Source organism: Streptomyces sp. NPDC018029, assembly GCF_044327655.1.
Classification (GTDB): Bacteria; Actinomycetota; Actinomycetes; order Streptomycetales; family Streptomycetaceae; genus Streptomyces.
Map to the genome: position 1 here is coordinate 56571 of NZ_JBIRFV010000018.1, position 56248 is coordinate 112818.

53 protein-coding genes (2 of these 53 only partly in view) are annotated in these 56248 nt (G+C 72.2%); 27 read left to right on the plus strand and 26 right to left on the minus strand.

Going from position 1 to position 56248, the window contains the following annotated elements:
• The 10 genes from ribD to ACH4D5_RS37545 form a co-directional block, all read left to right on the plus strand.
• On the plus strand, nt 1–503 hold the 3' end of the coding sequence (gene ribD / locus ACH4D5_RS37500; protein ID WP_398312458.1) for a bifunctional diaminohydroxyphosphoribosylaminopyrimidine deaminase/5-amino-6-(5-phosphoribosylamino)uracil reductase RibD. 553 nt of this gene lie to the left of the window's left edge; the window shows 503 of its 1056 coding nt (coding positions 554–1056); the start codon falls outside the window, past its left edge; the stop codon is at nt 501–503.
• 1 nt (nt 504) lies between these two features.
• Complete coding sequence (locus ACH4D5_RS37505; RefSeq protein WP_398312267.1) at nt 505–1125, plus strand: riboflavin synthase; 621 nt, start codon at nt 505–507, stop codon at nt 1123–1125.
• Nucleotides 1126–1169: 44 nt separating this feature from the next.
• Nucleotides 1170–1769: a nicotinamide riboside transporter PnuC gene (locus ACH4D5_RS37510; protein WP_398312461.1), complete on the plus strand. Its 600-nt coding sequence runs from the start codon at nt 1170–1172 to the stop codon at nt 1767–1769.
• Entirely contained in the window at nt 1766–3064 is a 1299-nt protein-coding gene (locus ACH4D5_RS37515) for a bifunctional 3,4-dihydroxy-2-butanone-4-phosphate synthase/GTP cyclohydrolase II (protein WP_398312270.1), read from the plus strand. Before ACH4D5_RS37510 ends, ACH4D5_RS37515 begins: the two co-directional genes overlap by 4 nt.
• 34 nt (nt 3065–3098) lie before the next feature.
• Nucleotides 3099–3584 carry a 6,7-dimethyl-8-ribityllumazine synthase gene (gene ribH / locus ACH4D5_RS37520; RefSeq protein ID WP_398312273.1) on the plus strand — a complete coding sequence of 162 codons (486 nt, stop codon included), beginning with the start codon at nt 3099–3101 and terminating at the stop codon, nt 3582–3584.
• Between the two features lie 35 nt (nt 3585–3619).
• On the plus strand, nt 3620–3892 hold the full coding sequence (locus ACH4D5_RS37525) for a phosphoribosyl-ATP diphosphatase (protein WP_030951748.1): 273 nt from the start codon (nt 3620–3622) through the stop codon (nt 3890–3892).
• Between the two features lie 63 nt (nt 3893–3955).
• Nucleotides 3956–4804, plus strand: a complete 849-nt coding sequence (hisG, locus tag ACH4D5_RS37530; protein ID WP_398312276.1) for an ATP phosphoribosyltransferase — start codon at nt 3956–3958, stop codon at nt 4802–4804.
• A 31-nt stretch (nt 4805–4835) separates the two neighbouring features.
• The gene (locus ACH4D5_RS37535; RefSeq protein ID WP_398312279.1) at nt 4836–5285 is read left to right on the plus strand and encodes a PH domain-containing protein; all 450 of its coding nucleotides are present in this window, start codon (nt 4836–4838) and stop codon (nt 5283–5285) included.
• A gap of 203 nt (nt 5286–5488) precedes the next feature.
• Nucleotides 5489–6841 carry a hemolysin family protein gene (locus ACH4D5_RS37540; protein ID WP_398312282.1) on the plus strand — a complete coding sequence of 451 codons (1353 nt, stop codon included), beginning with the start codon at nt 5489–5491 and terminating at the stop codon, nt 6839–6841.
• Complete coding sequence (locus ACH4D5_RS37545; protein WP_398312285.1) at nt 6838–7932, plus strand: hemolysin family protein; 1095 nt, start codon at nt 6838–6840, stop codon at nt 7930–7932. The genes ACH4D5_RS37540 and ACH4D5_RS37545 overlap by 4 nt, the downstream gene beginning before the upstream one ends.
• Before the next feature lie 37 nt (nt 7933–7969).
• Here ACH4D5_RS37545 and ACH4D5_RS37550 read toward each other — a convergent pair whose 3' ends face one another.
• Together ACH4D5_RS37550 and ACH4D5_RS37555 are read right to left on the minus strand one after the other, a co-directional pair.
• Nucleotides 7970–9943: an AAA family ATPase gene (locus ACH4D5_RS37550; protein ID WP_398312288.1), complete on the minus strand. Its 1974-nt coding sequence runs from the start codon at nt 9941–9943 to the stop codon at nt 7970–7972.
• 507 nt (nt 9944–10450) lie between these two features.
• The gene (locus tag ACH4D5_RS37555; protein ID WP_398312290.1) at nt 10451–11059 is read right to left on the minus strand and encodes a uridine kinase; all 609 of its coding nucleotides are present in this window, start codon (nt 11057–11059) and stop codon (nt 10451–10453) included.
• A gap of 358 nt (nt 11060–11417) precedes the next feature.
• On the opposite strand from ACH4D5_RS37555, the gene ACH4D5_RS37560 reads away from it, so the two are divergent.
• Nucleotides 11418–12791 carry a peptidase C39 family protein gene (locus tag ACH4D5_RS37560; protein ID WP_398312293.1) on the plus strand — a complete coding sequence of 458 codons (1374 nt, stop codon included), beginning with the start codon at nt 11418–11420 and terminating at the stop codon, nt 12789–12791.
• 45 nt (nt 12792–12836) lie between these two features.
• Here ACH4D5_RS37560 and ACH4D5_RS37565 read toward each other — a convergent pair whose 3' ends face one another.
• The 4 genes from ACH4D5_RS37565 to ACH4D5_RS37580 all read right to left on the minus strand — a co-directional run bounded on the left by ACH4D5_RS37565 (nt 12837) and on the right by ACH4D5_RS37580 (nt 15796).
• Nucleotides 12837–13436, minus strand: coding sequence for a hypothetical protein (locus tag ACH4D5_RS37565; RefSeq protein WP_398312296.1), 600 nt, complete (start codon nt 13434–13436; stop codon nt 12837–12839).
• Nucleotides 13437–13550: 114 nt separating this feature from the next.
• On the minus strand, nt 13551–13736 hold the full coding sequence (locus ACH4D5_RS37570; protein ID WP_398312299.1) for a CsbD family protein: 186 nt from the start codon (nt 13734–13736) through the stop codon (nt 13551–13553).
• A gap of 82 nt (nt 13737–13818) precedes the next feature.
• Complete coding sequence (locus ACH4D5_RS37575; RefSeq protein ID WP_398312302.1) at nt 13819–14199, minus strand: hypothetical protein; 381 nt, start codon at nt 14197–14199, stop codon at nt 13819–13821.
• 88 nt (nt 14200–14287) lie between these two features.
• Nucleotides 14288–15796: a M1 family metallopeptidase gene (locus tag ACH4D5_RS37580; protein ID WP_398312304.1), complete on the minus strand. Its 1509-nt coding sequence runs from the start codon at nt 15794–15796 to the stop codon at nt 14288–14290.
• 222 nt (nt 15797–16018) lie between these two features.
• Between ACH4D5_RS37580 and ACH4D5_RS37585 the strand changes: the two genes are divergently transcribed.
• Nucleotides 16019–16165 (plus strand): SCO1431 family membrane protein, encoded by a 147-nt coding sequence (locus ACH4D5_RS37585; protein ID WP_362994854.1) that lies wholly within the window; start codon nt 16019–16021, stop codon nt 16163–16165.
• Here ACH4D5_RS37585 and ACH4D5_RS37590 read toward each other — a convergent pair.
• From ACH4D5_RS37590 to ACH4D5_RS37600, 3 genes are read right to left on the minus strand one after another with little or no spacing between them, the layout of a single operon-like run.
• A complete protein-coding gene (locus ACH4D5_RS37590) occupies nt 16143–17093 on the minus strand; it encodes a hypothetical protein (RefSeq protein WP_398312307.1) in 951 nt (316 codons plus the stop codon). The two genes, ACH4D5_RS37585 and ACH4D5_RS37590, sit on opposite strands and share 23 nt — an antisense overlap.
• A gap of 10 nt (nt 17094–17103) precedes the next feature.
• A complete protein-coding gene (locus ACH4D5_RS37595; RefSeq protein WP_398312310.1) occupies nt 17104–18096 on the minus strand; it encodes a DUF6114 domain-containing protein in 993 nt (330 codons plus the stop codon).
• Nucleotides 18087–18608, minus strand: coding sequence for a DUF6230 family protein (locus ACH4D5_RS37600; RefSeq protein WP_398312464.1), 522 nt, complete (start codon nt 18606–18608; stop codon nt 18087–18089). Before ACH4D5_RS37600 ends, ACH4D5_RS37595 begins: the two co-directional genes overlap by 10 nt.
• 232 nt (nt 18609–18840) lie before the next feature.
• Between ACH4D5_RS37600 and ACH4D5_RS37605 the strand changes: the two genes are divergently transcribed.
• Nucleotides 18841–19464, plus strand: coding sequence for a TetR/AcrR family transcriptional regulator (locus ACH4D5_RS37605; RefSeq protein WP_398312313.1), 624 nt, complete (start codon nt 18841–18843; stop codon nt 19462–19464).
• Between the two features lie 64 nt (nt 19465–19528).
• On the opposite strand, the gene ACH4D5_RS37610 is transcribed toward ACH4D5_RS37605, so the two are convergent.
• Nucleotides 19529–20773 carry a glycoside hydrolase family 18 protein gene (locus tag ACH4D5_RS37610; protein ID WP_398312316.1) on the minus strand — a complete coding sequence of 415 codons (1245 nt, stop codon included), beginning with the start codon at nt 20771–20773 and terminating at the stop codon, nt 19529–19531.
• Between the two features lie 348 nt (nt 20774–21121).
• Here ACH4D5_RS37610 and ACH4D5_RS37615 point away from each other — a divergent pair, with 348 nt between their 5' ends.
• Nucleotides 21122–22294 carry an acyl-CoA dehydrogenase family protein gene (locus ACH4D5_RS37615; protein ID WP_398312319.1) on the plus strand — a complete coding sequence of 391 codons (1173 nt, stop codon included), beginning with the start codon at nt 21122–21124 and terminating at the stop codon, nt 22292–22294.
• Here ACH4D5_RS37615 and ACH4D5_RS37620 read toward each other — a convergent pair.
• A complete protein-coding gene (locus tag ACH4D5_RS37620; RefSeq protein WP_398312467.1) occupies nt 22257–22475 on the minus strand; it encodes a hypothetical protein in 219 nt (72 codons plus the stop codon). The two genes, ACH4D5_RS37615 and ACH4D5_RS37620, sit on opposite strands and share 38 nt — an antisense overlap.
• 504 nt (nt 22476–22979) lie before the next feature.
• On the opposite strand from ACH4D5_RS37620, the gene ACH4D5_RS37625 reads away from it, so the two are divergent.
• Nucleotides 22980–24107: a hypothetical protein gene (locus ACH4D5_RS37625; protein ID WP_398312322.1), complete on the plus strand. Its 1128-nt coding sequence runs from the start codon at nt 22980–22982 to the stop codon at nt 24105–24107.
• A gap of 29 nt (nt 24108–24136) precedes the next feature.
• Nucleotides 24137–25237 carry a phosphotransferase family protein gene (locus ACH4D5_RS37630; protein ID WP_398312325.1) on the plus strand — a complete coding sequence of 367 codons (1101 nt, stop codon included), beginning with the start codon at nt 24137–24139 and terminating at the stop codon, nt 25235–25237.
• A 1-nt stretch (nt 25238) separates the two neighbouring features.
• Here the strand turns inward: ACH4D5_RS37630 and ACH4D5_RS37635 are convergent, their stop codons facing one another.
• Nucleotides 25239–25667 carry a hypothetical protein gene (locus tag ACH4D5_RS37635; RefSeq protein ID WP_362994870.1) on the minus strand — a complete coding sequence of 143 codons (429 nt, stop codon included), beginning with the start codon at nt 25665–25667 and terminating at the stop codon, nt 25239–25241.
• Between the two features lie 207 nt (nt 25668–25874).
• Between ACH4D5_RS37635 and ACH4D5_RS37640 the strand changes: the two genes are divergently transcribed.
• From ACH4D5_RS37640 to fxsA, 4 genes are all read left to right on the plus strand, one after another.
• Entirely contained in the window at nt 25875–26315 is a 441-nt protein-coding gene (locus ACH4D5_RS37640; protein ID WP_030789227.1) for an Lrp/AsnC family transcriptional regulator, read from the plus strand.
• Between the two features lie 42 nt (nt 26316–26357).
• Entirely contained in the window at nt 26358–28037 is a 1680-nt protein-coding gene (locus ACH4D5_RS37645) for an amidohydrolase (protein WP_398312328.1), read from the plus strand.
• A 512-nt stretch (nt 28038–28549) separates the two neighbouring features.
• On the plus strand, nt 28550–29341 hold the full coding sequence (locus ACH4D5_RS37650) for a polyprenol monophosphomannose synthase (RefSeq protein WP_398312331.1): 792 nt from the start codon (nt 28550–28552) through the stop codon (nt 29339–29341).
• Between the two features lie 107 nt (nt 29342–29448).
• A complete protein-coding gene (gene fxsA, locus ACH4D5_RS37655; RefSeq protein WP_398312334.1) occupies nt 29449–30024 on the plus strand; it encodes an FxsA family membrane protein in 576 nt (191 codons plus the stop codon).
• A gap of 119 nt (nt 30025–30143) precedes the next feature.
• Here the strand turns inward: fxsA and ACH4D5_RS37660 are convergent, their stop codons facing one another.
• From ACH4D5_RS37660 to ACH4D5_RS37675, 4 genes are all read right to left on the minus strand, one after another.
• Nucleotides 30144–30518 (minus strand): RNA polymerase-binding protein RbpA, encoded by a 375-nt coding sequence (locus ACH4D5_RS37660; protein ID WP_030360404.1) that lies wholly within the window; start codon nt 30516–30518, stop codon nt 30144–30146.
• A gap of 257 nt (nt 30519–30775) precedes the next feature.
• Nucleotides 30776–32134, minus strand: coding sequence for an MFS transporter (locus tag ACH4D5_RS37665; RefSeq protein WP_398312337.1), 1359 nt, complete (start codon nt 32132–32134; stop codon nt 30776–30778).
• Between the two features lie 47 nt (nt 32135–32181).
• Entirely contained in the window at nt 32182–32949 is a 768-nt protein-coding gene (locus ACH4D5_RS37670) for a glycerophosphodiester phosphodiesterase (protein ID WP_398312340.1), read from the minus strand.
• Nucleotides 32946–33632 carry a YitT family protein gene (locus ACH4D5_RS37675; RefSeq protein ID WP_398312343.1) on the minus strand — a complete coding sequence of 229 codons (687 nt, stop codon included), beginning with the start codon at nt 33630–33632 and terminating at the stop codon, nt 32946–32948. Before ACH4D5_RS37675 ends, ACH4D5_RS37670 begins: the two co-directional genes overlap by 4 nt.
• A 101-nt stretch (nt 33633–33733) precedes the next feature.
• Between ACH4D5_RS37675 and ACH4D5_RS37680 the strand changes: the two genes are divergently transcribed.
• On the plus strand, nt 33734–35233 hold the full coding sequence (locus ACH4D5_RS37680) for a PLP-dependent aminotransferase family protein (RefSeq protein WP_398312345.1): 1500 nt from the start codon (nt 33734–33736) through the stop codon (nt 35231–35233).
• 70 nt (nt 35234–35303) lie between these two features.
• Here the strand turns inward: ACH4D5_RS37680 and ACH4D5_RS37685 are convergent, their stop codons facing one another.
• Nucleotides 35304–36926, minus strand: coding sequence for an ATP-binding protein (locus ACH4D5_RS37685; RefSeq protein WP_398312348.1), 1623 nt, complete (start codon nt 36924–36926; stop codon nt 35304–35306).
• 37 nt (nt 36927–36963) lie between these two features.
• On the minus strand, nt 36964–37158 hold the full coding sequence (locus tag ACH4D5_RS37690; RefSeq protein ID WP_362994889.1) for a hypothetical protein: 195 nt from the start codon (nt 37156–37158) through the stop codon (nt 36964–36966).
• Between the two features lie 292 nt (nt 37159–37450).
• Between ACH4D5_RS37690 and ACH4D5_RS37695 the strand changes: the two genes are divergently transcribed.
• Nucleotides 37451–37843 carry an ankyrin repeat domain-containing protein gene (locus ACH4D5_RS37695; RefSeq protein ID WP_398312351.1) on the plus strand — a complete coding sequence of 131 codons (393 nt, stop codon included), beginning with the start codon at nt 37451–37453 and terminating at the stop codon, nt 37841–37843.
• Nucleotides 37844–38143: 300 nt separating this feature from the next.
• The gene (locus ACH4D5_RS37700; RefSeq protein ID WP_398312353.1) at nt 38144–39562 is read left to right on the plus strand and encodes a HEAT repeat domain-containing protein; all 1419 of its coding nucleotides are present in this window, start codon (nt 38144–38146) and stop codon (nt 39560–39562) included.
• Between the two features lie 15 nt (nt 39563–39577).
• Here ACH4D5_RS37700 and ACH4D5_RS37705 read toward each other — a convergent pair whose 3' ends face one another.
• The 5 genes from ACH4D5_RS37705 to ACH4D5_RS37725 form a co-directional block, all read right to left on the minus strand.
• Nucleotides 39578–40453 (minus strand): biotin-dependent carboxyltransferase family protein, encoded by an 876-nt coding sequence (locus ACH4D5_RS37705; protein WP_398312356.1) that lies wholly within the window; start codon nt 40451–40453, stop codon nt 39578–39580.
• Entirely contained in the window at nt 40450–41100 is a 651-nt protein-coding gene (locus tag ACH4D5_RS37710) for an allophanate hydrolase subunit 1 (protein ID WP_398312359.1), read from the minus strand. The genes ACH4D5_RS37705 and ACH4D5_RS37710 overlap by 4 nt, the downstream gene beginning before the upstream one ends.
• Entirely contained in the window at nt 41097–41861 is a 765-nt protein-coding gene (locus tag ACH4D5_RS37715) for a LamB/YcsF family protein (protein ID WP_398312362.1), read from the minus strand. Before ACH4D5_RS37715 ends, ACH4D5_RS37710 begins: the two co-directional genes overlap by 4 nt.
• An 81-nt stretch (nt 41862–41942) precedes the next feature.
• A complete protein-coding gene (locus ACH4D5_RS37720) occupies nt 41943–42731 on the minus strand; it encodes a putative hydro-lyase (RefSeq protein ID WP_398312365.1) in 789 nt (262 codons plus the stop codon).
• On the minus strand, nt 42728–44029 hold the full coding sequence (locus ACH4D5_RS37725; protein WP_398312368.1) for an MFS transporter: 1302 nt from the start codon (nt 44027–44029) through the stop codon (nt 42728–42730). The genes ACH4D5_RS37720 and ACH4D5_RS37725 overlap by 4 nt, the downstream gene beginning before the upstream one ends.
• A 150-nt stretch (nt 44030–44179) precedes the next feature.
• On the opposite strand from ACH4D5_RS37725, the gene ACH4D5_RS37730 reads away from it, so the two are divergent.
• From ACH4D5_RS37730 to ACH4D5_RS37745, 4 genes are all read left to right on the plus strand, one after another.
• Complete coding sequence (locus ACH4D5_RS37730; RefSeq protein ID WP_398312371.1) at nt 44180–44905, plus strand: GntR family transcriptional regulator; 726 nt, start codon at nt 44180–44182, stop codon at nt 44903–44905.
• A gap of 59 nt (nt 44906–44964) precedes the next feature.
• Nucleotides 44965–46491 carry a hypothetical protein gene (locus ACH4D5_RS37735; RefSeq protein WP_398312374.1) on the plus strand — a complete coding sequence of 509 codons (1527 nt, stop codon included), beginning with the start codon at nt 44965–44967 and terminating at the stop codon, nt 46489–46491.
• A gap of 121 nt (nt 46492–46612) precedes the next feature.
• Nucleotides 46613–47506: a hypothetical protein gene (locus ACH4D5_RS37740; RefSeq protein WP_398312377.1), complete on the plus strand. Its 894-nt coding sequence runs from the start codon at nt 46613–46615 to the stop codon at nt 47504–47506.
• A gap of 66 nt (nt 47507–47572) precedes the next feature.
• Nucleotides 47573–52225: a hypothetical protein gene (locus ACH4D5_RS37745; RefSeq protein WP_398312380.1), complete on the plus strand. Its 4653-nt coding sequence runs from the start codon at nt 47573–47575 to the stop codon at nt 52223–52225.
• A gap of 37 nt (nt 52226–52262) precedes the next feature.
• Here ACH4D5_RS37745 and ACH4D5_RS37750 read toward each other — a convergent pair whose 3' ends face one another.
• The 3 genes in view from ACH4D5_RS37750 to ACH4D5_RS37760 are tightly spaced (at most 49 nt apart) and all read right to left on the minus strand, a layout consistent with a single transcriptional unit that may run on beyond the window.
• Entirely contained in the window at nt 52263–53387 is a 1125-nt protein-coding gene (locus ACH4D5_RS37750) for an aromatic ring-hydroxylating dioxygenase subunit alpha (protein ID WP_398312383.1), read from the minus strand.
• Nucleotides 53388–53414: 27 nt separating this feature from the next.
• Complete coding sequence (solA, locus tag ACH4D5_RS37755) at nt 53415–54569, minus strand: N-methyl-L-tryptophan oxidase (RefSeq protein ID WP_398312386.1); 1155 nt, start codon at nt 54567–54569, stop codon at nt 53415–53417.
• Nucleotides 54570–54618: 49 nt separating this feature from the next.
• On the minus strand, nt 54619–56248 hold the 3' portion of the coding sequence (locus tag ACH4D5_RS37760) for an FAD-dependent oxidoreductase (RefSeq protein WP_398312389.1). 815 nt of this gene lie beyond the right edge of the window; 1630 of the gene's 2445 nt are visible here — the last part of the coding sequence; the start codon falls outside the window, past its right edge — the gene reads right to left on this strand; it ends in the stop codon at nt 54619–54621.

The window sequence follows — 56248 nt, forward strand, 5'->3', positions numbered from 1 at the left end:
TCGTCGGCTCCGGCACCCAGCGCGCCGACGACCCGCACCTCGCCGTCCGCGACATCGACGGCGCCGTGCAGCCGCTGCGGGTCGTCGTCGACACGAACGGCACCGCCGTCACGCCGGGCGCCCGCGTCCTGGACGACGCGGCACCCACCCTGATCGCCGTCGCCGACGACGTCCAGACGCGGCTTCCGGCGGACACCGTCCGGCTCCCGCGCTCGGAAGGCGGGTTGGACATCCAAACCCTCCTGGACGTGCTCCACGCGCGTGGCGTGCGGTCCGTCCTCCTCGAAGGCGGCCCGACGCTCGCCGGAGCCTTCGTCGCCGCCGGCGCCGTCGACCGCGTCGTCGGCTACCTGGCCCCCGTCCTGCTCGGCGCCGGCCCCGCCGCCCTGACCGGCGGCGGAATCACCACGATCACCGAAGCGTTGCGGCTCGACGTGAGCGAGACCGTCCGTATCGGCCCCGACCTGCGCATCACCGCGACCCTCGTAGCGAAGGAGCACTGACGTGTTCACCGGAATCGTCGAAGAGCTGGGCGAGATCACCGCCGTCGAGAACCTCCCCGACGCCTCCCGCTTCCGCCTGCGCGGCCCCGTGGTCACCGAGGGCGCCAAGCACGGCGACTCCATCGCCGTCAACGGAGTCTGTCTGACGGTCGTGGAGCACGAGGGCGACGAGTTCACCGCCGACGTCATGGCGGAGACCCTGAACCGCTCCAGCCTCGGCGCGCTCACGGTCGGCTCCCGCGTCAACCTGGAGCGCCCCACCGCGGTCGGCGCGCGCCTCGGCGGCCACATCGTGCAGGGCCACGTCGACGGCACGGGCGAGATCGTCGAGCGCAAGCCGTCCGACAACTGGGAGATCGTCAAGGTCTCGCTCCCCGCCGGCCTCTCCCGCTACGTCGTCGAGAAGGGCTCCATCACGGTCGACGGCGTCAGCCTCACCGTGGTCGACGCGGGCCCCGACCACTTCACCATCAGCCTCATCCCCACCACCCTCGCGCTGACCACGCTCGGCATCAAGCAGCCCGGCGACCCGGTCAACCTCGAGGTCGACGTCATCGCCAAGTACGTCGAGCGCCTGCTCGGCGACCGTGTTCAAGTGCCCGCTCAGGAGGCCACCAAGTGAACTGGCTCAACTCCGAAGCCTTCACGGCCTTCGACCAGCACATCATGTGGTCGGACATGATCGGCAACACCGTCGGCCTCATCGCCCTCGCGCTCGGCTGGCGGCGCTCCATATGGACCTGGCCCGCCCAGTTCCTGTCCGGCGTCATCCTCGTCGCCGCGTACGCCTCCGCGCAGCTCTCCGGCGGCGTCGGCAAGCAGCTCCTCGTCATCGGCGTCGCCCTGTGGGGCTGGCGGCAGTGGACCCGCGGCAGGCAGCAGGCGCAGGACGGCTCCATCGCCATCCGGTTCGCCACCTGGCGCGAGCGGGGCATCCTGCTCGCCGGCACCGCCGTCGGCACCCTCGCGGTCGGCGCCCTGTTCAGCGCCGTCCCCTCGCTGTCCTGGAACCCCTGGCCCGACGCCTACATCTTCGTCGGCACGCTCGCCGCGATGGTCGCCCAGGCCCGCGGACTCGTCGAGTTCTGGTTCGCCTGGCTGCTCGTCGACGTGGTCGGCGTGCCGCTCGCCTTCAGCAGCGGCCTCGCCTTCTCCGGACTCGTCTACGTCGTCTACCTCGCCCTCGTCCTCTGGGGCATGCGCGACTGGTGGCTGCGCTCCCGCGCGGCCGCCTCGCAGCCCGTCATGGAAGGAGCCCCGGCATGACTGTGGCACCGGTCTGGCACCGCACCGCCGGCAACGAAGACCCCTTCGACCTCTCCCTAGACCCCGTCGAGCAGGCCGTCCGCGACATCGCGGCGGGCCGCCCCGTCGTGGTCGTCGACGACGAGGACCGCGAGAACGAGGGCGACCTCGTCGTCGCCGCCGAGAAGGCGACCCCCGAGATCGTCGCCTTCATGATGAGCGAGTGCCGCGGCCTCATCTGCGCGCCCATGGAGGCCGACGAGCTCGACCGGCTCCGGCTCCCGCAGATGGTCGAGCACAACACCGAGTCGATGAGCACCGCCTTCACCGTCTCCGTCGACGCGACCGCCGCGCACGGCGTCACCACCGGCATCTCCGCCGCCGACCGCGCCACCACGCTCCAGCTCCTCGCGAGCGGCGGGGCCGGACCCGACGACTTCGTGCGCCCCGGGCACATCTTCCCGCTGCGCGCCAAGTCCGGCGGCGTCCTCGCCCGCGACGGCCACACCGAGGCCGCCGTCGACCTCGCCCGCCTCGCGGGACTGCGCCCCGCGGGAGCCATCGTGGAGATCGCGGGCGAGGACGGGAAGATGCTCAGGCTGCCCGAGCTCGTCCCCTTCGCCCGCAAGCACGGCCTGACGATCATCTCCATCGAGGACCTCATCGCGTACCGCCGCTCCTCGGAGCCCACCGTCCGCCGCGAGGCCGAGGTCAGCCTGCCCACCGCCTTCGGCGACTTCACGGCGTACGGCTACCGCTCCACCGTCGACGGCGTCGAACACGTCGCCCTCGTCCACGGCGACATCGGCGACGGCGAGGACGTCCTCGCCCGTCTCCACTCCGAGTGCCTCACCGGCGACGTCTTCCACTCCCTGCGCTGCGACTGCGGCCCGCAGCTGGAGGCGTCCATGCGGCGCATCACGGAAGAGGGCCGCGGCGTCGTGGTCTATCTGCGCGGCCACGAGGGGCGCGGCATCGGCCTGCTCTCCAAGCTGCGCGCGTACGCCCTCCAGGAACAGGGCAGCGACACCCTCGACGCCAACCTGGAGCTCGGCCTGCCCGCCGACGCCAGGGACTACGGCGCGGGCGCGCAGATCCTGCGCGATCTCGGGGTACGCGGTGTCCGGCTGATGACCAACAACCCCGACAAGACCGACGCGGTCCTGCGGCACGGCCTCAAGGTCACCGGGCGCGAGCCCATGCCCGTCGAGGCCGGCGAACACAATCTTCGGTACCTGCGCACCAAGCGGGACCGGATGGGGCACGACCTGCCCTGGCTGGACGCCACCGAAGTGTCCGCCTGCGGAAACCAGTAGATCCAGTACGTCCCGTGAGTCAGAGGAGAAGCGCGTGAGCGGCAAGGGTGCACCCGAACTGAGCGTGAAGAACTGCGGCGACCTGCGGGTCGCGGTGATCGCCGCGCAGTGGCACGAGAAGGTCATGGACGGCCTCGTCGACGGCGCCCTGCGCGCCCTGAACGAACTCGGCATCAGCGAGCCGACGGTGCTCCGCGTGCCCGGCAGCTTCGAGCTGCCCGTCGTCGCCAAGGTCCTCGCAGGCCGCGGCTACGACGCGATCGTCGCGCTCGGCGTCGTCATCCGCGGCGGCACCCCGCACTTCGAGTACGTGTGCCAGGGCGTCACCCAGGGCCTCACCCAGGTCTCCGTGGACACCGGCGTCCCCGTCGGCTTCGGCGTGCTGACCTGCGACACCGAGGAGCAGGCCCTGGACCGCGCGGGCATCGAGGGCTCCCGCGAGGACAAGGGCCACGAAGCGGTCACCGCGGCCGTGGCCACCGCGACCACGCTGCGCACCGTCTCCGAACCCTGGCGCTGAGGGGGACCGCCCGGCCGCGTAGAGTGGCGACCATCATGTCCAAGAAGACTTTCGAGGAGCTCTTCACCGAGCTCCAGCACAAGGCCGCCAACGGCGACCCCGCGACCTCCCGCACCGCCGAGCTGGTCGACAAGGGCGTCCATGCCATCGGCAAGAAGGTCGTCGAGGAGGCCGCCGAGGTCTGGATGGCCGCCGAGTACGAGGGCAAGGAAGCCGCCGCCGAGGAGATCTCGCAGCTCCTGTACCACGTGCAGGTGATGATGGTCGCCCGCGGCATCTCCCTCGACGACGTCTACGCCCACCTCTGAGCCGCACCGCGACTCGTCCCCGTACCAACCGACTCGTATCAACCGATCAAGGAAGCTGACCTCATGCTGCGCATTGCCGTCCCCAACAAGGGTTCACTGTCCGGACCTGCGTCGGCGATGCTCCATGAGGCCGGCTACCAGCAGCGCAAGGAGTCGAAGGAGCTCGTCCTCGTCGACCCCGACAACGAGGTCGAGTTCTTCTACCTGCGCCCCAAGGACATCGCGATCTACGTCTCGGCGGGCCGGCTCGACATCGGCATCACCGGCGAGGACCTGCTGATCGACTCCGGCGCCGACGCCGAGGCGATCCTGCCGCTCGGCTTCGCCCGCTCCACCTTCCGCTTCGCCGCGAAGCCGGGCACGGCGAGCGACATCAAGGACCTCGCGGGCAAGACCGTCGCGACCTCCTACGAGGGCATCGTCGCCAAGCACCTCGCCGAGCAGGGCGTCGCCGCCTCCGTCGTCCACCTGGACGGCGCCGTCGAGACCGCCATCGAACTGGGCGTCGCCCAGGTCATCGCGGACGTCGTGGAGACCGGCACCTCCCTGCGCAACGCCGGCCTCGAGGTCTTCGGCGACCCGATCATGAAGTCCGAGGCGGTCGTCATCCGCCGTACCGGCGCCGACACCGACGACCCGAAGGTGCAGCAGTTCCTCCGCCGTCTCCAGGGCGTCCTCGTCGCCAGGTCGTACGTGATGATGGACTACGACTGCCGCGCCGAGCACCTGGAGCAGGCCGTCGCCCTCACCCCGGGCCTGGAGTCGCCGACGATCTCCCCGCTGCACAACGAGGGCTGGGTGGCCGTGCGCTCCATGGTCCCCGCCAAGGAGGCCCAGCGGATCATGGACGACCTGTACGCCATCGGCGCCCGGGCCATCCTGACCACGGCCATCCACGCCTGCCGCCTCTGACCGGCCCCGACCCGGTAGGAGCACCCGCCTCATGTCCGACACCTCCGCCCTCCCCGCGCTGCCCGTCACCTTCCGGCCGACGCGGACCCGGGCCGTCCTGCTCACCGCGGGCGCCACGATCTTCGTGGTGATCACGGCGATCGCCTTCCTGCTGCCCAAGCTCAGCCCGGGGGAGCGGACCAGCTTCGTCTTCACCGGCGCGCTCCTCTTCGGCGTGCTCGTGCTGCTCAGCAGGCCCAAGGTCGTCGCCGACGAGTCCGGCGTGACGGTCGTCAACATCGCGACGAGCCGCCGTCTGGCGTGGGCCGAGATCGTGCAGGTCAACCTCCGCCCCGGCGATCCGTGGGTGTTCCTCAACCTCAGCGACGGCACCAGCCTGCCCGCCCTGGGCATCCAGCCGGGCATCGGCAGGCAGCAGGCCGTCACCGACGCCCGCAGCCTCCGCGCCCTCGCCGAGGCCAGGACGGCTCGCGAGAACTAGGCTCTGGACGTTCCGCGCCCGGTCTTGATTAATCTGTTGGCGGGGCGTGTGAGTGCCGCCCCGCTCCTGACGGGCCCGCCCGGCTCCCAGGGGCTCCTGCTATCCGAGGAGTGACTCCCTCCGGCGATGGACGGATCGTCCTGTAGTACCTGCGCCGCCCCCTCCCGACATACCGGGACCGGCACGACCGGAGAGGCGGCGGCATGACAGTGCCCCTGCTGCTTCTCGGGGCGGCATTCCTGCTGATTCTCGCCAACGGCTTCTTCGTGGCGGCCGAGTTCGGCCTCGTCACCGTCGAGCGGCCGGACGCGGAGAAGGCCGCGGCCGACGGCGACCGAAGGGCCGCCACGGTCGTCAGCGCCCTCAAGGAGCTGTCCTTCCAGCTCTCCGGCACCCAGCTCGGCATCACCATCACCTCGCTCGTCGTCGGCATGCTCGCCGAACCGGCCCTCGCGCACCTGCTCGCGGGCCCGTTCACGGCGGTCGGCGTCCCCGAAGGCGCCGTAGGCGGTGTCTCCGTAGTGGTCGGCATGCTGCTCGCCTCCGCCGTACAGATGGTGATCGGCGAGCTGGTGCCCAAGAACTGGGCGGTCTCCAGGCCGCTGCAGGTCGCGCGGTTCGTCGCGGGCCCGCAGCACGTGTTCGCGCGGCTCTTCCGGCCCGTGATCGCCCTCCTGAACGCCGTGGCCAACCGGCTGGTGCGCGCCCTCGGCGTCGAGCCCGCCGAAGAGCTGGCCTCCGCCCGCACCCCCGGCGAACTGGTCTCCCTGGCCCGGCACTCGGCGCAGGCCGGTGCCCTGGAGCAGGACACCGCCGACCTGTTCGTCCGCACCCTCTCCCTCGGCGAGCTGACCGCGCAGCACGTCATGACGCCCCGCGTGAAGGTCAGCGCGCTGCAGTCGTCGGCGACCGCCGAGGACGTGGTGAACCTGACCCGCGCCACCGGCCTGTCCCGCTTCCCGGTCTACAGCGAGCGGATCGACGAGGTCGTCGGCATGGTGCACCTCAAGGACGCCCTCGCGGTCGCCGCTCACGAGCGCCTCAGGACGCCCGTGCGACGCATCGCGCGATCCCCGCTGCTCGTCCCCGAGACGCTGCCCGTGCAGCCCCTCCTGGAGCGGCTGCGCAGCGAGCAGCCCATCGCCGTCGTCGTCGACGAGTACGGCGGCACGGCGGGCGTCGTCACCCTGGAGGACATCGTCGAGGAACTCGTCGGCGAGGTCCGCGACGAGCACGACCTCCTCGACCTGCCGGAGCTCTGCGTGGCACCCGCCGAGGACGGCAGGCCCGCGTGGGACGCCGACGGCGGCTGCCGCGTCGACACGCTCCAGCGCATCGGACTCGCCGTGCCCGAGGGCCCGTACGAGACCGTCGCCGGCCTCGTCGCGGATCTGCTCGGCCGCATCCCGGCCCCCGGCGACCGGGCCGAACTCCCGGGCTGGCGGCTCTCGGTGCGCCAGGTCGGCCACTACCGCGCCGAGCGGGTCAGGATCGCGAGGACGGCGGAAACCCCTGTGTCCACAGTCCCCGCAGCCCCGGCGGAGGCCCTGCGATGAGCATGCTGCAACTCCTCTTCGCCGTCCTGCTCGTGCTTGCCAACGGCTTCTTCGTGGGCGCCGAGTTCGCGCTCGTGTCCGTGCGCCGCAGCCAGATCGAGCCCCTGGACACCAAGCGGTCCCGCCAGGTCCTGTACGGCCTGGAGCATCTGCCGCAGATGATGGCGGCCGCCCAGTTCGGCATCACCGTCTGCTCGCTGACGCTCGGCGCGGTCGCCGAGCCGACCGTCGCGCACCTCCTGGAGCCGGTCTTCGAGGCGGTCCACCTGCCCGAGGGCATGATCCACCCCCTCGGTTACGTGATCGCGCTCGCCGTCGTCGTCTTCCTCCACCTCGTCATCGGCGAGATGGTCCCGAAGAACCTCGCGATGGCGGCCCCCGAGAAGACCGCCCTCTGGTTCAGTCCCGGCCTGGTCGCCTTCGCGCGGCTGTGCCGGCCGGTGACCGCGGCGCTCGGGGCGTGCTCCCGGGTCGTCCTGCGGCTCTTCGGGGTGGAGCCGAAGGACGAGGTCGAGGCGGTGTTCACCAGCGTGCAGCTGGGCCGCCTCGTGGAGGACTCCGGCCAGGCGGGACTGCTGGACCCCGTCGAGCAGGAGCGCCTCGAGGACGCCCTGGAGCTGGGCTCGCGCCCGGTCACCGACGTCCTGCTCGACCGGGCGTCCCTGGTGACCGTGGGTCCCTCGGTCACCCCGGCCCGCGTCATCGAGCTCACCGGGCGCACCGGCTACTCCCGCTTCCCGGTCCGCGCGGAGAACGGCGCCTTCATGGGCTACCTCCACGTGAAGGACGTACTGGATCTGGAGGAGACCGACCGCGCCGTGCCGCAGCAGGTCTGGCGCCCGATGACCACCCTGCGGTCCGAACTGCCGCTGGACGACGCCCTGACCGTGATGCGCCGCGCCGCGACGCACCTGGCGCAGGTCGCCGACGCGTCCGGCAAGGTGCTGGGCCTGGTCGCCCTGGAGGACGTCCTGGAGATGCTGGTCGGCGAGGTCCGTGACCCGGCGCACCGGGTCACGGTGCAGCGGACGCCGCCGGAGGACGCCGGGGACGCCAGGGACTCCGCGCTGGCCGGCAGCCGCGTCGGCTGAGCTCCATGCGCCGCGTGGCGGGGCGCCCCGGGGGTCGTCAGATCCCCGGGGTGTCCTGCGGTCCCCGCCCCGAGAGCACTTCCCCATAGGCCTGCATCAGGTCGGGAAGCCGCAGGGTCGACAGGTCGTCGCGCCCCGGTTCGCCGGGGTAGCCGGAGAGCCGCAGGTCGCGGTAGGCGCAGCTCTTCTCGTACAGCGTGCGCAGGAAGCGGCCGTTGCCGAGCTCGTCGATCCAGGCCTGCTCGACGACGTGCCCGCTGATGGAGCGCAGCTCTTCGAGCGCCTCCTCGTCCCACACGTCGCCGTTGTCGGCCGCGAGGACCTCGCCGATGGCGGTGAGTTCGAGCGGGCGGTACGAGGGGAAGTCCACGCGGGTCGTGAAGCGCGAGGACAGGCCGGGGTTGGCGGCCAGGAGCCGGTCCATGCCCTCCGGGTAGCCCGCGAGGATCACGACGAGGTGGTCGCGGTTGTCCTCGGCGCGCTTGAGGAGGACCTGAAGGGCCTCGTCGCCGTAGGCATCGCCCTTGCCGTAGCCGGAGTTGGAGAGGGAGTAGGCCTCGTCGACGAAGAGGACGCCGCCGATCGCCGAGTCGATCAGTTCGTTGGCCTTCACGGCGGTCTGGCCCAGGTACTCGCCGACCAGGTCGGCGCGTTGCGCCTCCACCAGGTGGTCGCCGCCGAGCAGGCCGAGCGCGTAGAAGACCCGGCCGAGGATGCGGGCCACGGTGGTCTTGCCGGTGCCGGAGGGGCCGGAGAAGACGAAGTGTCGTTTCGGCGGCTGCACCGGCAGGCCCTGCGCGGCCCGCAGCCGCGCCATGTTCAGCTGCGCGGAGAGCGCCTTGACCTGGCGCTTCACCGGTTCCAGACCCACCATGCCCTCCAGTTCGGAGAGGGCGGCCTCCAGGAGTGCGGGGTCGGTGGGGCCCGGGGGCAGCTGCGTCGGGGCCGCCTTGATGGGGATGATCGCCTTCTCGCGGACGGCGTCGGCCTCGGAGGGCTTCGAGGGGCCGGTGGGGCCGGAGAGGCCGGTGGGACCAGTGGACCCGCCGGGGGTACCGGGGCTGCCGGGGCCGGTGGGGCTGCTGGTGGTCGAGGAGCCGCCGCCCGACGGCGGTTCGGGGTCGGTGACCTTCACATCACGCCCCTCCGTGCCGAAGAGCACATCGATGCCGTCCGGCCCCTCCAGCACGTCCTGCCCCACCCCGGTCAGGCTGATCGCGGCGGCGAGGTCGGCCGCCTCGTCGTACCCGTCGCCCTCGGAGATCGCCGCGAGCCGGGCCGAGGTGTCCATGAAGGAGGCGTCGACCCGGTGCACCGCGCGGTACAGCGGCAGGGCCGCCGCCGAGCGTCCTGTGCCCTCGTGCGCGCGGGCCAGCCAGTAGCGCAGCTCCTTGCGCTGCGGCTGTTCGCTGCGGCAGCGCATGAGGGCGGCGGACAGCAGCGGCTCCGCCTGGCTGTACGTCTCCAGGCGGACCCGGGCCATGCCGCCGAAGAGCCCGGCCTCGATGCCCAGCATCGGGTCGTCGATCAGCGGGTCCGTGTGGCGCACCAACTGCTCCCAGTCCTTGACCAGATAGGAGCGGCAGGCGTGCAGGAAACGCACCTGCGGATCGGCGTCGACGGGCGGCAGGCCCGCCAACGCCCGGTCCAGCTCCGGGACATGGCGGCCGTCGAGCCAGTGCGAGGCGTGGGCGAGCAGCAGGTCACGGGTGCTCTCCAGGACGGGCTGCACCCACCAGCCCAGCCAGTACCAGGAGTTGAGGGCACGCGCGTGCCGGGTGCGCTGCTCCCCGAACCGGTCCCGGTGCTGGAACATCCGCAGCAACGCCGTCGTCGTGTCGATGCGCAGCGCGTGCAGCCCGAGCCAGCCGTCGGCCATCCCGGGATCCATCCGCACCGCCGTCCGGAATTCCTCCTCCGCCTGCGGATAGGCGCCCATGGTGTAGGCGTCGACGCCCCTCAGCCAGGCGAGGTCGGCCGGGGCGGGTGAGCCCACCGCGTCGAAGTCCATCAGGTCCCCCACAAACCGTGCCCCCGTTTGCGTACCGCCGGACCGGTGCCCGCCGGCGACTGCGCTGAACCACCGCGCTGAACCACTGCCTGAACCACTGTGCTGCGGACGGGAGTTGATTCGATGCGCAGAGCAGCCGTCCGAAAAGGCGCACCGAGATGCATCGTACCTGCGGGGGAGCGGTGGGCCGTAGGGTGCCGCACCGGCGGATCGGCCGGAAAGGGCCGATGGAGGGTGGCCCGACGGTGACCGAGGGTGAGCGGATGGCGGCACGCGGCGGTCGGAAATCGGGCTCCTGAGGCAGAACGAAGCCCCCGATCACGGGGGAACAACCGGGGGCTTCGCGTCTGCGGGCGGTGTCGCAACACCGCACATTCAGAACGTAAGTCCTGTAAGGGCCCTGGGTCAAGCATAGTTGGGGCACTGGCGAAAACTCGTGAGGCCAACTGGAAGCGGTTTTCCGGAGGTTCAGCGGACCGCCCACGGTCCTTCACTCTGCGTGACGGCTCAGGCCTCTGTAAGCGCCACACCGGGCCCTTGGAGTACCTCGTATCCCTCTGGGCACTGTCGTACCAAATAGTGCGCGAAAGGCCTGGAGGGGTCCTCGGCGAAATGCCGACGTTCCGCGGGCTCCCAGCCGTCCCAGAAGTCACTCTGGACCGCCCCGTCCCGCCGGCGGCCCCGCTGCCACGCCTCCTCGCGCGGCACCTCCATCCACAGCACCGCGGCGAGGTGCGGCCGCAGCGCCCGGCGGCCCGCCCCGACGCCCTCGACGATCACCACGGGCGCGGACGGCAGGGGCTCGTCGGCGGGACCGAAGCGGCGCTCGTGCCAGTCGTACGTCGCGTAGTGCGCCGTCTCGCCGCGGGAGAGCGGCCCGATGACCTGCCGCCGGAGCCGCTCGGTCCAGTCGAAGAGCTCCGCGTGGCTCGCGATGTCGTCGAGCCGCAGGACGGGAGCGTCGCCGGATGCCTCGGCGAGGCGCCGGGCGAACGTCGACTTGCCGGAGCCCGCGTGCCCGTCCACGGCGATCAGGCGGACGGGGCCGCAGGAGGGCGGCAGGCGTCGCAGGGTGTCGGCGAGGCGGGGGAGCGGGGTGGGCGGGTGTCCGGTCATCACGGCAAGGGTACGACTGCGGAAGGATGTGTTCCGCGCGCCGCCGCAGGTCATGCCATTGGTTGAGGCCAATATTGTTGCGCGCGACAGTGCCCGAAGCGCTGGCAGAAGTCGGCCGGGACCGGCCATAGTTGGCCCACTTCCGTGCACCTGACCCGACCCTTCCGGATCCCGCCGGAAACCATGTCGACTGGGGGTCCCTTCCATGGACCGAGCAGACCGAGCAGAGCAAGCCGACCGAGCCGGCCGAACAGACCAAGCAGAGCAAGCAGGCCAAGCAGGCCAAGCAGACGGAGCCGGCCGAGCAGAGCGACCTGACAGGACGGGCGGTACGGACGCAGCCGGCCGCGTCGACGGCATGTCCCGCAGATCCGTGCTCACCACCGCCGTCACCGCCGCCGCAGGGGCGGCCCTCGCGGCGACCGCCACGCACGCCACGCCCGCCCTGGCCGCGGGCCCGGCACCGGCCCAGGGCCGCACCCCGCGCGCGGACCGCTTCGTGGACAACCGTTTCTGGACCTCGGCGAAGGACTGGCGCACCGGCACCCCGGAGGGCACGGCCGTCGTCACCGGCGCCCGCCCCGGCCTGCGCATCGCCGAGCCCGCGGGCCGCACCGACTACGCCGACCCGCACACCGGCAGGACCACCACCTACGAGTACGCCAGGTGGACCTCGCCGACGCACCGCTCCACCGTCCCCGCCACGGAGCTCATCGCGTCCTGGAACGCGCACACCCCCGCCGGGACCTGGCTCCAGGTCGAGCTGCGGGGCACGTACTCCGACGGGACGGACTCGCCGTGGTACGTGATGGGCCGCTGGGCCTCGGGCGACGACGCGGAAGCCGACATCCGGCGGACCTCGGTCGACGACCAGACCGACGGCAAGTCGACGGTCTGGACAGACACGCTCTCCGTGGACGACACGACCACCGGCCTGCGCGTCGTCTCGTACCAGCTGCGACTGACGCTCCACCGCAGGCCCGGCGCCACCGCGACCCCCACGGTCTGGCGGCTCGGCGCGATGGCCTCGGCGGTCCCCGACCGCTTCACGGTCCCCGCGTCGCAGCCGAGCCTCGCCAAGGAGCTGACGGTCCCGCGCTACTCGCAGGACATCCACAAGGGCCAGTATCCGGAGTACGACAACGGAGGCGAGGCCTGGTGCAGCCCGACCTCCTCCCAGATGATCATCGAGTACTGGGGGCGCAGGCCGACGGCCGAGGACCTGGCCTGGGTCGACCCCTCCTACGCCGACCCGCAGGTCTGCCACGCGGCCCGCTTCACGTTCGACTACCAGTACAACGGCTGCGGCAACTGGCCCTTCAACGCCGCGTACGCGTCGACGTACAAGGATCTCCAGGGCGTCGTGACCCGGCTCGCCTCGCTGACGGAGCTGGAGACGCTGATCGCCGCGGGCATCCCGGCCATAACGTCCCAGTCGTTCCTCAGGGAGGAGCTGACGGGCGCGGGCTACGGCACGGCTGGCCACCTCATGACCGTCATCGGCTTCACGGCGGACGGCGACGTGATCGCCAACGACCCGGCGTCGCCCAGCAATCCCGAGGTGCGCCGCGTCTACAAGAGGCGCGAGTGGGAGAACATCTGGCTGCGGACGAAGCGCTACAACTCCACCGGAAAGGTCGTGTCGGGCACGGGAGGCGTCTGTTACCTGTACTTCCCGACGACCCTGTCCGCGCGCCGGCGGAGCGCGCTGGCCGCGGTCGGCATCCGCTGAACCACCGCTCGTCGGCAGGCGCCTGTCAGTGGGCGCTCGTCGGCGTCAGCGGGTGTTCGTGCTCAGCGGCGGCGGCTGATGAGGGCGGGTCGCGCCCGGCCGGTACTGCATCATCACGAACAGGGCGTCCGTCTCCGGCAGCGGGCTGGCGGCGGACGCGATCACCCAGCCGGGCCCCTTGGTGGCGTGGTTGACCTGGCGCACGGCACCGTCCGGGTGCAGGGGGTGCGAGCTCGCGGTCGCCAGATAGATGGGCCCCGCGAGCGGGTCGCGCCGGACATCGCTCGCCAGCTCGATGAGCGCGGGGTCGGCGGGACGGTTCGTGACGGCCCGCCGGAGCGCGGGGCAGGCGCCGCGCGCCCAGTCCTCGGCCCAGTTCAGCAGGACGTCGTGCCGGGCCTGATCGTCGAGGAGCATCCACCGCATGATGTTGGACGGTGGCCGGCCGTCCGGGAAGAGGGCTCTGAACTCGTCGTTGCAGGCCACGACGTTCCAGTGCGCGTCGGCGATGTAGGCCATCGAGCCCGTGACGCCCTCGACGACCGTCCGCCAGGCCGCGCCCATCGGCGTCCGCTCTGCCAAGTCCTGCCCGTCCGGCTGCACTTGCCCGCCCCCTTCATGCCGCCCGCAGGTCGGCACCAGCACGATCACAGCGTGTGCCGCAAGCCTAGCCAGCATGCGCGGCCGGGGGGCTGAGACTGAGGTGGCCGGTGACGCGCGTGTGCCCGCCCCCATGTGGGGACGGGCACACGCGTCGGCTCAGCGGTCGTCGCGGAACGAGTCGCGCATGCCCTCGGCCCTGTCGCGCATGTCGTCCGCGGCGTCCTTCGCCTTGCCCTTGGCCTGATCGGTCTTGCCCTCGGCCACCTTGCGGTCGTTGCCGGTGGCCTTGCCCACCATCTCTTTGGCCTTGCCCTTTGCCTTGTTCATGGCGCTGTCGCCCATGACGGCTCCTCTTGGTCGGGGATGCCCCCACGCTAAGAGGAGCGGAGGAAAGGTGCATCTCGGGCGGAGCGGGCGCGGTCGGTCAGTTCAGCGGGGCGCTGGTCTCGTAGTAGAACGTCATCCGAGGCCAGCCGCGGGAGGTGGCGATCTCGTTGAAGGCGTTCACGATCTCCATCGGGGTGATCTGCTTCGCCGCGGGAGCGTTCTCGACCCGCAGGCTGAACGAGAAGTCCATCATCGCGTCGATGTCGCCGATGCTGACGTTGCCCCCGAACTTCTGCCCGTTGGGTACGTCGGCGTCCGACGTCGGCGTGGCCGCGGTGGCCGCGGTGGCCGAGGCCGCCTGGGCGGTCGCCGCCGAGTCGGCCTCGGCGGCGCCGGCGGACCCCGCTCCCGCCAGGGCCGCTCCCGCGGCGGCACTGCCCGAATAGCCCAGCAGGGCGCGTCTGGAAACTCCGGTCATGGTGGTCCCCTCCTAGATGGTGCTGATCTCCCCCCTGGAGATCGACGTGATCATAGGGGCGGAAAGCGCGCCGTGGGACCGAATGGATTCATCCGCTTGCCGGCTCCACCACCCAGTCCGGGTGCCCGGGCATCGGCGGCGTCTTCGAGCCGTACAGCCAGGGGTTGAGGAAACCCTCCAGATCCTCGCCCGCGACCTTCGACGCGAGGTCGACGAACTGCCGCGTGCTCGCCGCGCGCCCCGCGAAACCGCTCACCCAGGCACGCTCGATCTTCTGGAACGTTGCGTCGCCGACCTGCTCGCGCAGCGCGTACAGGACCAGGGCCGAGCCGTCGTACCGCATGCGCTTGAAGAGGTTCGGCTCGGTCGGCTCGGCGGGCGCGCCGAAGTCGCGGCGCCAGATGTCGTGGTTCTGGTACGCGGTCTTCATGGCGGCCTCGAAGCTGTCCCCGCCGTGCTGCTCGGAGTACTCCCTCTCGTAGAAGCGGGCGTGGCCCTCGCTCAGCCACAGGTCGGACCAGCTCTTGAGGGCGACGCTGTCGCCGAACCACTGGTGGGCCAGCTCGTGCACCATGTTCCGCTCGGCGTCGACCCGGGTGCCGAGCAGGTCCGCCTTCGGTATGAGCGACAGGGTCTGCGTCTCCAGGGCCACGCCGAGGTCGGTGTCGCCGACCAGCAGGCCGTAGCGGTTGAAGGGGTAGGGGCCGAGCTTCTCCTCCAGCCACTTCAGGTGGTCCGGGGTGAGTGCGCGGTACGCGGCCGTCGGCTCGACCAGCTCCTCCGGGACGACGTCGCGCAGCGGCAGCCCGCCGGGCCCCTCGCTGTCGACCAGCCGGAACTTGCCGATGGCCAGCTGCACCAGCTGGGTGGAGAGGGGCTGTTCGGAGTCGTACGTCCAGCGCACCCGGCCGTCGGGGCGCTCGGTGCGCGAGACCAGCTTGCCGTTGGCGACGGCCGTGCGGTCGCCCGGCGTGGTGATGCGGAAGGTGATCGGCGCGCGCCGGCTCGGATGGTCGTTGGCCGGGAAGATCAGCCGGGCGCCGTTCGGCTGCGGGTAGACCACTGTGCCGTCGGGCGTGGGGATCCAGCCGTAGTCCTCGATCGCGTCGTCGCGGTGCCGGGTCTGCGTCGGGTCGGCGGTGTAGGTGACCTTGACCGTGAAGGAACTGCCCTTGGTTATCGGGGACTTGGGGGTGACGGTGAGTTCGTCGCCCGCTCGCGAGGCGCCCGCGGGGGAGCCGTTCACGGTGACGTCGTGCAGGGTGTTGCCGCCGAAGTCGAGGTTGAAGCGGGACAGTGCCTGGGTGGAACGGGCCCTGATCGTCGTCGTCGCTTCGAAGGGCGTCTTCGGGGCCTGCCAGTCGAAGTCCAGGTAGTAGCGCTCCACCCGGTACCCGCCGTTACCGTCCAGCGGGAACATCGGGTCGCCGAGCCCTGGTGCGCCCGGCGACGGCTTCTCGGCGGTGACCGGTGCGGCCTGGGGGAGCGGTGACGCCTGCGAGACAGGTGCGGTGAGGGCGGCCGCGGCGGTGATCGCGGCCGCGAGGGCGAGCCCGGCCCTGCGGCGCGGGCGGGACGTCGTCCGGTTCGTGCTCATCGGGAACCTCTCGGTCGTACGGTGCACGGGCGGACGGACGGGGGAGACGACCCCGCCGTCCGGGGTTAGACGCGCGACGCGACGTCCCAGTTGCGGGGTGACCAAGGTCTCGCCCGCAAAAGGGCTTCCGGCTGGCAAGGTGGAGGGGGTCCCGTGGGGGTGCAGGCACTGCCCGGGACCTTGCGGGGGAGTACTGCCACACGAGACGTCAGTGAGAAAGACATGACCGCGACCTCTGCCACCGCTGTCCGCGCGAAGGCCCGCACCGGCGGCCCCGACGAAGACGGGCCCACCCTCCTGGAGCACCTCGCGGGCTGGACCCTCGTCGTCGTCCTCGCGATGCTCGTCACCCAGACCGGTCTGCTGTGACGTCGCTCTCCCGGCCGTCGCCCTCCCGGCCGCCCGAGCCCGCGCTCTCCTGACCGCCGGCCTCGTCGAGGCCGGCCCGCCAGTGCCGCCCCGGCACGCCCACCAGGCCGTACAGCCACCGCACCGGCGAGCGCCGGTGCAGCAGTGTGACGCCCGCCACGACCGCGAACAGCGGGAGGCCGAGCCACCCGCCGACCAGGCGCACCAGCACGCTCGCGAAGAGCGCGCCCACGAAGGGCAGCCCGTACACCCCGGCCGCCGCGATGGCGATGCCCAGGAACCTCGGCACCTTGCGGTCCTCGTCGGCGCCCGGCAGCGACCAGCCCTCCATGAGCCAGCCGATCTCGGTCACCAGCATGGTGCCGATCACCGCGGCGCCGAACAGCAGCAGCGCCAGGAACGTCCCGGACGTCAGGAAGTCCAGTACGTGGTTGACGACGCTGTCCCGCGACCAGTCGGCGAAATCCTCGGCGCCGGGTGAGAGGAAGCGCTCGTATCCTCTGCCGTCCCACCCGTGGATCAACGTCCCGAACAGCAGGAAATACCCGCCGACGCACTGGAGGTACGCCCAGTAGCCGGCCCCCACGAGCACCAGGCCCTGCGCGACCAGGAACCCGAGGATTGCGGCCACCGGGATGCCGCCCGCGTAGAACAGCACGAACCCCGCCCACACGCCCTCGTGGCCTTCCGCCACATGCATGGTCGACCAGGACGGGTTCTGCCACAGCAGGAACAGCCCCGTCGGCACCATCAGGACGGCGGCGAAGAGCGCGGTCAGCGCGAGATAGGGGTTGGCGGCCCGGCTGCGGGTGCGCGGGCCCTCGCCGGCGTTGATCCGCTCCCACACCTGGAGCTGACGCCCGGCCGAGAGGGCGAACGTCGCGCCGACCGCGTACGCCCAGAAGAGGGCGGCCTGGATCTGGATCACGCCGCGCCCCTCATGCCGTGGCTTTCAGTGTCAGCCCGCCCGCCACGATCGAGTCCGAGGTGACCAGGGCCTGCTCGGCGCTCACGTCCGTCATGAAGATGAACGGCGGCACGAGGGGCGGCACCGGCAGCTTGTCGGGCGTGAAGGTGAGGCAGAGGATGCCCTCGATGCATCCCCTGAACTTGGTCAGATACAGCGTCACCTGACCACTGAGGTCCAACGTGTCGGCGCCCAGGGCGAGTTCCCGGCTCCCGTCGCGCGTCGTGAGCTTGTAGTCGGTCAGGGAGGCGGCCTTCATCCGCAGCACCATGACCTTCAGCGGCCCGTCGGCGGTCGGGATCTCGCGGACGCCCGCCACGATGAAGCCCTGCGGCGCGAAGAGCGTCGTGGTGATCGTCGGCGGCACCCGCGCGGCCACGATCGCCCCGGCGGGCGGCGCCTGCGCGGGCGTCGCCTTCGCCGGGCTGCCGTTCACGATGCCGGCGACGATCACCACGGGCAGCAGCACCCCGAGCGTCCGCGTGCCCTGCCCGTCCCGCACCTTCGGCCGCGCCGGGTCCTCCTCGGCGTCGTCGGGCACCGGAGTCCAGCCGAACCCCATGGCGCTGCCCGCGATGCCCAGCAGCATCCCGACGAGGAACCCGCCGAGATTGGTGGCCGCGAACGAGAGCACCGACAGGATCAGCGCGTTGACGCTCACGTAGTGGTGCGTGTGGGGCAGCAGCCACAGGAAGAGCCCCGCCACGACCAGCGCGATCCCGATGCCGAGCGCCGCGATCCCGCCGAGGCCGAGACTGACGAGCACGGTCAGCGGCGAGAGCGGGATCAGGAGCAGTTCGGCGCCGCCGAGGATCAGCAGCAGCCCGCCCCAGAACGGCCGGGTGCGCCGCCATCTGCGGACGGCCCGGCGCTGGTCGGGCCACGGCAGCCGCCGGTCGAGCCAGCCGCCGCCGTCGCCTCGGAAGGCTCTGACACCACTTCTGCCGCCGCCGGTCAGAAGCACTTCTTGCCGCCGAGGCTGACGTCGACCCGCATGCCCTTGAGCCGGAAGTTGCCGCCCGTCGCCGACCAGGCGTTCGACTTCACCCCGGAGACGGTGATGTCCCCGGCCTGGAGTCCGAACTTGCCCCGCTCGCCCTTGATGCCGGGCACCTCGTCGAGCGTCGAGGCGTCCCGGCCGATCTGCGCGGTGCCGAAGCGGGCGTCGCCGACCAGGTCCTCGCCGTCGATGATGAGGTTGCTCGCGGTGACGTTGCCCGCGTCGCCGCCCGCGGTCAGCTTGAAGACGACGTTCCCGAGGGGGGTCTTGACCTCGGCGGCCTGGCAGATGTCGGAGAGGGTCGCGTCACCGATCCCGAGGAGCGCCACCGGGTGCCCCTTGCCGTCGATGTCCCGGTCCGTCTGTACGTACGAGGACAGGCCCTGGCTGGTCAGTTTGCCGGACGACACCTGGAAGCTGGTGCCGGAGACGGCGAAGGACGCGGCGAGCGCGCCCTCGGCCATCACGGAGGCCATCACACCGACGGCCAGGACGGCCGGCAGGGCCACCACGGCCGTCTTCTTCCAGGAGGTTCTGCCCTCGCGTAACGCGGTGCGGCTTGCGTTCACTGTTTCCTCCCGTACGTCGTTCCGCGTCCGTAGGCGTGCGTAAGGGGAGTGCGTGGGGCCGTCGGGAGCCGAACCGGCAGGTGGCAGTGGTCTGCCATACTGCGGACGATCCCGAGGCAGTTGGAGACTAGGGCCGAAATTGAATAATAGTCAACAGCGCGGAACGGACCGCTCGGCGGCGCGTCGGGCCGAACTCATCGCCATCGGACGGAAGTTGTTCGCCGACACGTCCTACGACGCCCTGTCGATGGACGACATCGCGAAGCAGGCGGGCGTCGCCAAGGGGCTGATCTACTACTACTTCAAGTCGAAGCGCGGCTACTACCTGGCGATCATCGAGGACTCCGTCGCGGACCTGGTCGCGCGCGCGGGACGCCACGACGACCTTCCGCCCGTGGAGCGGGTGCAGCGCACCGTCGACGGCTATCTGCGCTACGCCGAGCACCATCAGGCGGCGTACCGCACGATCATCAGCGGCGGCGTCGGCTTCGACGCGGAGGTGCACGCCATACGCGACGGCGTGCGCGAGGCGCTGATCGGGACGATCGCCGAGGGGGCGTACGGCCGCAAGGACATCCCGCAGCTGGCGCGCACGGCCCTGCTCGGCTGGCTGTGCAGCGTGGAGGGCATCACCCTCGACTGGATCGGCAGCCGGGGCCTGTCGCGCGAGGCGGTCGGCGCGCTTCTGGTGCGGACGCTCGGGGACACGCTGCGGGTCATCGAGGACTTCGAGCCGTCGTACCCGGCGCCGGCGCGCCCGTGAGTGGACGCGCGCGAGGGGCGGGAGCCCGCCGGCTCCCGCCCCTCGACACAGCTGATGCTTCAGGTCAGTTGATGGCCTTGATCAGCTCACCGTTGGACGTGTCTCCGCTGAGCTCCCAGAAGAAGGTGCCGCCGAGGCCCTGCTGGTTCTTGTAGTTCATCTTGCCCGCGATGGTCGCCGGGGTGTCGTAGCTCCACCAGTTGTTCCCGCAGTGCGCGTACGCGGTCCCGCCGACCGTGCCGTTGGCCGGGCACTTGGTCTTCAGTTCCTTGTAGTCGTCGATGCCCTGCTCGTACTTGCCCGCGGCCGGCCCTGTCGCGGTGCCGCCGGGCGCCTTCTGCGTGACGCCCGTCCAGCCGCGGCCGTAGAAGCCGAGGCCGAGCAGCAGCTTCTGGGACGGCACCCCGAGCGCCTTCAGCTTCTTGATGGTGGCGTCGGAGTTGTAGCCGGCCTTCGGGATGCCGGTGTACGAGGTCAGCGGCGAGTGCGGGGCGGTCGGGCCCTTCGCGTCCCACGCGCCGAAGTAGTCGTACGTCATGGGGTTGTACCAGTCGACGTACTGGGCCGCGCCCGCGTAGTCGGCCGCGTCGATCTTGCCGCCCGTCGAGGCGTCCGCCGGGATCGCCGCGGTGACCAGATTGTTGCTGCCGAACTTCGAACGGACCGCCGACATCAGGTTCTTGTAGGCCGCGCGCCCGCTCGTGTCGCAGGTCAGGCCGCAGGCGTTGGGGTACTCCCAGTCGATGTCGATGCCGTCGAAGACGTCGGCCCACTTGGAGTTCTCGACCAGGTCGTAGCAGGACTGGGCGAAGGCCGCGGGGTTCTTCGCCGCCTCGGTGAACCCGCCCGACCAGGTCCAGCCGCCGAACGACCAGAGGACCTTGAGGTCCGGGTGCTTCTTCTTCAGCTTGCGCAGCTGGTTGAAGTTGCCGCGCAGCGGCTGGTCCCAGGTGTCGGCGACGCCGTCCACGGACTGGTCGGCGGTGTAGGCCTTGTCGGTCGCCGCGTAGGCGTCGCCCATCGTGCACTTGCCGCCCTGGACGTTGCCGAAGGCGTAGTTGATGTGCGTGAGCTTGTTGGCCGAGCCGGACGTCTCGACGTTCTTGACGTGGTAGTTCCGGCCGTAGACGCCCCACTCGGTGAAGTATCCGACGACCTTGGAGCCGGCGGCGGCCTTCTGCTCGGTGCCCTGGTCGGGCTCGGCGGCGGCGGTGCCCGCGCCGGCCAGCAGGCCCGCGCCGAGGACGGCGGCACAGGTGGTGGCGATGAGCGCCCGGAAGGAGGCGCGAGGGGAGTGCGGTCTGAGCATCGTGTCTCCTCGTGGGGGGAAACCGGGAGGGGGAAGTGGTGCTGTGGACCTGCGCGTACGACTTGGCATGAACGCGTTAAGTCGTTGAAAAGAACAGTAGGAGGACTAGACCAGTGTGGTCAATGGTTCGGACCAATCCGGCCCGCAGTGGCGATCTTCAGTTATGTTTTGAGTAAGCGGTCGTTAACTAGTGACGGGCTGCCGCCGATCGGGCATACTCAACGCGCCAGAGCCGCTGGTCAGCTGCTTCCGAGACCCGGAAGGAGACCCCGGCTCGGCAACGTTTCCCGGCGGCGCCGCCCCACCCAGCGCGGGCGTCCGCCGCAGCCCCACAGGGAGGAGAGCGTCATGCCCGACCACATCACGCAGTCGGTGGAGCGTCAGCTGCCCACGGATGAGGCCAGGGATCTGCTCTCGCTGGTCCGGGACATCGCCCAGCGCGAGATCGCCCCCAAGGCCGCCGAGGAGGAGGACGCCGGGCGCTTCCCCCGCGAGGTCTTCACGCTGCTCTCCGAATCCGGCCTGCTCGGCCTGGCGTACGACTCGGAGTTCGGCGGCGGCGACCAGCCGTACGAGGTCTATCTCCAGGTCCTGGAAGAGCTCGCCGCCGCGCGCCTGACCGTCGGCCTCGGCGTCAGCGTCCACTCCCTGTCCTGCCACGCCCTCGCCGGTTACGGCACCAAGGAGCAGCAGTCCGACCACCTGCCCGCCATGCTCGGCGGCGGCCTGCTCGGCGCGTACTGCCTGTCGGAGCCCTCGTCCGGGTCCGACGCGGCGTCGCTGCGCACCAAGGCCGTCAGGGACGGCGACGACTGGGTCATCACCGGCACCAAGGCCTGGATCACCCACGGCGGCGTCGCCGACTTCTACACCGTGCTCGCCCGCACGGGCGGCGAGGGCGCCCGGGGCGTCACGGCCTTCCTGGTGCCGGGCGACGCCGAGGGGCTGAGCGCCGCGGCGCCCGAGAAGAAGATGGGCATGAAGGGCTCGCCCACCGCCCAGATCCACTTCGACGGGGTGCGCGTCGCCGACTCCCGCCGCATCGGCGACGAGGGCCAGGGCTTCGCCATCGCGCTCTCCGCGCTCGACTCGGGGCGGCTCGGCATCGCGGCCTGCGCGATCGGCGTGGCCCAGGCGGCGCTCGACGAGGCCGTCGCGTACGCCACCGAGCGGAAGCAGTTCGGCAGGCCCATCGCGGACTTCCAGGGGCTGCGCTTCATGCTCGCGGACATGGCGACGCAGATCGAGGCGGGCCGGGCGCTCTATCTGGCCGCGGCCCGGCTCCGCGACACGGGGCGGCCGTTCGCCAAGCAGGCGGCCATGGCCAAGCTGCTGTGCACGGACGCCGCGATGAAGGTGACGACGGACGCCGTGCAGGTGCTCGGGGGGTACGGCTACACCGCGGACTTCCCCGTGGAGCGCCTCATGCGTGAGGCGAAGGTGCTGCAGATCGTCGAGGGCACCAATCAGATCCAGCGCATGGTCATCGCGCGTCACCTCGCGGGTCCCGACTCGCGCTGAACTGGCCGCGGTGCACGGGCGGCGCCAGGAGCCGGGCCCACTCCGGGTCGTGGCGCCCGGGCAGCGTCCGGCCGCGGTCGGCCCAGTGGTGGAGCAGGGCGCGGTAGATGGGCGGGTCCTGGAAGTGCGGATCGGGGAAGTGCGGATCCGGGAAGTGCGGCTGCTGGTAGGGCTGATACATGTGCCCGTACTGCTGGTGCGGCTGTTGGTGCACGTGCTGCTGCTGCGGCTGCTGCTGGTACACGTGCTGCTGCGGCTGGGGCGGCCCCGGCGGCTGGGGTGACGACTGGTGCTGCGGGGGATCCGGGGGGTGCCGGGGAACCGATTCTGCGACGGACAGCGTCACCAGGGTGTGCCGCCGCCGCCCGCTGGGAAGGTGCGTCGGGCCCGTGCCCGCACCCGTTTCCATGGGGGTCATACCAGGGCAACGCGCACTGTCGCGGCGAAGTCACCGCCCGGGCGAATAGGGCGTCTGTTCACGGCGTGCCCGTGGGGGCGGTGACGGCTCGGGCAGGTGTACGACATGTGTTCGGTGAAGGGTCCGGCACGGCTCTGGCCCCGCCCCGCGAACGGCCCGACGCGTCTCTGGTCCCGCCCGATGAACTGACGTACCGTCAACTCCGCGTCGGAGGGCCCTATTTGCCTCCCGCCACCCTGAACTGCCGTGCGACCAGGGAGGTTTGCCGTGGCAGACGACCGTCCGGTCCCGCTCGACGAATACCCCGTCCACCAGGTCCCCCTGTCGATGAAGCACGTCGCGACGGGCGACCGCAACGCCTACGACCGGTGCATCTTCCACCTCTTCGACCACCGGGGCCGCGCCCTGCTCATCCTCGGGCTCGGCGTCTACCCGAACACCGGTGTCATCGACGCGTACGCGACCCTGCGTACGGGGGACACGCTCCACGCCGTACGCGCCAGTGACGCGCTCGGCGAGGACCGCATGAACCTCCGCGTCGGCTCGCTGGACATCACCGTCGACGAACCGCTCCGCCGCCTCCGTCTGCGGTGCGCCGCCGACCCAGGCGACCCCGCCTCACTCTCGTACGACCTCACCTGGACCGCCGACTTCCCCGCCCTGTGGGAGCCGCACCACATCCAGCGCCGCGGCGACCGGCTCACCCTCGAAGGGCGCCGGTTCGTGCAGGCGGGCCGGCCCGCCGGGGTGATCCGCGCGGGCGGCGAGGAGATCGCCGTCACGGCGGGGGAGTGGACCGCCACCCGCGACCGCAGCTGGGGCGTGCGGCCCATACCGGGCGAGGAACGCGGGCGCCTGGAGGAGGAGTTCGCCACCGAGGGCTTCCACTGGATCTGGTGTCCGGTCCGCTTCGACGACCGCTTCCTCATGGTCATCTCCCAGGAGGACGCGGACGGCTACCGCACCCTCAACGACGCCACCCTCGTCCGTCCGGACCAGCGCGACCGCCAACTCGGCTGGCCCCAGGCCGACATCACCTACCGCTCAGGCACCCGCCACCCCGAAAGCGCCGTCATCCACCTCACCGACCCCGACGGCCGCAAGCCCCTGGAACTCGGCGTACAGGTGCTCGCCTCACTGCCCCTGGCCGTGGGCGCCGGGTATCCGCCCGCCGACGACTGGCAGCACGGCACCTGGCGCGGCCGCGACTGGACCGACCGCCGCACCTACGACCTGTCGGACCCCGCCGCCCACCCGCTCGCCGCCTACGGAGTCATCGACCACGCGGCGCGCTTCACCCTCGACGGGCAGACGGGATACGGCATCTTCGAGCACGGCAGCTTCGGCCGCCACGACCCGAGCGGCTTCACCGGATTCGACTCCGTGGCGCCCTGAGGGCACGGGCCGGAGGAAGGAGTACGGACATGGCAACGGCACCCCGCCCCCGCACCACCACCCGCGACCCGGAAGACCTCGCCCGCCGCCTCGGCGCCTGGCTCGACACGCGGCTGCCCGGCGCCAAAGCCGTCGACGTGACCGTGCCCGAGTCCAACGGCATGTCCAGCGAGACCCTGCTCTTCACCGTCGAACACCCCGAACCGCCCATCGAGCGCTGCGCGTTGCGCCTGGCGGCCGACCCGGCGGCGTACACGATCTTTCCCGTCTACGACATGCCGCGCCAGTACCGCACGATGCGGCTCGTCGCCGACCACACCGACGTGCCGGTGCCGCGTGTGCTGTGGCTCGAAGAGGACCCGGGCCCGCTCGGCGCGCCCTTCTTCGTGATGGAGCGCGTCGAGGGACGCGTCCCACCCGACGTCATGCCCTATACGTACGAGGGCAATTGGCTGCACTCCGCCACCGACGCCGAGCGCGCGCACCTCGAAGAGGCCTCGGTCCGCGTCCTCGCGCGGCTGCACGACCAAGTGTCGCCCGAAGCAGCGGAGTTCCTCACCCTGCCGGGCGAGGGAAGCCCGCTGCGCCGCCACGTCACGGCTCAACGCGCCTACTACGCCTGGGTGGTGAGCGGACTGCCCCGCTCGCCCGTCATAGAGCAAGCTTTCGACCGCCTCGAGGAACTGTGGCCACGAGACGAGGATGACGCCGTCCTCAACTGGGGTGACGCACGCATCGGAAACATCATCTACGACGGCTTCGAGCCCGCCGCGGTCCTCGACTGGGAGATGGCGGCGCTCGCCCCGCGCGAGGTCGACCTCGGCTGGGCGGTCTATCTGCACCGCTTCTTCCAGGACCTGACGGTGAGCTTCGGCCAGCCCGGGCTGCCGGACTTCCTGCGCCGCGACCGCGTTGAGGAGGCATACGCCCTGCTCACCGGGTATACGCCGCGCGACATGGACTTCTACACGCTGTACGCCGCGCTGCGGCACGCGATCGTCATGCTGCGCGTCGCCTACCGCCAGGTCCACTTCGGCGAGGCCGCCGTGCCCGAGAGCGCGGCGGCCGCGGACGCGCTGATCCTGCACCACGACAGCCTGGCCGCCATGGTGCAGGGCACCTACTGGTGAATCAGGCGGCGGGCCGCTGCTGTCGCGGCACGCGGAACGGCTGCGAGCCGGGCCCGCCCACGTGCGAGAACGGCTGCGTCCGCCAGTCGAGTCCCTGAGGGAGCGTCAACAGCAGGGCCGTGTCCTGCTCCTGAACCTCCATCGACTCGTCGGCGGGCGTGGCGTCGGTGGCCGCCCGGCCGGTGCCGGCGCAGACCGTCAGCCCGAACGGATTCCACGGAGTGGGGCACAGTGCGTGCTCGGGCAGCACGTCCTCGTCCGCGAGGAGCGCGATGGGCTGCTCGCAGTCGGGGCAGTTCACCCGGTACATCTCGAAAGTGTCGTAGGCGTCCAGGAAGGCGTCCGCCGGTTCGACGCCCTCCGGCTCGGGCTCTGCGGCCGGCTGCTGCTTGGCGCGGACAGACCGGCCGGGGCGCTTCAAATTCTGCATGGGAATCTCCCCCTCGGGTGGGCCGACAAGGCGCTGCGGCCTCGACCACAGCAAGCACTTCCCGTCCCGTCGTAGAGGTAATCGTTGCATCCCTTCGGACCCGGTCACGAGAGTGTGGCGTTCGTCACATGCCAAATGGAGTTGCCCGCCCCGCAAAGACCGGCCCTCAGGTATCCGCCGAGATCAAGAGCCCTGTAGGTTCGGCGCATGGAGGAGCTGGACCGACAGATCGTGCAGCTGCTCGTCAAGGACGGGCGGATGAGCTACACCGACCTGGGCAAGGCCACGGGCCTGTCCACCTCGGCCGTGCACCAGCGTGTGCGCCGTCTGGAGCAGCGGGGCGTCATCCGCGGCTATGCCGCGGTCGTCGACCCCGAGGCCGTCGGGCTGCCGCTCACCGCGTTCATCTCGGTGAAGCCGTTCGACCCCAGCGCCCCCGACGACATCGCGGAACGGCTCGCGGGCGTTCCGGAGATCGAGGCGTGCCACAGCGTCGCCGGCGACGAGAACTACATCCTCAAGGTCCGCGTGGCCACGCCGCTGGAGCTGGAGCACCTGCTCAGCCGCCTGCGCGCCCTCGCGGGCGTCTCCACGCGCACGACGGTCGTCCTCTCGACTCCGTACGAGGCCCGCCCGCCCCAGGTCTGACCCCCGCGCCGGCCCGCCGCCGGCAGGGGCGAGACTGGTCCCATGAGCGAGAGCACCACCCCCGGGAACACCCCGCAGGACCCTCGGCACCGCCCTGCCCAGGAGCCGCAGAACCACCGCACCGTGCTGCTGCGCGGCGGCGACGTCCACAGCCCCGCCGACCCGTTCGCCACTGCGATGGTCGTCGAACGCGGCCACGTCGCCTGGGTCGGCTCCGAGGGCGCCGCCGATTCCTTCGCCGACGGTGTCGACGAGGTCGTCGACCTCGAAGGCGCGCTGGTCACCCCGGCGTTCACCGACGCCCACGTGCACACCACGGCCACCGGCCTCGCCCTGACGGGCCTGGACCTGTCCGGGGCGCGTTCGCTGGCCGACGCACTCGTTCTCGTACGCGAACACGCTGCCGCGCATCCGCACGACACCGTCCTCCTCGGCCACGGCTGGGACGCCGCCCGCTGGCCCGGCGGCCGCCCGCCCACGCGCGCGGAGCTCGACGAGGCGACCGGCGGCAGGCCGCTCTACCTCTCCCGCATCGACGTCCACTCGGCCGTGGTCACGACCGCGCTCCTCGACCTGGTGCCCGGCGTCACCGAGCGCGCCGGCTACCACCCGGACGCCCCGCTGACCGCCGACGCCCACCACGGCGTGCGCGCCGCGGCGCTCGGCGCGATCACCCCGCGCCAGCGCACGGAGGCCCAGCGCGCCGCTCTCCGGCACGCCGCGTCCCTCGGCATCGGCTCCGTGCACGAGTGCGCGGGGCCCGAGATCTCCGACGAGGACGACTTCACCGGACTGCTGCGGCTCGCCGCCGAGGAGCCGGGCCCGCGCGTCGTCGGCTACTGGGCCGAGCGCGACGTCCGGCGCGCCCGGGAGCTCGGCGCGGTCGGCGCCGCCGGTGACCTCTTCGTCGACGGCGCCCTCGGCTCGCACACCGCCTGCCTGCACGAGCCCTACGCCGACACCGACGGGAACGCCGCCCACACCGGCACCGCCTACCTCGACGCCGCCGACGTCGCCGACCACGTCGTGGCCTGCACGGAGGCCGGCCTCCAGGCGGGCTTCCACGCCATCGGGGACGCCGCGGTGGCCTCCGTGGTCGACGGCATGCGCGCGGCCGCCGAGAAGGTCGGCCTCGCCCGCGTGCGCGCCGCCAGGCACCGCGTCGAGCACGCCGAGATGCTCACGCCCGAGACGATCGCGGGCTTCGCCGAGCTCGGCCTCACCGCGTCCGTCCAGCCCGCCTTCGACGCGCTCTGGGGCGGCGAGGACGGCATGTACGTCCAGCGCCTCGGCGCCGAACGGGCGCGCACCCTCAACCCCTTCGCGGCCCTGCTGCGCACCGGTGTGCCGCTGGCGTTCGGCTCCGACAGCCCCGTCACGCCGCTCGACCCGTGGGGGACCGTCCGCGCCGCCGCCTTCCACCGCACACCCGAGCACCGCGTCTCCGTGCGCGCCGCGTTCACCGCGCACACCCGGGGCGGCTGGCGGGCCGTCGGCCGCGACGACGCGGGCACCCTGGTGCCGGGCGCGCCCGCCGACTATGCCGTGTGGCGCACCTCCGAGCTGGTGGTGCAGGCCCCGGACGACCGGGTGGCCCGCTGGTCCACCGACCCCCGCTCCGGCACGCCCGGCCTGCCCGACCTGTCGCCGGGCGCCCGGCTCCCCGTGTGCCTGCGCACGGTCGTGGCCGGACGGCCCGTGTTCGTGCGGCCGGAAGAGTGATGTCCCGGCGGTGCGCGGCGCCGATCGCGGCCCTGCACCGCCTCGCACGACCTGGGAATCCTCGGCACTGACCTGGCGGTCTGTGAAGGAGCCGCAGCTCAGCGGGGTATTGACAGACAGCCGCCGTGGGCCGGTAGGTTCGGCCGGGTCCACCACAGGACGTCCGACCGGCGAACCTCCACGCAGTCGTCGAACGCCGCTGGGTCACAGGTGGTGTGCCGCACCGGCGCACCACCACTGGGAGCCAGGTCCAGCGCCCGCGACGCGGAGGCGAGGGAACGTATCAGCCGATCGGCAGGTGTGACCCGGGTGGGGCCCGGACGCTCAGTAGACAACGGCTCTCGGTCGATCCGCAGCCAGCGGGTCCCAGGCCGGCCCGAAGGGCGCCGGGCCCCGATCCGCAGTACTTTCCGCCCGGGCGGCGGGCGCTCGCGCCCCGACCTCCGTGCCGTCGCTGCGCCGCAGGCCGCGGCCACTATGGTGGTCCTCTGCGTACGAACGAAGGGGCAGTAGTGAACGACGGCGGCGGGGTCTCCGAAGCGGGGGACCAGGGGAGGCGGTTCGGCCCGCTCGGCACGGCCTTGGTGATCATTCCGACCTACAACGAGGCGGAGAACATCCAGGCGATCGTCGGCCGGGTGCGGGCCTCCGTACCGGACGCGCACATCCTGGTCGCCGACGACAACAGCCCCGACGGCACCGGCAAGATCGCCGATGAGCTCGCGGCCGACGACGACCAGGTCCACGTGCTGCACCGCAAGGGCAAGGAAGGGCTCGGCGCGGCCTACCTCGCCGGCTTCCGCTGGGGCCTGGAGAACGACTACGGAGTCCTCGTCGAGATGGACGCCGACGGCTCCCACCAGCCGGAGGAGCTGCCCCGGCTGCTCACCGCGCTGAAGGGCGCCGACCTCGTGCTCGGCTCGCGCTGGGTGCCGGGCGGCCGGGTGGTCAACTGGCCCAAGCACCGCGAGTTCATCTCGCGCGGCGGCAGCACCTACTCGCGCCTCCTGCTCGACGTGCCCATCCGCGACGTGACCGGCGGCTACCGCGCCTTCCGCCGCGAGACCCTGGAAGGGCTCGGCCTCGGCGAGGTCGAGTCGCAGGGGTACTGCTTCCAGGTCGACCTGGCGCGCCGCGCGGTGAAGGCGGGCTATCACGTCGTCGAGGTGCCCATCACCTTCGTCGAGCGTGAGCTCGGGGACAGCAAGATGAGCCAGAACATCGTCGTCGAGGCGTTGTGGCGGGTCACGGCCTGGGGCGTGGGCGAGCGCGTCGGCAAGGTCATCGGCCGCAAGCAGCCCTGAGCGCCGTGCCGTGCGGCTCTGTGGGCTGTGCCGTGCGGTCCGGGCCGCTGCCCTTCTTGATCATCCCCCTTATGCCGGACTGAGGCGGGCCCAGGCACACTGGGAGCATGACGACTGGCGCACCGCCTCCCATTCGACCTGCCCTGCCCCGGCGCTCCGGGCGCCTGAAGTACCTGCCGCTCGGTATCGCCGCGTGGCTGGTCCTGGAAATCTGGCTGCTCACCGTGGTGGCGGGAGCCACGAGCGGGTTCGTGGTCTTCCTGCTCCTGGTGGGCGGCCTCGTGCTCGGCTCCGCGGTGATCAAGCGCGCGGGGCGCAGGGCCTTCCGCAAGCTCAGCGAGGCGGTGCAACAGCAGCAGAGCGGCGTGACGCCCCCTCCGGAGACCGGTGGCGGCAGCGCCCTCACGATGCTGGGCGGCCTCCTGATCATCCTGCCGGGGCTCATCTCGGACGCCCTGGGGCTGATCCTGCTGGTCCCGCCGGTCCAGAAGGCCCTCGGGCGGTATGCGGAGCGGACCTTCGAGCGCAAGGTGCGCGAGGCGACGCCCGGCGGTCTGGGGGACGCCTTCCAGCAGGCCCGGATGCACCGGCCCGACGGCAAGGTCGTGCAGGGCGAGGTCATCAGGGACGACGAGCCGCCGACGCGGAGCCCGCGTCCGGACGACCCGCAGCTGCCGCGCTGAGCGCGCAGGTGCCAGGACGCGCAAAAGGGCCGGGGCCACTGCTCAGCAGTGGCCCCGGCCCTTTTGATGCGTTGTGCGTTTGTGCGTCGTGCTTGTGCGGTGTGCCGCGGTGACCGCCGTCAGGCGGACTTGCGGCTGTCTCGCGGGTGCACCGCGATGTTCATGGCACCGGACCGGAGAACCGCGAGACGCTCCTCGAGGACCTCTTCGAGCTCCTCTCGGGTGCGGCGCTCCATGAGCATGTCCCAGTGCGTACGCGCCGGCTTGCCCTTCTTCTCCTCAGGTCCGTCGCCGTCCACGAGGAGTGCCTGGGCCCCGCAGACCTTGCACTCCCACTCCGGCGGGATCTCCGCCTCGACCGAGAACGGCATCTCGAAACGATGTCCGTTCTGGCATGCGTACTCCACGGCCTGGCGCGGGGCCAGGTCGATGCCGCGGTCGGTCTCGTAGCTTGTCACCACGAGGCGCGTGCCGCGAAGAGCTCGCTCACTCATGAATCGTGCCTCCCGGGCTTTGTCGCCCACAGGACAGGTGTCGCTGTCGTCGTCATCCGGTCAACGTCCGGTCGGCGGTAAAGATTCCCGATCTGGGTCATGCGTCGCCGTCGTATGCCGCCCCTTGTTGTACCCACCAGCGCCCGGTTTGTCACATCTAGTAGCAGATGTCACCCAGCGTTTCTGAATCCTCAGCTCGCAGTAACGGTCCGCCTGGCAGGCCAAAGGCGTACACTACCGGCCTTTGCCTCCAGTTGCTAAATCCGCTGGGGTACGGGATTGCCCGCGTCGCGCACCGCACGCCGTACAGGTACCCGTGCGAGCAGGACGAAACCGAGCAAAAAGAACGCCACGAGCGAGCCGATCGCGTCCCGATAGCTTCCCGTGAGCTGATACGTGAGGCCGAAGATCAACGGTCCCAGCCAGGCCATGCCGCGGTCGCTGATCTCGTACGCGGAGAAGTACTCGGCCTCCTTCCCGCGCGGCACCAGATGCGAGAAGAGCGAACGGGACAGCGCCTGCGTGCCGCCGAGCACCAGGCCGATCCCGGCGGCCAGCACGAAGAACCACACGGGCGCGCCGGCCGGCAGGAAGTAACCGGCCCCGATCGTGACCGTCCAGGCCACCAGCGAGCCGAGCACGGTGCGCTTGGCGCCGTACGTCCGGGCGAGCCGCCCCATGGCGAGCGCACCGGCGACGGCGAGCAGCTGCACCAGCAGGACCGCGACGATCAGCGTGGACTGGTCGAGACCCAGCTCCTCCGAGCCGAAGACGGACGCCTGCGAGATCACCGTCTGGACCCCGTCGTTGTAGACGAGATAGGCGAGCAGGAAGGCGAGTGTGTGCGGGTGGCGGCGCATGTCGCGGACCGTCGAGCGCAGCTGCCGCCAGCCTCCCCGGGGCGGTGCCCCCGCCTCGGCCGGCGCCGTCCGCCGGTCCCGCAGCCGCTTCAGGGGTACGAGGGTGAAGGCGCCCCACCACACGCCGGCCGACGCCAGACAGATGCGGACCGCGGTCGACTCCGAGACGCCGAAGCTGTCGTGGGCGAGGAACAGGACGAGGTTCGCCACCAGGACGAGGGCGCCCGCCGCGTAGCCGAAGGCCCAGCCGCGCGAGGAGACCGCGTCGCGCTCCTCAGGGGGCGCGATCTGCGGCAGGTAGGAGTTGTAGAGCACCATCGAGACGGCGAGCGAGGCGTTGGCGACGATCAGCAGGAAGCCGCCGAGGAGGTAGCGCTCGCCGTCCAGGAAGAACATGCCCGCCGTGGCGGCCGCCCCCAGGTACGCGGCCACGGCCAGGAGGGGCTTCTTGCGGCCGGTGCGGTCGGCGGCCGCGGCGGCCATCGGCATGACGAAGACCGACACGAGCACGGACGCGGACACCGTGTACGCGAAGAAGGAGCCCGCGCGGACCGGGATGCCCAGCGGGTGCACATAGCCCTCCGGGTCGGCGGCCGCCTTGGCGATCTCCGTGAGATAGGGCCCCAGGAACACGGTCAGGACGCTCGTCGAATAGACCGAGCAGGCCCAGTCGTAGAAGTACCAGCCCCGCTGTTCGCGTCGTCGTTCCATGGCGGCGTCGTCGGCCGCCGCTGCCTTCACGGTGTCGGTGCTCACCCGTGACCCTCGCTGTTCCCCGTGGTGCGACGCGATCTCCGGGGAGGTCAGACCCAGGTGCCCCGGGCCTCGAGCACCCCGCGCAGCGTCTCGATGTGATCGGAAACTATGCCATCCACGCCGAGGTCGAGCAGGGCCGTCATCCGCTCGGCGTCGTTGACGGTCCACACGTGAACCTGCAGCCCACGCGCGTGTGCGGCGCGCACGAAGCGGTGGTCGACGACCCGGATCCGGCCGTGGGTCTCCGGCACCTGGGCGCAGACCGCGGAGCGGCGCAGGGCGGCGGGTACTCCGTAGGACACCATCCGCAGCGCCGCCACGCCCCGCGTCCCCAGGGAGGTGGCCAGGCGCGGGCCCGCCAGGCGCTGGGCCCTTGCCACGCGGGCCTCGGAGAACGAGCCGACGCAGACGCGGTCCCAGGATCCGGTGCGGCGGATGAGATCGAGCAGGGGCAGGAGCGCGGGCTCCGCCTTCACGTCCACGTTCCAGCGCACCTCGGGGAACGACTCCAGGAGCTCTTCGAAGAGGGGCACCGGTTCGCTGCCCGCCACGCGCGCGTGGCGCACCTCGCTCCAGGGGAGGTCGACGATGCGCCCCGCCGCGTCCGTCACCCGGTCCAGCGTCGTGTCGTGGAAGGCGACGAGCCGGCCGTCGGCGGTGGCGTGCACGTCGGTCTCGATGTAGCGGTAGCCGAGGTCGACGGCGCGCCGGAAGGCCGCCGCGGTGTTCTCCAGGCCGTCCGCCGCGCCGCCGCGGTGGGCGAGGGCGAGCGGTCCCGGGTGATCGAGGTAGGGGTGGCGTACGCGCGTGGTCACGGGTGCAGTATCGCCTGCTCCGTGGGGCCGCCGGAGGCCACGACGGTCGACGCGGTGGTCGCTGCGGTGGGTGCGGGTGCGGGTGCGGGTGCGGGTGCGGCGAAGCGGCGCAGGAAGAACTGCGCGAGCGGGCCGATCGACAGTGCGTAGAGGACCGTGCCCACGCCGACCGTGCCGCCGAGCGCGAAGCCCGTGGCGACGACCGTCACCTCGATCGAGGTGCGGATCAGCCGGATGGAGCGGCCGGTGCGCGCGTGCAGGCCCGTCATCAGGCCGTCCCGGGGGCCGGGGCCGAAGGCGGCCGTGATGTAGAGCCCGGTCGCCACTCCGTTGAGCAGGATTCCGACCGCGAGCAGCGGAACGCGGACGGCGAGCGTGTGCACGTCCGGCAGGAGCGCCAGAGTGGCGTCCATCGCCAGACCGCAGACGAACACGTTCGAGACCGTGCCCAGGCCGGGACGCTGCCGCAGGGGGATCCAGAGCAGCAGCACGGCGGCGCCCACGACGATCGACACCGCGCCGATGGTCAGGCCGGTCAGTTCGGCGAGGCCCTGGTTGAGGACGTTCCAGGGCTCGGGCCCCAGGCCCGCCGAGACCATCAGCGCGGAGCTCGCGCCGTACAGGGAGAGACCCGCGTACAGCTTGATGAGCCGCCTCGTGAGATGTGGCTTCGTACCGGACAAGGAACGCTCCCCGTGTAGTGCTGGTGGCCCGACGCATGACACCCTGTGGCTTGGAACCGGACCTCAACCATGGCCAATTCAGGGAAGGTGGACTGGGAATCATGGCTCAGTGGACTTCGGCGATGGGGTCGACGCAGCTCGCCCGCCTTCTCGCCTCCCAGCAGGAGCGCCCCGCGGGCACCGGCTCGCGCCGTCCGCCCGCCTACCGCGCCCTCGCCGACGGCATCAGGCTGCTCGTGCTCGAAGGCCGCGTGCCCGTCGCCGCCCGCCTGCCCGCCGAGCGCGAACTCGCCGTGGCACTCGCCGTCAGCCGCACCACGGTGGCCGCCGCCTACGAAGCGCTGCGCACCGAGGGGTTCCTGGAGTCCCGCAGGGGAGCCGGCAGCTGGACCGCCGTCCCGGCCGGCAACCCCCTCCCCGCGCGCGGCCTCGAACCGCTGCCGCCCGAGGCGCTCGGCTCCATGATCGACCTGGGCTGCGCCGCGCTGCCCGCGCCCGAGCCGTGGCTCACGCGGTCCGTCCAAGGCGCCCTCGAAGCACTCCCGCCGTACGCCCACACGCACGGCGACTACCCCGCGGGGCTGCCCGCGCTGCGCCAGATGCTCGCCGAGCGCTACACCGCGCGCGGCATCCCGACCATGCCCGAACAGATCATGGTGACCACCGGCGCCATGGGCGCCATCGACGCGATCTGCCATCTCTTCGCGGGCCGCGGCGAGCGCATCGCCGTGGAGTCCCCGTCGTACGCCAACATCCTCCAGCTGATGCGCGAGGCGGGTGCCCGGCTCGTCCCCGTCGCCATGGCCGAAGGCCTCCGGGGCTGGGACATGGACCGCTGGCGGCAGGTGCTGCGCGACGCGGCGCCCCGGCTCGCGTACGTCGTCGCCGACTTCCACAACCCCACCGGCGCGCTCGCCGGCGAGGACCAGCGCAGGCAGCTCGTCGAGGCGGCCCGCTCGGCCGGCACGGTCCTCGTCGTCGACGAGACGATGAGCGAGCTCGGGCTCGACCCGGACCTCACCATGCCGCGCCCCGTCTGCGGCTTCGACCCGGCGGGCTCCACCGTCATCACGGTCGGCTCGGCGAGCAAGGCCTTCTGGGCGGGCATGCGCATCGGCTGGGTGCGGGCCGCGCCCGACGTGATCCGCAGCCTCGTCGCGGCTCGCGCCTACGCCGACCTCGGCACCCCCGTCCTCGAACAGCTCGCCGTGAACTGGCTGCTGAACACCGGGGGCTGGGAGTCGGCCGTGAACGTGCGCAGGGAGCAGGCGAGGGAGAACCGCGACGCGCTGGTCGCGGCCGTGCGGCGCGAGCTCCCCGGCTGGGAGTTCGAGGTGCCGAGCGGCGGGCTGACCCTGTGGGTGCGCACCGGGGGCGTCTCGGGGTCGCGCCTCGCCGAGGTGGGCGAGCGCGTGGGAGTCCGGGTTCCGTCGGGGCCGCGCTTCGGAGTGGACGGGGCCTTCGAGGGGTATGTGCGGCTGCCGTTCACCGTGGGGGGCGCGGTGGCCGATGAGGCGGCGGCGCGGCTCGCGGCGGCGGCCCGGCTGGTGGAGACGGGGGCGGGCGCGGGGACGCAGGCCGCGCATCCCTTCGTGGCGTGAGCCATTGCCCTTTCCTGGATGCCTCTTTCCTGGAGGCCCCTCTTCTGGATCCCCCTCTCCTGGACGTCCTCTACGTAGTGAGCTCTTGGCGGGGGACCGGTTGCGCCTCTGCGGCCTCGGGAGCAGGGGCGAGGGCAGGTGAGGGGGCCGGAGCCGGGGTGACGGCGTCCGCCTCGTCCGGCGGGGTGCTGCGCTCCGGCAGCAGCTCCAGGACCGCCCGCCGGTGCGCCTCGCTGGTCGCGTCGTCGTACGGATCGGGGGTCGCGGGCACCTGGAGGCGGTGTACCTGACCGGTGCCGAGCCGGGCGTAGCCACGGCCGGGCGGGACGTCCGACGTGGGCGTCGTGTGGGGCGGCGCTCCGAGGACGTCCTCCAGCTGGTCGGGCGTGGCGTATCCGAGCACCACACGCGCGCGGGTGTGCTGGTGCACGGCGTCGCTCAGCGCGTCCAGGCTGTCCAGCTGGTCCGCCACCACGACCGTCACGTTGGCCGCCCTGCCGTGCCGCAGGGGGACCTGCAGCAGCGACTGGGGGTCCGTGCGCCCGTCGGCCGCCGCGAGATGGCCGAGGGCGCTCGGGTGGTCGAGGAGGATCCACAGGGGGCGCTTGGTGTCCTCCGGCGGCGGGTGGCCGGCCTGCCGGGCGCGGTTGGCGGCGATGAGCCTGCGCTCGGTCTCGTGCGCCGCCCATTCGAGGCTCGCGAGCGCCCCGGAGAGGCCGCACTCGATGCCGAGCACCCCGTCGCGGCCGGTCAGACAGGCGTAGTCACCGGTGCCGCTGCCTTCGACGACGAGGATGTCGCCGTACTGGAGCGCCTGGAGGGCGATCGAGCGCAGCAGTGTCGTGGTGCCGCTGCCCGGCTGGCCCGCGATCAGGAGGTGGGGCTCGGTGGAGCGGATACCGGTGCGCCACACGACGGGGGGCACGTCACGCTGCCCCTCGCCCTCGGCCAGCGGCAGGGTGCGCTGGACGCCGGTCTCGTCGGTGAAGCCGAGGACGGTCTCGCCGGGGGCGGTGACGAAGCGCTGGGCGGCGATGTCGGTGGGCAGCGGGGGCAGCACCGTGACGACGAGCTGGTTGGCCTCCTCGTCCCACGCGAAGTGGTACTCCCGGCCGCGGCCCGCCTTGGCGTGCAGCAGCTGCTCGATCCGTGCGCGGGACTCGGCCTCGCCGTCCGTGAAGTAGGCGGGGTAGTGCACGACGAGCCGGGAGATCCGCCCGGTGCCGTCGAAGTCGTACTCCGGGAAGGCCTTGTCCCATTCGCCGCCGTGCGCGAAGAGCGGGGCGGGGTCCTCGGGGACCGAGAAGTACGGGACGAGCGCTTCGTAGAGGGACTGCAGCCGCTGCACCTGTGCCTCGTCCGGGCCGGTGGGCGCCGCCGGGGTGCGCTCGCGGCCCGTCCACGCGGAGGCAGCCATCAAGGTGATGAGGGCGAGCAGCGGCCCGTAGGGGACGAGCGCCACGACCAGGACCACGGAGGCCACCAGGAACAGCAGCGGTCCGCGCTTGTCCTTCGGTGTGTCGGCCCACTTGCGCCGCCCGGCACCAGCCAGCCGGCGCAGTCCACGGGTGATCGTGATCAGCGGATGGAGTACGTCGGTGGCGCTGTCGGCCGCCGACCGTGCCAGCTCCCGGCTCCGGGCGATGGATGCGGTGCCGTTGCTCAGAATGCGGGGGAGTGGGCGCCTGGCCACGTCTGTCTCCTGGAGGTGCGTGCGGACAGCGGGAACGTCAGAACTTGATCCCGCCGAGGAGGCTCGCCAGGCTCGCGCTGCCGGCCTTGATGCTCGGGGCGATGGCGGTGCCCGCCAGGAAGAAGCCGAAGAGGGCGCAGACCAGTGCGTGGGACGCCTTCAGTCCGTCCTTGCGGAAGAAGAGGAAGACGATGATGCCGAGCAGCACGACGCCCGAGATGGAAAGGATCATGACGGTTCTCCTGGTTTCGTGGGGACAGTCACCATGAGTTCTTCCAGGTTCACAGCATGTATCCATGCGATTAAAGGTGCAAATGGGTTGCTTTTCGGGGATTTCCCCTGAATGGCGGAGCCCGGTCGGGCTGTGCGGGAGCGGGTTCGGACGGGCTCCCGCTCTCGCCGTGATCTTTGCCTCGGGCGGGCCGGGTCATGTGCCCGCGGGGGCAGTACCCTGTCGATTCACTCGTACGGCTGCACATGCAGCACACCCGGAAAGCCGGAAAGCCAGAAAGGCGGACGCCCCCATGAGCGAAGTTCCCGACCCCGAGGTCGTGGAGCTGGCGACCAAGATCTTCGATCTGGCGCGCCAGGGCGATGCCGCGGCGCTCGCTGCCTATGTCGAGGCGGGCGTCCCGGCGAACCTCACGAACGACAGCGGCGACACGCTCGTCATGCTGGCGGCCTACCACGGCCACGCCGAGGCGGTCCGGGCCCTCGTGGAGCGCGGCGCCGACACCAACCGCGCCAACGACCGGGGGCAGACGCCGCTCGCCGGGGCCGTCTTCAAGGGCGAGGAGGCGGTGATCCGGGCCCTTCTGGACGGAGGCGCGGATCCGGCCGCGGGCACTCCGTCGGCCGTCGACACGGCCCGCATGTTCGGGAAGGCCGAACTGCTCGATCTGTTCGGGGCCGCCTGAACGGGGTACCTGACCAGCAACAACGGGGGCGCTGGAAATGTGGTCGCGGCGGAGCTTACCGCCGGGTCATCATGACGACGTGATTCACGGACGCGACGGCGGGGCAGTTGGTGCCGCACCGCGTGGCCCGTGAGCGGCCCGCCCCCGGACCTCCCGTCCGGGACCCCTGGGCCATGGATGAGAGGCAGAGGAAGATGGTCTTCGACAAGCAAGAGACGGCGGGCGGCCCGACGTGTTGGCGCACGGCCAGGTAATGCGTGATTCCCGGTTGCGTCGACGCTTGATGTGAGGCTGTTTCCCATGTTCGATCCGGTCATAGCGCCCAGCGGTACGCTGCTCGGCCTGCTGCAGAGGGGCCGCGGCGACGGCACCCTGCACGCGCTCACCGCTCCACGATCCGAGGCGCTCGCCGCCCTCGACCACTGCGTGCTGAACGATCCCCGCCACGACTGGCAGGTGGAGAACCGTTCGCTGTACTACGCCCGGCTCTACCTCGACCTGCACGGCGGGCTCGGTGAGATCGAGCGCCACCTCTTCGACGCCGAGGACGTCCTGAACACGGACGACTCACGCACAGGGCTCGCCCTGGCCGTGCTCGGGCACCTCGCCTCGTACGGCAGGCAGGACGCCCTCGACCTCCTCCGGAGGTACGCGGCGGCCGGCTCCAACTGGGCCTGGGCCCTCGACGAACTGGCGCTGCGGGACGACGACGCGGGACTGCGCGCCCTCGCGGCCCCCGTGCTCGCCAGATTCGCCCCCGACGCCGAGGGCGAGGCCGACCTGGCCGCCGCCGTCCGCGACGCCTACGAACCGCGGCCCTGGCGCCTCTGGGAAGAGGACCCCCGCCCGGACATCGGCGCCCGGGTGCGCGCCGCCCGGGAACAGGGCTCCTTCGACCGCTGGCAGCGCCAGATGCGGCCCTCGGGACCACGCCCCGAGTGGAGCGTCCGGGCCATCTTCGACTGGGCACAGGAAGGCCTGGAGCGGGGCTCCGTGCTCTACGTCCCCGCGGCCCGCTGCCTGGCCGCCGTCGCCGGGCCCGAGGACCGCCCCGAGATCATCGAGGCCGCCCGCGAAGGGTCCGACGGGGCGCGCGGCACCGCCCTGCGTTACCTGGCCGACGCCCACGACCCCGCGGTGCTCGACCTCATCGAGTACGCCGCGGAAAGCCCTTCCCAGGTCGTCGTGGACGCCGCGACAGGCGCCTTCGAACGGATGCGGAGCGTCGCCGCCGTCGAGCGCGCCCGACGCTGGGCCTATCGCCCCGACGACCTGGGCGCCGCCGCCGGGCGGATGCTCGCCTGTCGGGGCGGCGCGCAGGACAGCAAGCCGGTCCTTGCCGCACTGCGCGAGGCGGTCCGCGGCGAGGGCCCGGACGCCCCGACGCTGTGGACCCTCGTCGACGGCGCGGGACGCCTCGGCATCGCCTGTGCCGCCCCCGTGCTGAGGCACGTCTACAGGGAGACCGCCTCCTCCCACCTCCGCGGCCGCGCCGCCCGCGCGCTTGCCGCCACCGACCCCACCTTCGCGGCCGGATTCGCCGTCGAGTGCCTGTGGGACTGCGAGGAGTCCACCCGGGAAGTCGCCGCGCGGCACGCCGAGACCGGCGACGCCCGCGTGGTCAATAGGCTCCGGAGGCTCGCCTCGGACCCCGCCGAGGAGGACGACGTACAGACCGCGGTACGGAGCAGGATCGGACCTGACGCGCCCGCGATGTAGAACCGGGGCGCCGGGTCAGCCCTGGCCCCGCCCGACCGCGACGAAACGCACCGGCGTGCCCGGCCGCGCCTGGGCCGCCGCGGCGAGGTCGGCCTCCCGCACGACCGCGACCACCGGGTAGCCCCCGGTGGTCGGATGGTCGGCGAGGAAGACGACCGGCCTGCCGTCCGGCGGCACCTGAACCGCGCCGAGCACCATGCCCTCACTGGGCAGTTCGCCCTGGAGCGCCCGCTCCAGGGCAGGACCCTCGGTGCGCAGCCCGATGCGGTTGCTCGCCGACGACACCCGGTACGCGCGCGTGGTGAGCGTCGTCAGCGCCGCGGGCGTGCACCAGTCGGCGCGCGGCCCGAACGTCACCCGCAGCACCAGCTCTTGGGGCGGCGCGGGCTGCGGGACGGTGTCCACGCGCGCGTACGTGGTGCCTGGGCGCCCCAGCGGCAGCACGGTCCCGTCCGCGAGCGGGGGCGGACCGAGTCCGGAGAGCAGGTCGGTGGAGCGGCTGCCCAGCACGGGGTCGACAGTCACTCCACCGTCGAACGCGAGGTAGCAACGTACTCCGGAGAGAGCGGTTCCGACGTCCAGGAGTGCCCCCGCGGGCACCCGCACCGGCGCTCCCCAGGGCGCGGGCCGGCCGTCCACTGTCACCGGGCACGGTGCACCGCCGACGGCGACCGTCACGGGGCGGCGCGGGCGCACGGCACAGCCGGTGAGAGTGGTCTCCAGGACGGCGGCGTCCGGCGCGTTGCCCACCAGGCGGTTGACCAGGCGGGCAGCGGGCGGATCGAGGGCCCCGGAGCGCGGCACCCCGAGATGGGCGTGCCCGGGGCGCCCGAGGTCCTGCACGGTGGTCAGCGCCCCGGCCCGCACGACGGACACGGCACGGTCGGTCATCGTGCCCCCGCCGCCGCGGTCGACGACTCCGCCGGTGAGCCGACCGGCACGAAGCGGACCCGTACGCCTGGGGAGAGGAGCGCGGCGGGCACGCGCGCGTGGTCCCACAGCACGACGTCCGTGGAGCCGATCAGTTGCCAGCCGCCTGGCGACGCGCGGGGATAGACGCCCGTGTACGGGCCCGCCAGCGCGACGCTGCCCCGGGGCACGGAGGTGCGGGGTGTGGCCCGGCGCGGCACTTCGTAGGGCGCGGGCAGTCCGGTCAGATAGCCGAAGCCGGGGGCGAACCCGCAGAAGGCGACGCGGAATTCGGCGTCCGAGTGGATCCGCGCCACCTCGGCCACGGGCACCCCCCAGTGCGCCGCCACGTCCGCGAGATCCGGTCCGTCGTAGCGCACCGGGATCTCCAGGAGGGCTCCCGCGCGCGCGGGCAGCGGCGGGATCTCCCAGCCCGGCAGCTCCGCCCCGAGACGGCCGGGCTCGTCGAGGCCGTCGAGGAGCACCGTGCGGGCCGCGGGGACGATCTCCCGTACCCGCAAGGAGCCCGTCGCACGGCGGCGCAGCAGCTCGGCGTGGAGGGCCTGGGCCTCGGTGCCGTCGGCGAGTTCGACGAGCAGGGCCCGGTCGCCGACCGGCAGGACTCTCACGCGAAGGCCTCCACCCGCACGCCCGCCGACTCCAGCTCGGCCCGCACCCTGCGGGCCAGGCCCACCGCCCCTGGAGTGTCGCCGTGCAGGCACAGGGAACGCGCGTGGACCGGGATCTCGCGGCCCCCCTGGGACGTGACGACGCCCAGGCGGGCCATGCCGACGGACCGCGTGACGACGGTGTCCTCCTCCGTGATGACCGCTCCTTCGTCGGTGCGGGGAACCAGAGTGCCCTCGTCGGTGTAGGCGCGGTCCGCGAACGCCTCGGTTACGGTCGGCAGTCCCGCCTTTTCCGCCGTCTCCAGGAGACGTGATCCGGGCAGCCCCAGGAGCGGCAGCGAGTCATCCGCGAGGAGTACACCGTCGACGACCGCGCGGGCCTGGTACTCGTCGTGGACGACACGGTTGTAGAGCGCGCCGTGCGGCTTCACGTACGACACGCGCGTGCCCGCCGCGCGGGCGAACACCTCCAAGGCGCCAATCTGGTACGCCACTTCGGCCGCCAGCTCCTCGGCGGGCACGTCCATGGCGCGCCGCCCGAACCCCGCCAGGTCCCGGTAGGACACCTGGGCGCCGATCCGCACGCCGCGCTCGGCGGCGCGGTCGCAGACCCGGCGCATGGTGACCGCGTCCCCGGCGTGGAAGCCGCAGGCCACGTTGGCGCTGGTGACGACGGACAGCAGCTCCTCGTCGTCGGTGAGGCGCCAGCGGCCGAAGCCCTCGCCGAGGTCCGCGTTCAGATCGATCAGGGCCGTGCTCATCCTCGTGGCTCTCCCGTGCTCTCGAAGCCCGTGTTCTGGAAGGCTGCTGTCCGTATACCCGAAACCCGCTGTCCGCGACGGTCAGACCACGCGGTACTGCTCGTCCCTGGCGTCGGTGATGAACATCCGGCCCGGCGCGTGCGTGATCGCGAAGGGCGGCCTGGAGGCCATCACGGCGGCCTGCGGGGTCACCCCGCACGCCCAGAACACCGGTATGTCGTCCGGTTCGGCGGTCACCGCGTCGCCGAAGTCGGGGCGGTCCAGGTGCTCGATGCCGAGCCCGCCGGGGTCGCCGCAGTGCACCGGACTGCCGTGCACCGCGGGCATCAGGGCGCTCTCCCTGATGGCGTCGGCCAGCCGCCGCGGCGGCACGGGGCGCATCGACACCACCATGGGGCCGTGCAGGCGCCCGGTGGGGCGACAGGGGCGCGCGGTCACGTACATCGGGACGTTGCGGCCCTGCTCGATGTGGCGCAGCGGCACACCGGCGTCGGCGAGCGCCCACTCGAAGGTGAAGCTGCAGCCGATGAGGAAGGTCACCAGGTCGTCGCGCCAGCGGCCGACGACGTCCGTGGGCTCCTCGGTCAACTCGCCGTGCTCCCAGACCCGGTAGAGCGGCAGGTCGGTACGGAGATCGGCGCCGGGGGCGAGCGGGGTGACCCAGGAGCCCGCGTCCGTGACGTCGAGCACCGGGCAGGGCTTCGGGTTGCGCTGGCAGAACAGCAGCATCTCGTACGCCCAGTCGGCGGGGACGGAGATGAGGTTGGCCTGGGTGAAGCCCGCGGCCCAGCCGGCGGTGGGGCTCGTCTCGCCTGAGCGGAACGCCGCCCGGGCCTCTTTGGCGCTGCGGATCACTCGTGTGTCGTTCACAGGAGCTCCCTTCCACGCGTCTCGGGGAGGCCGAGCAGCGCGACGACGGCGAGGCCGTAGCCCACCGCTCCGAAGACGAGCGCTCCGCCGACGCCCCAGCTGTCGGCGAGGAAGCCGACCATGGTGGGGAAGACGGCACCGACAGCGCGCCCTGTGTTGTACGTGAAGCCCTGTCCCGTACCGCGCACGGCGGCCGGGTAGAGCTCGCTGAGGAACGAACCGAAGCCGCTGAAGATCGCCGACATGCAGAAGCCCAGCGGGAAACCGAGCACAAGGAGAAGGCCGTTGGCGCCGTCGGGGATGTTCGTGTAGGCGAGGATGCTCGCCGCGGAGAGGAACGCGAAGAGCGTGATGTTCCGTTTCCGGCCGAGCTTGTCGGTCAGGTAGCCGCCGGTCAGATAGCCCACGAAGGCGCCGGAGATCAGGAAGGTCAGATAGCCGCCGGTGCCGACGACGGTGAGGCCCCGGTCGCTCTTCAGATAGGTGGGCACCCAGGTGGCCAGCGTGTAGTAGCCGCCCTGCACACCCGTGGACAGGAGCACCGCGAAGCACGTGGTGCGCAGCAGTCCCGGCTTGAAAATGGCCGTGAACGACCCCTTGTCGGTGCTCCTGCGCCGCTCCTCGGCGGCCTCAGGGGCGTCGTGCACGTTGCGCCGTACGTAGATCACGAGCAGCGCGGGCAGGGCACCCGTCCAGAACATCACACGCCAGGCGACGTCGTCGTCCAGGAACTGGAACACGAGGGTGTAGACGATCACCGCGAGGCCCCAGCCCACGGCCCAGGAGCTCTGGATCGCGCCCAGGGTGCGGCCACGGTGCTTGGCGGTGGTGTACTCGGCGACGAGGATCGCGCCGACCGCCCACTCGCCGCCGAAACCGAGCCCCTGAAGGGCACGGAAGACCAGCAGGGTCTCGTAGTTGGGCGCGAAACCGCAGGCGACGGTGAAGACCGCGTACGTGATGACCGTGATCATCAGTGCCTTGACGCGGCCGATCCGGTCGGCGATCACACCCGCGACGGCGCCGCCCACGGCGGAGACGACGAGCGTGACGGTGGTGAAGAGCCCGGTCTGGCCGCTGTCGAGGCCGAAGTACGCCGCGAGCGCCACCATGCTCAGCGGCAGTGTGAAGTAGTCGTACGAGTCGAGGGCGTAGCCCCCGAAGGCGCCTCCGAAGGCGCGGCGGCCGCGCGGGCCGAGCGCGCGCAGCCAGCCGAACGCGCCGCTGTCGTCGGGGAGTTCCTCCTTGTCGGAGCGTATGTCGGCCGGGGCGATGCCGGGTGGTGGGGTCGTGCTCATGGGCACCTCGCAGAAGAGGGACGGAGGGTGCTGGAGCGTGCGGTCCTTCGGTGCGCTCGAAGGGAGCGGTGCCCGACAAGGTAGAGGATCGTTGAACGATCCCTCAATACCCATGTTGTTTCGTTCTGCTGTCTGCGATTGAATCCGGGCATGGCGGAGGGGATGACCGACGTGAACGGACTGGCCGACGACCGCGCGCTCCTGGGGCGCACCAGCACGGCCGAGCGGGTCTCCGACATCCTCAGGAGCCGCATCGCCGCGGGCTTCTTCCCGCCCGGAACCCGGCTCTCCGAGGACAGCATCGGCAGCGCGCTCGGCGTCTCCCGCAACACCCTGCGAGAAGCGTTCCGGCTGCTCACCCACGAGCGGCTCCTGGAGCACCAGCTCAACCGCGGCGTCTTCGTACGCGTACTGACCGACGAGGACGTACTGGACATCTACCGCACCCGCTCGCTCGTCGAATGCGCCGTCGTACGCGGACTCGGCGAGCCGCCGTACGCCGTGGACGGGCTCGCCGGCGCCGTGGCGGACGGCCTGCGGGCCGCGCGCGCGGGCGACTGGAAAGGCGTCTCCACCGCCAACATCGACTTCCACCGGGAACTGGTCGCCCTCGCCGGCAGCGCCAGGACCGACGAGCTGATGCGCAGCGTCTTCGCCGAACTGCGCCTCGCCTTCCATGTGATGGGCGACCCCCGGCGGCTCCACGAGCCCTACATCGCGCGCAACCGGCAGATCCTCGAAGCGCTCCAGGAAGGCCGTCGTGACGACGCCGAGACGCTGCTCGCCGAGTACCTCGACGACTCGCGCAGGCGGCTCGTCGAGGCGTATGGGCGGCGCGGCACCGACGGTGGGCGGAGCGGGCGGGACCACGGCTGAGGGCCGCCGGGTCTGCGCCGTTTCGACCGTTGTCAGACCGAGGACCTAGTCTGTGCACCGTGACTTCGCCTGCCGTTACGGACACCGCTCCGCCCCAGCTCAGCGCGGGGCCGCGGCCCGCTCTGGGCCCGGCCGCCGACGAGGGCCTGGCGCGCCGCCTGCGCGCCCTCGCCTGCACGGCTCCGCTGCACGACCTCGACGTGCGCAAGGCCAACCTCGCGGGCGAGTACACGGTGTACGCGATGGCGGAAGTGGCCCTCTCCGCCATCGACCTCGTCACGCTGAACATGGACTTCGACACCGGCGCCGACCACGAGCAGATCGTCGCCAGGCTGCTCCCGCGCGTCGCCGCCCAGGCCCCGCGCCGCCCGGCCGCCGAGCACGAGCGCGTGGCCCGCTGGGTCCTGGAGAATTTGATCAACGTCGGCAGTGTCGACCGCGGCTTCCGCGCCGTGTACGGCACCTTCGCCCCTGACGGGACATATGTCCGCAGGGACTACGACTTCAAGCTCCTCGAAGAGGTCTCCGGCTACGGCGGCAGTGTCTACCTCCGCACGACCGACGAAGCGGTCAACGTCCTGGTAGGAGCCCTGGACACGGACGTCACCAGCGCCCAGATCGCCGCCGAGGTGAAGCTGGAGGTCCTCATCAGCCGCGGCAGGCTCGCCGACGCCCAGCTCGCCGCCGAGCAGGCCCGCTACCGCACCGTGCAGTACTCGGAATCCCTCCGCAAGGCCCTCGACGCCACCCGGCGCAACGTCCGCGCGGTCGACTGGCTCCGCGCCGTCCCCGACATGATCGCGGAGGCGCTCGACCACGTCGCCGACCGCTACCGCCACGAGAACGCCATCCTGACCAACATCCGCAAGGCCCGCGACGAGTCCGAGGACCCCGAGCAGAAGCGCCGCGCCGCCGAGCTCGTCGACATCGTCAAGGACTGCATCCGCCGCCACACCCAGCTGCAGTCCCGCCTCCTGGAGGCCGGCCCGCTGTTCCGCGCCGAGCAGGACCGGCAGGCCTTCGCCACCCCCGCCGCCCGCGCGGGCCTCGACCTGTACGGGCAGCTGGTCGCCCCCCTCCTGCCGCTCCCCGCGGAGCAGGCGAGCCGCGTGACCGACGCCTTCTTCGCGCGCGGCACCGGACTGCGCACCCCCGTGTCCGTCCGCGTCGGCGACCTCGTCGACATACTGCTGACGCCGCCCATGGAGCGCGAGCACCTCGGCGCCGAGATGCCCGAGCCCGACCTCATCGCCACCCCGGACGACAGCCGCTTCAGCGAGGAGCAGCTCTCCAGCGCCATGGAGCTGCTCGACCTGCCCGCCGACGCGCCGCGGCGGCTCTCCGGCCTGCTCGCCGACGCCCGTCGCCGCGACCCCGAACTGCCCTACCTCGTCGCCCTGCTGGCCGTCCACGCGGCCAGCCCGCCCGTCGGCACCGCCTACCGCCAGGGCGAGGAGAAGCTGCTCTTCGCCGTGGACGACGGCACCGAACTCGACGACGAGGAGTTCGGCGGCGCCGACCTCATCGTCGGCACCGCCCTCCTGGACGCCGCCGGCATGGCGGCCGACCGGACGGAGGCGGCCTGACCATGACCACCCCTCGCGTACGCCGCCCCGGAGCCCTCGCGCGGCACCCTGACCTCGCGCACCACCCTGACCTCGTGCATCACCCCTGCATCGCGCACCACCCCCACAAGGAGCACACGCCGTGACCGACCACCCCGCAGAGCACGCCGCGTGGGGCGAGCCGGACTCCACGGCGGCGCCCGCGGCCCCCGCGCCCGTCACCCCGGCCGACGCCGCCGACGCCGCGCGGCTCGTCGCCTTCGGTTTGCAGCCCAAGCTCCAGCCCGCCCGCGACCAGGAGTACGCCGAACTGCTCCGCCGCTACCGCGAGGACCCGCCCTTCGCCCGGCTCGCCGACGCCGTCGCCACCGGACTCGGACTCGTCGTCCTGGAGGTCTCCCCGCGCGCGGGCATGGCCGTGACCGCCGCCGAGGACTCCGTCTTCGCCGTCCGCATGGGCGACTACGCCCGGCGCGCGGCCACCGACGCCTCCGACCGCTTCCTGCACGGCCTCGCCCATCTCGCCGTCGCCGCCATGGCGTTCCCCCGCCCCGAAGACCTCGCCGACGACGGCTACATCGGCCGCGTCACGGTCAACGGCGTCGACGCGTTCGTCCGCCAGGCCTGCCGGCGCCTGGAGGAGCGCGCCGAGCAGCACGGCGAGAACACCGACCCCGCCACCGACGCCCCGGGCCTCGAAGCCGCCTGGCGGATCTGGGCGCGCCGCAGCTCGACCGGCGCCACCAAGGACGCCCGCCGCCTCGCCGGTTCCACCACCGGCATCATCGGCAAGGCCGTCGCCTTCCTCACCGACTCCGGATTCCTCCAGCGCACGGGAGACGACTCCGGAGGGACCTACCGCACCACGGCCCGCTACCAGCTCCAGGTCCGCGACATGGCGGGCAGCGCCGCCATGGCCGAGCTCCTGGAGCTCGGCGTCGTGCCGGTCACGGACGGCTCGGCGACGCTCCTGCCGCCCGAGGACACCGACGACCTGGAGCTGGCCGCCGACGCGGGGCTGCCCTTCCACTCCTGAGCCCCGCCGCCTCCGCCTGTTTGACTTCCTGCTGTTCCGCACGACTTACGACGAGAGTCCGCCGCCATGTACGAGCTGTCCCGGGTCCGCCTCTACTCCATCGGTCCGGCCGGTGCGCGCTACGCCGACACCGTGCTCGACCTGCGCGGAGTCGGCGCCGAGGTGCCCGACCCCGCGCCCGCCCAGGCGGAGTTCTTCGAGGACGAGCCGGTCGGCCCGCCGCGCCGCCCCGCGCCCGCGGGCGTGCTCTTCCTGGAGAACGGCGGCGGCAAGTCCGTCCTGCTCAAGCTGATCTTCTCGGTGATGCTGCCGGGCCACCGGAACACGCTCGGCGGCGCCAGCTCCGGCGTGCTGCGCAAGTTCCTGCTCGCCGACGACTGCGGGCACGTCGCCCTGGAGTGGCAGCACACCCTGACCGGCGAGTGCGTGGTCGTCGGCAAGGTCAGCGAGTGGCGCGGGCGGCAGGTCTCCAACGACCCGCGGAAGTTCGCCGAGGCCTGGTACTCCTTCCGGCCCGGGCCCGGCATGAGCCTGGACTCGCTGCCCGTCGCCGAGTCCACCGCCGTACGGCCGTCGGTGGAGGGTGCTTCGGGCGCCCAGGGGCGACGGCGCACCATGAAGGGCTTCCGCGACGCGCTGACCGAGGCCGGCAAGGCGTACCCGCACCTCGAGGTGCACTGGGAAGAGATCCACGACCGCTGGAACGAACACCTCGGCGACCTCGGCCTCGACCCCGAACTCTTCCGCTACCAGCGCGAGATGAACGCCGACGAAGGCGAGGCCGCGGGCCTCTTCGCCGTCAAGAAGGACTCCGACTTCACCGACCTGCTGCTGCGCGCCGTCACCGACACGCGCGACACGGACGGCCTCGCCGACCTCGTCCACGGCTTCGGCAACAAACTCGGCCGCCGCGCCGAACTCATGGCCGAACGGGACTTCACCGCCGGCTCCGTCGACCTGCTCGGCCGCATCGTCGACGCCGCCGACACCCGGGCACGCGCGCGTGACGTGCACGCGGGCGCCGAGCGCCGCACCCGGACGCTGGCGCGCAGGCTCTCCGCGCGCGCCGCGGAGGAGCGGGGCCGCGCCGCCGAACTGGCCGAGCAGGTCACCGCCGCCGCCCACACCGTCACCGAGGCCGAGCGGGCCCGCGGCAGGAGCGCCCTGATCTCCGCCGAACTGGCCTACCGGCACGCCTCCCTGGCGCTCACCGTCGCGGAGAAGGCCGCCGCCGCCCAGCGCCGCGAGCTCGCCGACGCGCGCACCCTGCACGCCGCCTGGCAGGCCGCCGAAGCCGTCCTCCGGCACCGCGCGGCCGCCGACCGCTCCGCGCGCGTGGCCGTCGCGATCCGCGAGGCCGAGCGCGACGCGGCACCCGCGCTCGCCGCCCGCGCCAAGGCCGCGTCCGACCTCGTCCGCGCCCTGCACACCGCCGCCGAAGGCGCGGAGAACGTCGCGAACGAAGAAGAGGAGCGCTCCGCCGCCCTCCAGGAGACCGGCGAGGCCGCGCACCGCGACGCCACCGCCGCCGCCACCGAGGCCCAGCGCGCCCGCAGCGAGGCGGGCCACCTGAAGCAGCGCCTCGCCGAGGTCGAGCAGGAGACCGCAGAGGCCGTCCGCGCGGGCTGGCTCGACGACACCGCCCCCGACGCCGACCCGGCCCGCGCCGCCCTCGCCGCGAGCGACGCCGAGAAGACCACCGTGGCCGCCTGGGACACCGCCCGCGAGGCCGCTCGCCGCGCCGCCGACCACGCCAAGGAGACCGCCGCCGCGGAGGCCCGCGCCGAGCTGACCGCCGCGCGTGCCTCGGACGCCGCGGCCGCCGCCGAGGCCGCCCACGACGCGGAGCGCCGCACCGCCGAGTCCATCGCACGGGACCCCCGGCTCGCCGAGCTGCTGAGCCTGCCGACCGGGGCCACCGCGGTGCCGCAGCCCCGCCGCGGAGCCGACCAGGCCGACACCGACACGGGCACCGACGCGGACGGCGCCCTCTCCGTGGAGGAACTCGACCGTTCCGCGGACGACCTGAAGGCCCTCCTCGAAGAAGGCGTCGCCTCCGCCGAGCGACAGCTGTTCGAGCTGCGTACCGCGGCCGCCGACGACTCCCGCATCCTCGGCGCCCTCGGCGACGGCGGACTGCTGCCGCCCGGCCCCGACGTCCTCGCCACCGTCGAGTTCCTCGGCGAGCACGGCATCCCCGCACTGCCCGGCTGGCGCTACCTCGCCCAGGCCGTCGACCCCGCCGACCACGCGCGCGTGCTCGCCGCCCGGCCCGAGCTGGTCGACGGCGTCGTCATCACCGACCCCGACACCCACGCCCGCGCCCGCGAAGCCCTCGCCGACGCCGCGCTGCTGCCCCGCTCCGCCGTCGCCGTCGGCACCGCCGCCGCCCTCCTCGCCCCCACCCCGAGCGACCAGGCGGCGGACAGCAGCGCCGGCAGCGTCTTCCTCGTACCGCCGAACCCGGCCATGCACGACGAGCACGCGGCCGACGAGGAGCGGCAGGCGCTCCGCGCGCGGGCCGCACGGCGGGACGAGGAGATCCGGACGCTCGCCGGCCGGCTCGGCAAGGACCGAGAGCTCGCCGCCCGCCTCGCCTCCTGGCGCGCCGGCTGCCCCAGCGGCCGGCTCGCCGAGCTCGCCACCGCGGCCGCCGAAGCGCGCGCCTTCGCCGAGGAGGCGGAGGCCGAGCTCACCGAGGCCCGCACCGCGCGCGCCGAGGCCGACGAGGCCGCGAGCGAGGCGGCACGCGTGCGTGACGAGCGCCAGGAGGCCGCCCAGCGCGCCCGGCGCTCCGCCGACGCCCTCGCGGGCCTCGCCTTCCGGCTCCGCGAGCGGGCAGGATGGCAGGCCAAGCTGCGCGAACTGGCCGACGACGCCGTCGAGTACGAAGCCCGCGCCCAGACCTGCCTGGACCGCGCCCGCGCCGCCGACGAGGACCGCCGCGCCGCCCAGCGCGCCGCCGACGACGCCCGCCGCACCGCCCGCGCGCTGCGCGCCGAGCGCGCCGAGATCGCCGGCGCCCCCGAGGACGTACCGGCGGAGAGCGAGCCCCCGAAGGCGTCCCTGCCCGCCCTGCGCGAGGCCTACCGCGCGGCGTCCCAGCTCTACGAGAAGGTGGGCGTCGGCGCCGACCTGCGGGCCGAGCAGGCCCGCGCCGAGAGCGACGAGAGCGCCGCGCTCGCCGAGCTCGACCGGCTCAGCAACAAGGTCCGCACCCGCGCCGCCCTGCTCCTCGAAGGCACCGACGGCTCCGACGGCCCGTCCCGGCAGGCCGCAGCCGCGCGCGCCGAGGCCCAGGTCCAGCTCATCGAGGCCCGCGCGGCCACCGCGAGCGAGCAGCTCGGCCGGCTGCGCGGCGAGGCCGAGCGGCACGCCCCCGAGGACGGCGACGCCCACACCGAGCTCCCCGAAGAGCTCGTTCCCGGCGACGCCGAGCAGGCCCAGGCACTCCTGCGCACCGCCACCGGCGAGCTGGCCGCGCACACCGAGGCGCTGAGCCGCGCCAAGGAGGCGCACGCCGCCCTCCTGCACACCCACCGCGCCACCGAGGACGCGGCCGGCGGCTTCGACGAGACCGCGGCCCTGCTGCGGGACCTCCTCCGCGAGCACCACGAAGAGGAGACCGAGGAGGCACCCGAGGCTTACCCCGGCTCCCTCGAAGAGGCCCGCCAGGCAGCCGCGGAGGCCCGCCGCTCCCTGCGCGGCTGCGCCGCCGACCTGTCGACGGCCGAGTCCGCGGTCCGCGAGGCGAGCGACATCCTCGTACGGCACGCGAACTCGACGCGCTACGAGCAGGTGCGCACCCCCGCCCGCCAGCAGATCCGCGAGCTGCCCGCGTCCGCGCTGCCCGAGCACGCCAAGAAGTGGGCCGACGCCTTCGCGCCCCGCCTCCGTGTCCTCACCGACGAGCTGGAGCAGCTGGAGCGCAACCGCGACAGCATCGTCGACCGCCTGCGCGGCCTCGTCGAGTCCGCGCTCGCCACCCTGCGCTCCGCCCAGCGCCTCTCCCGCCTGCCCGAGGGCCTGGGGGAGTGGTCCGGGCAGGAGTTCCTGCGGGTCCGCTTCGAGGAGCCCGACCAGGCCACCCTCGTGGAGCGGCTCGGCGAGGTCATCGACGAGGCCACCCGCGCCGCCGTGAAGAAGAACTCGGACCTGCGGCGCGACGGCATGTCCCTGCTGCTGCGTGGCGTCCAGGCCGCCCTGGAGCCACGCGGTGTCGCCGTCGAGATCCTCAAGCCGGACGCCGTGCTGCGCGCCGAGCGCGTCCCCGTCGGACAGATGGGCGACGTGTTCTCCGGCGGCCAGCTGCTGACCGCGGCCATCGCCCTGTACTGCACGATGGCCGCCCTGCGCAGCAACGACCGGGGGCGCGACAAGCACCGGCACGCCGGCACGCTGTTCCTGGACAACCCCATCGGCCGCGCCAACGCGACGTACCTCCTGGAGCTCCAGCGGGCCGTCTCCGACGCGCTCGGCGTGCAGCTGCTCTACACGACCGGACTGTTCGACACGACCGCGCTCGCCGAGTTCCCACTGGTCATCCGGTTGCGGAACGACGCGGACCTGCGGGCGGGCCTGAAGTACATCAGCGTCGAGGAGCACCTGCGTCCGGGCCTGCCGCAGCAGGATCCCGACGGCGAGACGGTGCACGGCGAGATCACCGCGACCCGGATGTACAAGCGGCCCGCCGCGCAGCCGGACCCCGTCACTCCGTAGTGCACTCACTCCACAGTGCACTCACTCCACAGTGCGCTCACTCCGTAGTGAGTTGTTTCGTCAGCCACTCGTGGAAGAGCCCGATGTGGTGCTCGGTCGGCACCAGCACCCCGCCCTCGCGGTAGGCGCGTGACGCCATCGCGGGCTGGGTGCGCTCGCAGGCCGCGAAGTCCTGCGTGTTGACCCGGTGGAAGAGCTCCACGGAGTGCGTGAGGTCGGCGCCGGACGCGACGACGTCGGGTGCGTACAGCCAGTCGCACTCGACGACCGTGCGGTCCTCGGCCAGCGGGAACATGCGGTGCAGGATGACGTGGTCGGGGACGAGGTTGACGAACACGGTCGGCTTCACGGTGATCGCGTAGTAGCGGCGGTCCTGGTCCTCCGGCACCTCGGGGAGACGGCCGAAGCCCGCGCTGCCGTCGACGGTGAAGCCGCCGACCTCCTCGCCGAACGCGGCACCGTGCCCCACGTAGTACTGCGCGGCGAAGCCCTCCGCGAACTCCGGCAGCACATCGGTGAGTTCCGGGTGGATCGTCGCGCAGTGGTAGCACTCCATGAAGTTCTCGACGATCAGTTTCCAGTTGGCGCGCACGTCGTAGGTGACGCGTTTGCCGAGCGCGAGCCGCTCGGTGCCGTACCGCTCGATGGACGCTTTGTCGCCGAGGCGTTCGACCGCGGCGCCCATGACGGTCTCCTCGAAGGAGGGCGGCTCGTCGGCCAGGCACACCCACGCGTAGCCGAGCCACTCCCGCAGGGCGACCTTCACCAGGCCGTACGCGGTGCGGTCGACGTCCGGCATCTTCGTCAGACCGGGCGCGGCGATCAGCCGGCCGTCCAGGTCGTACGTCCAGGCGTGGTAGGGGCATTGGAGGGCGCGGCGCACCTGGCCGGACTCCTCGGTGCACAGCCGGGCACCGCGGTGGCGGCAGACGTTGAGGAAGGCCCGCAGTTCTCCGGTGCGCGAGCGGGTGACGAGGACGCTCTCACGCCCCACGCGCACGGTGCGGAAGGCGCCCGGCTTGTCGAGGTCGGCGGCGCGCACCGCGCAGAACCAGAGCGCTTCGAAGACGCGTTCCTGCTCCTGCCGGAAGATCTCCGGGTCGGTGTAGTAGCGGCCGGGGAGGGTCGCGGTGAGGCTCGGCGGCAACGGAGTCGTCGTCACGGTTCTCGTACTCCTCAACGGTGCTTGTCAGGCAGGCGCGGCGGCGAGGCGGCTGGGGTCGAAGAGCTCGATGGGGTGTCCGGTGGCGCCGTCGAGGGCCAGGTCGGCGAGGATCTCGCCGACCACGGGCACGAACTTGAAGCCGTGTCCGGAGAAGCCGGCCGCGACGGTCACCGACCCGGGGTGCTCCGGATGGCGGGCGATCACGAAGTGCTCGTCGGGAGTGTTGGAGTACATGCAGGTGGCAGCCTTGACGAAGCCTCCGGGGAGGTCGGGGATCAGCCGCCCCACCTGCTCGGCCATGGCGACGATCTCGTCGTCGTGGACCGTCCGTTCGATGGTCTCCGGAGTGCAGGGCGTGCCCTTGCGGAAGAAGGCCACTTTCGCTCCCAGGGCGGGTCCGTCGATGGCGGGGAAACCGTAGACCTGGACGCCTTCCGCGTCCTCCCAGATGTAGATCGGATGGTTCTCGGGGAGGAAGGGGCCGACTCCTCCGGAGGGCTGGAACCAGTACATGACCTGCCGTTCGATGGTGAACGGCACGCCCAGGTCGGTCAGCAGCTGAGGTGCCCAGGCGCCCGGGCAGATCACCAATTGCCCGGCGGTGTACGTGTCCTCCGCGGTGTGGACGCGCACTCCGTCCTTGTACGGCTCCCACCGCGTCATCGGCTCCTCGAAGTGCAGGTCGGCGCCGTGCCGCGTGGCCAGCTGGAGATGTGCGGCCACCGTGTTCTCGGGCCGGACGAGACCCGCCCGCGCCTCGTACAGGGCCACCTCGTCGTCGGCCGGGGTGAGCGTCGGGAAGCGGCGGCGGATCTCCTTCGCGTCGAGCATCTCGTGGGGCAGGCCCCACTGCTCGGCGGAGCGCAGAGATCCGGTCACCGTGCGGCTGTCGGGCCGCCCGAGCATCACGCCGCCGCACAGGGTGGCGATGTCGCGGCCGGTGTCGCGTTCGAGGCGGTCGTAGAGCTCGTAGGCGCGCAGCAGCAGCGGTACGTACACGGGGTCCTCGAAGTACGACTGGCGGGTGATGCGCGAACCGCCGTGGCTTGAGCCGCGTTGATGTACCGGGCCGAACTTCTCCAGGCCGAGGACGCGGGCGCCGCGTGCGGAGAGATGGTGCGCGGCGGCGCTGCCCATGCCGCCGAGGCCGATCACGATCACGTCATGGGTGGGGGACACCGTTGCCTCCTGGCGGTCGGCGGGCGGGATGGGTCGGCGGCGGGATGGGTCAGCGGCGGATGCGGGTCATCTCCGGGTCGAACAGGGGCTCCTCGGCGACCGTCGCGGGAACCTTCTCGCCGAAGTACTCGACGGTGACGCCGGCACCTGGCTCCAGGGGCGGCAGCCAGGCGTAGGCGACGCAACGGCCCAGGGTGTACCCGTAGGAGGCACTGGTGACGTATCCGGCCGGGGCGCCCTCTACGTAGACGGGCTCTTTGCCGAGGACGACCGCCGTGGGGTCGTCGAGGAGGAGGGCGGTGAGCTTGCGCGTGGGCGACCCCAGCCCTTCGAGCGCCGAACGTCCCACGAAGTCACCCTTGTTCATCCGGACCGCGAAGCCGACACCGGCCTCGTAGGGGTTGTGTTCGGTGGTCATGTCCTGGCCCCACGCCCGGTATCCCTTCTCCAGGCGCAGGCTGTTGAAGGCGGACCGGCCCGCCGCGATCACGCCGTGCGCGCGGCCCGCCTCCCACAGCGTGTCCCAGAGGCGGAGCCCGAGATCCGCGCTGGTGTACAGCTCCCAGCCCAGTTCACCGACGTACGACAGGCGCATGGCGGTCACCGGCACGTGCCCGATGTACGTCTCCTTGGCCTTGAAGTAGCCGAACGCCTCGTGCGAGAAGTCGTCCCGCGCGAGCGGCTGGACGAGCGCGCGGGCCAGCGGCCCCCAGACACCGACGCAGCACGTCCCCGAGGTGATGTCCCTGAGATGCACGTCGTCGGGCGCGTGGCGGAGCAGCCAGTCGAGGTCGGCGGGGGAGTTGGCGCCCACCTGGAACCGGTCGAGGCCGAGCCGCGCCACGGTCAGATCGGAGCGGATGCCCCCGGCCTCGTCGAGCAGGAGGGTGTACGTGACCGAACCGGGCCTCTTGGCGAGGTTGTTGGACGTCATGCGCTGGAGGAAGGCGAGGGACCCGCTGCCGGTGACCTCGAGGCGCCGCAGCGGTGTCATGTCGTAGAGGGCGACCCGTTCGCGGGTGGCGCGCGCCTCTGCCGCCGCGACGGGCGACCAGTGACGGGCCGCCCACGCGTCACGCACGGGCACCTCGATGCCCTCCGTCAACGGAGCGTTGGCCTCGTACCAGTGCGGGCGCTCCCAGCCGCCGCCCTCCAGGAACACCGCGCCCAGCTCCTGCTGCCGGACGTGGAAGGGGCTGACCCTCAGGGGCCGCGGCCGGTCCGGCGGCTGGAGCGGGTGGATGATGTCGTAGACCTCGACGAACTGCTGTGCGCCGCGCTCGGCCACGTACGCGGGGGAGCGCTGCGCTTCCTCGAAGCGCGTCAGCTCGCAGTCGTGCAGGTCGAGCGAGGGCCGTCCGTCGACCATCCACTCGGCGACCGCCCTGGCGACGCCCGCCGAGTGCGTGACCCAGACGGCCTCGGCCAGCCAGAAGCCCCGCAGCTCACGGGACTCGCCGAGCACCGGCATGCCGTCGGGCGTGAAGGAGAAGACGCCGTTGAAGCCCTCCGCGATCTCGGCCCCCTTCAGGGCGGGCAGGAGCCGGCGGCAGTCCTCCCAACTGGGCGCGAAGTCCTCCTCGGTGAAGGGGTACGAGGAGGGCATGTCCTCCGCGTCGTCGTACGCCGGGACAGCGAACGGGTCGACGGGCAGCGGCCGGTGGGCGTACGACCCGATG

Coding starts and splice junctions, on each gene's coding strand:
- ACH4D5_RS37610 (WP_398312316.1), bottom strand. CDS start 20,773: ATGCTCAGACCGCACTCCCCTCGCGCCTCCTTCCGGGCGCTCATCGCC.
- ACH4D5_RS37695 (WP_398312351.1), top strand. CDS start 37,451: ATGAGCGAAGTTCCCGACCCCGAGGTCGTGGAGCTGGCGACCAAGATC.
- ACH4D5_RS37620 (WP_398312467.1), bottom strand. CDS start 22,475: ATGTATCAGCCCTACCAGCAGCCGCACTTCCCGGATCCGCACTTCCCC.
- ACH4D5_RS37600 (WP_398312464.1), bottom strand. CDS start 18,608: ATGGCCTCCGTGATGGCCGAGGGCGCGCTCGCCGCGTCCTTCGCCGTC.
- ACH4D5_RS37690 (WP_362994889.1), bottom strand. CDS start 37,158: ATGATCCTTTCCATCTCGGGCGTCGTGCTGCTCGGCATCATCGTCTTC.
- ACH4D5_RS37745 (WP_398312380.1), top strand. CDS start 47,573: ATGTACGAGCTGTCCCGGGTCCGCCTCTACTCCATCGGTCCGGCCGGT.
- ACH4D5_RS37550 (WP_398312288.1), bottom strand. CDS start 9,943: ATGGACTTCGACGCGGTGGGCTCACCCGCCCCGGCCGACCTCGCCTGG.
- ACH4D5_RS37715 (WP_398312362.1), bottom strand. CDS start 41,861: ATGAGCACGGCCCTGATCGATCTGAACGCGGACCTCGGCGAGGGCTTC.
- ACH4D5_RS37730 (WP_398312371.1), top strand. CDS start 44,180: ATGGCGGAGGGGATGACCGACGTGAACGGACTGGCCGACGACCGCGCG.
- ACH4D5_RS37515 (WP_398312270.1), top strand. CDS start 1,766: ATGACTGTGGCACCGGTCTGGCACCGCACCGCCGGCAACGAAGACCCC.
- ACH4D5_RS37705 (WP_398312356.1), bottom strand. CDS start 40,453: ATGACCGACCGTGCCGTGTCCGTCGTGCGGGCCGGGGCGCTGACCACC.
- ACH4D5_RS37545 (WP_398312285.1), top strand. CDS start 6,838: ATGAGCATGCTGCAACTCCTCTTCGCCGTCCTGCTCGTGCTTGCCAAC.
- ACH4D5_RS37580 (WP_398312304.1), bottom strand. CDS start 15,796: ATGAGCACGAACCGGACGACGTCCCGCCCGCGCCGCAGGGCCGGGCTC.
- ACH4D5_RS37725 (WP_398312368.1), bottom strand. CDS start 44,029: ATGAGCACGACCCCACCACCCGGCATCGCCCCGGCCGACATACGCTCC.
- ACH4D5_RS37525 (WP_030951748.1), top strand. CDS start 3,620: ATGTCCAAGAAGACTTTCGAGGAGCTCTTCACCGAGCTCCAGCACAAG.
- ACH4D5_RS37700 (WP_398312353.1), top strand. CDS start 38,144: ATGTTCGATCCGGTCATAGCGCCCAGCGGTACGCTGCTCGGCCTGCTG.
- ACH4D5_RS37540 (WP_398312282.1), top strand. CDS start 5,489: ATGACAGTGCCCCTGCTGCTTCTCGGGGCGGCATTCCTGCTGATTCTC.
- fxsA (WP_398312334.1), top strand. CDS start 29,449: ATGACGACTGGCGCACCGCCTCCCATTCGACCTGCCCTGCCCCGGCGC.
- ACH4D5_RS37510 (WP_398312461.1), top strand. CDS start 1,170: ATGTGGTCGGACATGATCGGCAACACCGTCGGCCTCATCGCCCTCGCG.
- ACH4D5_RS37630 (WP_398312325.1), top strand. CDS start 24,137: ATGGCAACGGCACCCCGCCCCCGCACCACCACCCGCGACCCGGAAGAC.
- ACH4D5_RS37555 (WP_398312290.1), bottom strand. CDS start 11,059: ATGACCGGACACCCGCCCACCCCGCTCCCCCGCCTCGCCGACACCCTG.
- ACH4D5_RS37570 (WP_398312299.1), bottom strand. CDS start 13,736: ATGGGCGACAGCGCCATGAACAAGGCAAAGGGCAAGGCCAAAGAGATG.
- ACH4D5_RS37585 (WP_362994854.1), top strand. CDS start 16,019: ATGACCGCGACCTCTGCCACCGCTGTCCGCGCGAAGGCCCGCACCGGC.
- ACH4D5_RS37680 (WP_398312345.1), top strand. CDS start 33,734: ATGGCTCAGTGGACTTCGGCGATGGGGTCGACGCAGCTCGCCCGCCTT.
- ACH4D5_RS37645 (WP_398312328.1), top strand. CDS start 26,358: ATGAGCGAGAGCACCACCCCCGGGAACACCCCGCAGGACCCTCGGCAC.
- ACH4D5_RS37640 (WP_030789227.1), top strand. CDS start 25,875: ATGGAGGAGCTGGACCGACAGATCGTGCAGCTGCTCGTCAAGGACGGG.
- ACH4D5_RS37660 (WP_030360404.1), bottom strand. CDS start 30,518: ATGAGTGAGCGAGCTCTTCGCGGCACGCGCCTCGTGGTGACAAGCTAC.
- hisG (WP_398312276.1), top strand. CDS start 3,956: ATGCTGCGCATTGCCGTCCCCAACAAGGGTTCACTGTCCGGACCTGCG.
- ACH4D5_RS37535 (WP_398312279.1), top strand. CDS start 4,836: ATGTCCGACACCTCCGCCCTCCCCGCGCTGCCCGTCACCTTCCGGCCG.
- ACH4D5_RS37635 (WP_362994870.1), bottom strand. CDS start 25,667: ATGCAGAATTTGAAGCGCCCCGGCCGGTCTGTCCGCGCCAAGCAGCAG.
- ACH4D5_RS37560 (WP_398312293.1), top strand. CDS start 11,418: ATGTCCCGCAGATCCGTGCTCACCACCGCCGTCACCGCCGCCGCAGGG.
- ACH4D5_RS37615 (WP_398312319.1), top strand. CDS start 21,122: ATGCCCGACCACATCACGCAGTCGGTGGAGCGTCAGCTGCCCACGGAT.
- ACH4D5_RS37575 (WP_398312302.1), bottom strand. CDS start 14,199: ATGACCGGAGTTTCCAGACGCGCCCTGCTGGGCTATTCGGGCAGTGCC.